This window comes from Nocardiopsis sp. RV163 (genome assembly GCF_001029525.1).
GTDB classification, from domain to species: domain Bacteria; phylum Actinomycetota; class Actinomycetes; order Streptosporangiales; family Streptosporangiaceae; genus Nocardiopsis; species Nocardiopsis dassonvillei.
In genome coordinates this window covers 1-55,774 of the sequence record NZ_LEKI01000019.1, presented here as the reverse complement: position 1 = coordinate 55,774, position 55,774 = coordinate 1, and the positions used below count along the sequence as shown (strand labels likewise).

Sequence of the window (55,774 nt, the reverse complement as noted above, 5' to 3'; positions counted from 1 at the left end):
GGTGCGGCGGAGGTGAGGCCCGGAGCCCGCCGGGGGTCGCTGAGGGCTCGGCGTGACGCACCGGGGAGGCGCCGGGGAGGTGCGGAGGAGGTCACCCCGGCGACCCCCTCCGTTCACCTCCGCCCGGTCCGGCGTCAGAGTCGGATCTCCTCGGCGTTCACCACCACGCCGTCCTCGTCGCTGTAGAGCCACTCGCCCGGCGTGAACGTGACGTCGCCGAAGACCACGGGCACGTCCAGGCGCCCGGCGGCGTCCTTGAGGGACTTGCGGGGGTTGGAGCCCAGCGCCTTCACACCCAGGTCCAGCCCGGCCAGGGCGCGGGTGTCGCGGACCGCGCCGAAGACCACGGTCCCCGCCCAGCCGTTGGCCACGGCCGCCTCGGCGATCATGTCGCCCATCAGGGCCGACCGCAGCGAGCCGCCGCCGTCCACCACCAGGACCGCACCGCCGCCCGGGGTGTTGAGGACCCGCTTGACCAGGCCGTTGTCCTCGTGGCAGCGGACGGTGCGGATCCGGCCGGAGAACACCGCGCGCCCCCCGAACTGGCGGAACTGCGTGGAGCAGCTGCGCAGGGTGTCGCCGTGGTCGTCGATGAGGTCCGCGGTGGTGAAGTTCGAGGTCATCGGGGCTCCGTCTCGGGAGGGCGGATGGGCACCGCCGGGAGGGTGGACACCCCCAAGCTACTCATCGGTACGCCGGCCCTTCGGCGCGGCGCGGCCCCTCCTTCGTCGGTGCCCTCCGTCTCTTTCGTCCGTACGGCCGTTTCGCGTGTCCGGGAAGCCCGGGTTGATGACAGGATGAAGGCTTTCATGTCACCGAATCATGGGATTCCCGTCACCCCCGGACGGGACGTCGCCCAGATCATCCCCCCTGCGCGCGATCCTCCCCCTGAGCGACCCAATGGAGAGAGATGGTCTCTGAGATCCTCGCCGTCAGCGCCGCCTGGTCCCGGGCCCTGATCGAGTTCACGGCGGACCTGGACCCCTGGGTGCAGAGCGCCGCCTACGTGGGCACCGACCTCTTCCTCGGAGTGTTCGCGGTCCTCTTCCTCGCCGCCTGGTGGCGCGCGCGCTCCGTGGACTCCCGCCTGGTCGGCCTGGCCCTGTTCGCCCCCGTCGCCACCGTCGTCGCCTACACGGTCAGCCGTACGGTGAAGACGTTCTTCGAGCAGATGCGCCCCTGCCAGGCCATGACCGACCTGACCACGATCGCCACCTGCGACCCGCTCGGCGACTGGTCCTTCCCGAGCAACCACGCCGCGATCGCGGGCGCCGCCGCCGCGGCGCTCATCCTGGCCTGGCGCCGCATCGCCGTCCTCGCCGTGCTGCTCGCCGTCCTGGAGGCCTTCTCCCGGGTCTTCGTCGGCGCCCACTACCCGCACGACGTCACCGTCGGCCTCCTGATCGGCGCCACCGTCGCGGCCCTGGTCTCCCTGGCCGCCTCCCGCCCGATGACCGCCCTCGTGGAGCTGATCGCCCGCGACGACCGCCTGCGCCCGCTGGTGCGCGCCGGGCGGCCGGACACCCCGGCCGCCCCGGACACGGGCGCGCCGCCCCTGTCCGACGCCCCCGCCCGGGACGGCCGCGCCGCCCGGTACTGAGCGGACTCCGTGTGCCCCGCTCCCCCGGGGGAGCGGGGCACACGCGTGTGCGGGACACGGCGTCAGCCCCTCCCGCCGCTTCACCCCGCTGGTCGGGCGTGGGAACGGGGCACACGTGTGACCGACCAACCACGGATCCGGGCCGCCGCGAGACGCGCGTGCGGCTGCCCGACGCCGGGACCTCGGCCGACGCGGGGCGGGTCATGGTCCCGGTGCCGGACACAGCTGACACACTGGTGAGGTGGGTACCCAACAGACTTCCGCAGAGCTTTTCCAGCGTGCCTCCGCCGTCGTGCCCGGTGGCGTGAACTCCCCCGTCCGCGCCTTCGGCGCCGTCGGCGGCACCCCGCCCTTCTTCGTCAAGGGCGAGGGCCCCTACCTCACCGACGCCGACGGCCGCCGGTACGTCGACCTCGTGTGCTCGTGGGGGCCGCTGATCCTCGGCCACGCGGCCCCCGCCGTCGTCGAGGCCCTCCACGGCGCGGTCGACGCCGGAACCTCCTACGGCGCGCCGACCCCCGGCGAGGTCGAGCTGGCCGAGCTGATCGTCGAACGCACCCCCGTGGAGAAGGTCCGCCTCGTCAACTCCGGCACCGAGGCCACCATGTCCGCGATCCGCCTCGCGCGGGGCTTCACCGGGCGCAGCAAGATCGTCAAGTTCGCGGGCAACTACCACGGCCACGTCGACGCCCTCCTGGCCTCCGCCGGTTCGGGCCTGGCCACCTTCGCCCTGCCCGACTCCCCGGGCGTGACCGGGGCCAGCGCCGCCGACACCCTCGTGCTGCCCTACAACGGCCCCGGGGCCGTCGAGCGCGCCTTCGCCGAGCACGGCGACGAGATCGCCTGCGTCATCGCCGAGGCCTGCCCCGCCAACATGGGCGTCGTCGCCCCCAGGGACGGGTTCAACGCCCGGATCAAGGAGATCGCGCACGCCAACGGAGCCCTCCTCATCCTCGACGAGGTCCTCACCGGCTTCCGCGTCAGCGCCTCGGGCTGGTTCGGCCTGGAGGGCGTCGCCCCCGACCTCATGACCTTCGGCAAGGTCATGGGCGGCGGCCTGCCCGCCGCCGCGTTCGGCGGACGCGCCGAGATCATGGACCGCCTCGCGCCGAACGGGCCCGTCTACCAGGCGGGTACCCTGTCCGGGAACCCCCTGGCCACCGCCGCCGGCCTGGCCACCCTGAGGGGGGCCACCCCCGAGGTCTACGCCCGCATCGACGAGGTCTCCGCCCGGGTGGCGGCCGAGGTCTCCAAGGCGCTCGGCGAGGCCGGGGTCGCCCACCGGCTCCAGAACGGCGGCAACCTCTTCACGGTGTTCTTCACCGACAGGGAGGCCGTCGACTTCGACACCGCGCGCACCACCGACACCGCGGTCTTCTCCGCTTTCTTCCACGCCATGCTCGACCAGGGCGTGTACCTGCCGCCCGCCGCCTTCGAGGCCTGGTTCTTCTCCGCCGCGCACGACGACGCCGCCGTGGACCGGGTGGTCGCGGCGCTGCCCGGGGCGGCCCGCGCCGCGGCCGAGGCCCAGGGCTGACGCCCAGGGCCGGTACAGCCCCGACGCCCACGACCCCGAAGGAAAGACACACACGATGACGACGACCACCGTCGTGCACCTGCTGCGACACGGAGAGGTGTACAACCCCGGCAAGGTGCTCTACGGACGGCTCCCCGGCTTCCACCTCAGCGACCGGGGCCAGCAGATGGCGGAGATGACCGCGGAGTGGTTCGAGGGCCACGACATCGCGGCGCTGTTCTCCTCACCGCTGGACCGCACCCAGGAGACCGCCGTGCCCCTCCAGAAGGCGACGGACCTGCCCGTCACCCTGGACGACCGGCTCATCGAGGCGGCCAACAAGTTCGAGGGGATGAGCCTGTCGCGGCGGTCGGTGCGCGATCCCCGCGTGTTCAGCCGCGTGTACAACCCGTTCCTGCCGTCCTGGGGCGAGCCCTACTCCGAGATCGTCACCCGCATGGTGGAGGCCGTGAAGGTCGCCCGCCGGGCGGCGTGGGGCCGCGAGGCCGTGTGCGTCAGTCACCAGCTGCCGATCTGGATGGCCCGCCGCGCGGCCGAGGGCAAACGCCTCTGGCACCGTCCCGACCTGCGCGAGTGCAACCTGGCGAGCGTGACTTCGCTGACCTTCAGCGACCAGCGGCTGACCAGCGTCAGCTACGCGGAGCCCGCCGCCGTCCTGTACAAGGACGAGCCCGCACTCCCCGGGGCGTGACCCGGAGCGCGCACCCGTAACGGTAAGCTGGGCCTTCGGGTGCGGTAGGTGCGCGCTCTCCAGCGCCGGACCCGGGGGCACCACCCCGGCCGCACCGGCCGTTCCGGGCCCCGGGCACGCAGGTGTCCGAACGGCTCCGGTGACCGCATCCGAGCCCCTTGCCGGTTTCCACCGCCCAGCGGTGCGGCATGTCCGTAACCTCCGTCAGCGAGAAGGTGATCCCATGGGTTCCGTCATCAAGAAGCGCCGCAAGCGGATGGCGAAGAAGAAGCACCGCAAGCTGCTCAAGCGCACGCGTGTCGCGCGTCGCAACAAGAAGTAGGACCGGTAGCGGCGAACGTCGTCTCTCCGCGGGCGCGGGCGCGCTCCAGGCACGCCCCGGACGCGGAGACACCGCCGTCCTTGCCCGGCCTTTGCCGGAGCAATGGAATTTTCTGGGTGAGGCGCTGTTGTGTCTCACGGGTCGCGGTCGCCGGTTCACCCCCCGGGTGAACGGTCCGCGGGCCCGCCGGAACAGCTCCCGTCTCCTTCCAAGGAACGTGTCGCCATGGTTCGTGTCGTACTCGTCACCGGGGTTTCCACACCCCTGGCCGCCAGGGTCGCGCAGGCCCTGAGCGAGGAGCCCGGGGTCCGCCGGGTGATCGGTGCCGACTCCTCGCCACCGTCCACGGACGCGCCGGGGTTCGAGTACGCCCATGTCGACCTGCACGACGGGAGCCTGGACGGGATCGTCGCCGACTCCGGCGCCGAGCTCGTCCTGCACCTGGGCCTGGACACCGCTGGCCGTCCCAACCGCGAGGACAACGTCCTGGGCACCATGCGGGTGCTCGGCGCGGCCCAGCGCTCCACCACAGTCCGGCGCCTGGTGGTGCGGTCCAGCGCCACCCTGGACGCCGACGACGCGGCCGAGGTCGAGCGGCACACCCGCGGCCTCCAGCGCCGCCGCCCCGACCTGTCGGTCGCCGTCCTGCGCTTCGCCAACCTCATCGGCCCCTCGGTTAGCACCCCGCTCACGCGTTACCTGGACTCGCGGTTCGTGCCCACCGTGCTCGGCAGCGACCCCGACGTGCAGTTCCTGCACGAGGACGACGGCGCCGAGGCGCTGGTGCGCATGGCGCTCAGCGACGGCACCGGGTTCTTCGACGTGGCGGGCGAGGACTCGGTCCGCCTCTCGCACTGCCTGCGCCGCGTCGGCGGCCAGCGGCTCCCCGTCCCGGCGCGCGGCCTGCGGGTACTGCGCGGCCTGGCCAAGCACGGCCGGATCGACTACGCGAGTTCCAGTACCTCCCGCGCCGTGCGCGCGGGCCTGAGCACCCCGGGCATGCACACCGACTCCCTGGAGCGGGTGCTGGACTGGTCGCCCGCCTACACCTCGGTGGAGGCCTTCGAGGCCTACGCGGGAAGCCGTCGCGGCACGTCCTCGCGCGGAGGCGGCCTGCGGCCCGTCCACGTGCTCGCCCTCGCCAGGGCCACGCTGGGGCGCTGAGGATCTTCGGCGGGCCTCTGATGCGGCCCACGGTGTGAAACGCCCGGAAAGCGCACCTGAGGGCTTTGTGGGCAGCATGAGGTGTTTCGGCCCCCAGACCCCCTTGATCCATTCCACCAACCGGCCGCCCGTCGGCGCCACGCCCACGCGTGAACTGTGGACGACTCCGGTCCCGGGCCCGGTCCCCGTGCGGCGGCCAACCCGACGGCGCGTGCACCGCGCACGCCCGGCCCCCGGTCCCCCGGCTGTTCCGCCCGTCCGGTTCCACTGGTCCACGGCCGCCGGGTTACCCGGCTCCCGGCCTCCGGGCCGGTGGGATCAGCCGGTCCGTCTCTGTCTGACCGCGCGCAGCGCCACGGCACCGGCGACGGCGCCCACGGCGGCCGGGACGGCCACCCGCAGCGTGTTCCGGTGCCGCCGGAAGTCGTGCACCGGCCACCCGTGCGATCGGGCGTACCTGCGCAGGTCGGTGTCCGGGTTGACCGCGTGCGGGCGCCCCACCAGGGACAGCAGCGGCAGGTCGTTGGAGGAGTCGCTGTAGGCGGAGCAGGAGGCCAGGTCCCACCCCTCCCTGTGGGCGAGGGCGCGCACGGCCACGGCCTTCGCCGGACCGTGCAGCAGGTCCCCGTTCAAGCGCCCCGTGTACACCCCGTCGACGCACTCGGCCTCGGTGCCCAGCGCGCCGGTCAGGCCCAGGCGCCGCCGGATGATCTGGGCCAGTTCCACCGGTGTCGCGGTCACAAGCCACACCGGCCGCCCCGCGTCCAGGTGCCCCTGGACGAGCGCCCGGGTGCCCTCCCAGATGCGGTCGGCCATGGTGTCGTCGTAGATCTCCTCGCAGAGCGCCACGAGGTCGTTCACGTCGTGTCCGGCCACGAACGCCAGCGCGGCCTCGCGCGCGGCGTTGATGTGCTCGGGCTGTTCGCTGCCGGTCACCCGGAACACCGTCTGCCCCCACGCGAACCGCATCAGGTCGCGGGTGGTGAACAGGTCCCGGGAGGCCAGGCCCCGGGCGAAGTGGTAGATCGACGCACCCCGCATCAGGGTGTTGTCCACGTCGAAGAAGGCGGCCCCGCGCGCGTTCGGGGACACGGCGTCGTGTGACACGGTTCTCTCCTGGCTTGGGTGGGGGAAGCGGCCCTTTCCGGTGTCGGGGCGGCGCTCCCCGCGTAGTGCGAGCCTACGGCCACCCGCGGGCCGGGTGGAGCCACTGGGATGCGGCGGCAAACCTGGTGATGAAGATCACAGTGTAAATCCCCGTTGTGGCCTCCACTCTGCGGGATCGTCGCCCACACTGACCCCGCGAAGCTGCATCGAGTGCACATCCACCCGCTAACGTGCAGCATCATTGTCGGGATGGTGACGGTAGGACTGGCATTCATAAGCGCGTTGGTGGGCTGGAGCGCCACCGCCGCGCTCGCCGCGTACGCCCAACGCCGTCCCAGTGTGGCCGCGGTCGGATGGCTCGTCGCCGCACTGGGCACGACGGTCGGCCTCAGCGCGGGCGTGATCGGCGCGATGTTCGACTTCGGCGGACCCACCTTCCGGCTGCTGCACATCGGCATCAGCCTCCTGGGCCCGCTCTACATGGCCTGGGGTGCGCTGGAGTACGGCGTTCGCTCGCCCCGCGGCCGGTTCACCTCGCGGCTGTTCCTCAGCGCGTTCACCATCGTCCCCCTGGTGGTGCTGTCCGTCGACCGGGTGGGCACCCGCTTCGACGCCTCCTACCCCGCCATGGGCGACCACTACGACCTCATCCCGCGCTCGCTCGTCAACCTCACGCAGGTCCTCGTCGCGGTCTTCCTCGTCTCCGCGCTCGTCGCGGTCGCCCGGCGCGCCTCCGACCACCGCCGCGCCGACCTGACTGTGCTGGGGCTGGTCGGCCTGGCCTCGCTGCTGTCCGTCGTGGTCGGCCGCTTCGGCCTCGGCTTCGGGGGGCCGCTGCTCATGCTCGGCGCCGTCGCCGCGCTGTGGGGGGCCGTCGCCTTGGCCGCGCGCCCGCGCCGCGACCCCTACGACGATGACGACTACTACGACGACTACGACGACGACGGGGGCGCGGACCCCGACGACGAACTCCCGGAGGAGCCCGTGCGCCGCAAGCGTCGCCAAGCCGACCCCTACGACGACTACTACGACGGTCCGCCGGTCCAGCAGGCGCCGCCCGGCAAGCTGCGTGGCGTCATCACCATCTACACCCTCGCCGACCAGCAGGGCCCGGGTTTCGACCGCATCGCCGACGCCCTCGTCGCCCAGGTCTCCCACAGCGAGCCGGACACCCTGTTGTTCGCCTGCCACACGGTGCCCAGCGCGCCGCTCCAGCGCATCGTCTACGCGATGTACCGCGACGAGCTGGCGCAGGAGGAGCACGAGCAGCAGCCGCACGTCCTGGAGTTCGCCCGGCTCAGCCCCCAGCACGTGGTAGCCACCAACGTGATCGAACTCTCCCTCGCGGGCGCTGCGGCCAGCGACGGCCTCGCCGCCATGCTGATGCCCCGCTGAACAGGGCCCGCAGAGTCCGTCAACGTGGCCGCAGCGCCCCGTTTCCGCCCCGCGAGACGTCTCGAACCGGTCTAGTTGTCCATCCGGGACAAACCGGTGGAAGGCTCCGGGCGTCCAACCTGTGGTGAAGTAGCCTTTCCGACAGGTTTCCATGACCGGCGCCCGTCGGGCGCCGATGGCGTGTGACCACGACCGGCGGGACGAACCAGCCGAGAGCGCGCCGGAACGAAAGAAAGTGTGCTGGGATCTCCGATGCGTAAGTTCCTCGTCGTTCTCCTGATCCTCCTGGCGGTCGCAGTGGTTGCGGCCGACATCGGGGCACGCAGCTTCGCGCAGAACATGGTCGCGAGCCAGCTGGCCCAGCGGCTCCAGATGGCCGAGGAACCCGATGTGGCCATCGAGGGCTGGGCCTTCCTGCCCCAGGCCGTCAGCGGCACCTACTCCGAGGTCAACATCACCGCCGCCTCGGCCACCATGGACAGCATCACCGTCGAGCAGATCGACGTCACCGCCACCGAGGTCGACGCGCCCCCCGCCGACCTGCTCGACCAGCCGACGGTGGTGGCGGGGCGGCTGGACGGCTCCTTCACCGTCCCCTACTCCTTCTTCAACGCCTACCTCCCCGAGGGCATCACCATCACGACCGAGGGCGGCGAGCCCCGTATCACCGGTGAGCTGGCGTTCCCCGAGTTCGGCATCAGCACCTCCGTCAACGCGGGCGGTGAGTTCTCCGTCGAGGGCGACACCGTGACCGTCACCCCCGTCGACGTCCAGGTGGGCGACGCCCCCGTCGACCTCAGCGGCATGGCCGCGACCATGCTGACCTTCAGCGCCCAGGCCCCGCAGCTGCCGTTCGGCCTGACCGTTACCGATATGGAGGCCGCCTCCAGCGGCCTGCGGGTCACCGGCACCGGCTCGGACGTTCCGCTCATGGGCGCCGACGCGGTCTGACGCCGGCTCCGGCCGCGCGGTCCGCGCCGATCCTGCCCCGGGGCCGCGGGGTGCGCGGGCCGCACCGGGCCGACGGGCGGTCCGCGCACCGGAAGCGGCAGCGGCGGAACCGGAGGAGAAGGGGACAAGGGGGAGGGGAAGCGCCATGGCGCTACAGGACGCGGACGCGGCGGGCGACGTGCTCACCGCGGAGGAGGTCGGCGCCCCGCTGGGGGAGCGGGCCACCCTCGTGCAGTTCTCCACCGCCTTCTGCCAGCCCTGCCGGGCCACCCGGCGCGTTCTCGACGGGGTCGCGGGCATGGTCGACGGCGTCGCGCACGTGGAGGTGGACGCCGAGTCCCGCCTCGACCTCGTCCGCCGCCTTGACGTCACGGGCACCCCCACCGTCCTGGTCCTGGACGCCTCCGGCCGCGTGGTGCGCCGGGCGGAGGGCCAACCCCGCAAGGCGGACGTGATCGCCGCGCTCGGCGCGGCCGTCCTCTGAGGCGGCCGTCCTCTGAACCGTCTCCCCCGGACGTCCCACCCGCGCGGACGACTCCTTTGTGATCCAGCACACCAGTGACAAACGCGTAACACGGCCTGTAGCGTCTTCGGTGTGACCTCCTTGACGAGCGCGTATCTGACGAAGCGACGGGCAGTGGACTTCTGCCGCGTCGCCGCCGCGCTCTGTCTGTGTCCCTAGGGCGGACGGGCCCCGGAGCCCGCGCCCCCTCCGTGCGACTGGTTCTCGTCTTCCGTGTACGCATCTGGGGACAGCACACATGCGGGTCGACCCTCACGGGCAGTGCCTCGCGCCTGCCCTGACCACTTCCGTACCGGCCGGAGCCCCGGCAGCCGCCGACCCTCGCGTCCCAGGCCGCCGTGCTCCGTCCTGCGCGGACGCGGTGGCCGGGAGGGTTCGGCGCCCGCTCAGCAGCCCGCTGTCCGCGTTCCACGTACGTCCGGGTTCCGCCGTGCCCCGACTCCCCGGAGCGCGTCCGCCGGCCCCGGCCCGCGCCGGAACCGGGGACCCCGCACCGCTTCTCAGACCTTCCGCATCCCCCGCTCCCGGGACGGCAGCCCCCGGGAGCACCGATCCGCACACGCGACACCGCACAAGAAACACAGGAGGTTCCCCATGAGCCGCTCCGACGTCCTAGTGGACGCCGACTGGGTGGAGGCTCACCTGGACGACGCCGACGTGGTCCTGGTCGAGGTCGACGAGGACACGTCCGCGTACGACAAGGGCCACATCCCCGGCGCCGTCAAGATCGACTGGAAGACGGACCTCCAGGACCCCGTCCGCCGCGACTTCGTGGACCGCACCGGTTTCGAGAAGCTGCTGTCCGCCAAGGGCATCGGCAACGACGACCAGGTCATCCTGTACGGCGGCAACAACAACTGGTTCGCGGCCTACGCGTACTGGTACTTCAAGCTCTACGGCCACACCAATGTCCGCCTGCTGGACGGCGGCCGCAAGAAGTGGGAGCTCGACTCCCGCGAGCTCGTCAAGGACGTCCCCGAGCGGGCCGCCACCCAGTACACCGCCCAGGAGCAGGACGCCTCCATCCGAGCCTTCCGCGACGAGGTCGTGCAGGCCATCGGCACCAAGGACCTGGTCGACGTGCGCTCGCCCGACGAGTTCACCGGCAAGCTGCTCGCTCCCGCGCACCTGCCGCAGGAGACCTCGCAGCGCCCGGGCCACATCCCGACCGCGCGCAACATCCCGTGGGCCAAGACCGCCAACGAGGACGGCACCTTCAAGACCGCCGACGAGCTACGCGAGCTCTACACCGGCGCGGGCGTGGACCTGGACAAGGACATCATCGCCTACTGCCGGATCGGCGAGCGCTCCTCGCACACCTGGTTCGCCCTGCACGAGATCCTGGGCCTGGAGAACGTCAAGAACTACGACGGCTCGTGGACCGAGTACGGCTCCCTCGTGGGCGTCCCGGTCGAGCTGGGGGAGGCCGAGGCCAAGTGAGCGACAGTTGCGGAGCGCCGGTCGGCGGGGTCGCCCTCGCCGACGTCGACGCCGGGAACCAGGCGGTCATCCAGGGCACGGTCACCCGTGACGGACAGCCGCTGAGCGGGGCCTACGCCCGCCTGCTGAACGACTCCGACGACTTCGTCGGAGAGGTGGCCACCGGCGAGGAGGGCACGTTCCGCTTCTTCGCCGCCGACGGCTCCTGGAAGGTGCGCGTCCTCGCCTCGAAGGGCTTCACCGGCGAGTACGCGGTGCAGGCCGAGGTGGGCAAGGTCATCGACCTCCAGGTGCAGGCCTAGACGGCCGGACGACCTCAGGCGTACACGGGGCGCCGGTGCCGACGGGAGACCGTCCGGCACCGGCGCCCCGCGCCTTTGCGGGCCCGTCCATCTCGGGAATCCCTTCTCCGGACACCTCAGTCCGGCGTCTCCTCCCCGGCCTTCTCCGCGAGGGGGAGGTTGAGCTCGACGGCGACGGCGGTGCGCCGCAGTATCCACCAGCGGTAGAGCTGGAGCAGGGCAGCCACTGCCAGGAACGTGGCGGGAAACCAGAGGAAGCCGTGGGAAACCGTTCCGATCACGACCTGTCCGCACATGACACAAGCCAGCATCAGCATGTTGAAGAACTGGGACGCCGCGCTCCAGGGATTCTCCTCCGTCCGACGACGGACACGGGCGCGCTGGCACACGATCACGGCGAACTCCGGGTCGTCCACCGCCTCGCTCCGGCGTATGGCGCGGTCCGCGGCGCGGCGGACCTCCCGAGGCAGCGACCGTATCCGCTCGGACTCCTCGTCAATGGTGACGATGGGCCAGCGGGGGCGACCTCGACGGCGGTTCCATCTGGTCCCCAGGTACACACAGGCACACATGCAGACCAGGAAGACCAAGGCCGCGACGAGCAGGAGTATGGACAGCAGCGGTGCGGGAATGGGGGGTCACTCCTCGGAAAGGGGGCGTCCTCTCTTCTTCTGTCCCCCTTCCCCTGCCCCTGGGGGAGGCGCTGACACGGCGGTGCCTCGCCACCGGCTTCGGAACGGGCGCGCCGTCCGCGCGCCCCTCGGCCTCCACGGGGTCCGCGACGCGTTTTCCACAGGTCCGGGGCGGGGCTGGAAAGCGGTGCGCGCTGCTGCTTGACTGAGATCGACGGCCTTCCACCCGCGCCCACCGGCACCCTCCCGTGCCCGTGACCGGTTCCGGCGGGGCCGTGACGAGCGCGGCGGGCGGGTGACGGCATTCCGCCCACACTCCGGCCCGGGCCGGAGCCCCGCGTGACCGAGTCCCCGGCCGCCCCCCGCGACGGCCGGTCAGGAGGTGTTCGGACGGTGCCCAACCCCCGTTCGGGAGGAGCGTCCCGAGGAGAGGCCGGACGTACCTATGTCGGCTGGCGGCACGCCGTGCTCCTGCCGCCTCCCGGACCGGCCCCGAGGCGGCCGACTCCGGCCGACGCCGAGACCGTCAGCGAGGAGTGGATCGCCGCCCAGCGCGACAGCGAGGCCCAGACCAACCGGCCCCTGTACTTCGCCCTGGCCGGGCTCCTCCTCCTCACCCTGCTGCTGCCGCTGCTGTGGACCCTGCGCATCCTCCCCGGCAGCTTCGCCCTCGGCGGCGTGTTCGCCTGCGCCGCCGTCGCCGCGCCCATCGCCTTCGCCCTCGTGCAGAGCCGCCAGGTCGTCGCCGACCGGCTGCACAGGGCCAGGGAGCGCCTGGCCGCCGAACGCGACGAGCGCGACCGGGTCCTGCGCGAACAACAGCACGAGCACGCCCGCAGGTACACCGAGTGGCAGTCGGCCTCGCGGGCCTACGAGGCGCAGCCGCTCTGGTACGGGGTGACCGTCCCCGCAGGCAGGGGCGCCGTGGTCGTGGTGGGCGGGGACGACGCCGGATGGTCCGCCCTGCTGGCCACCGTCGGTGTCTCCCGGCTGCGCGAGGGCGGTGACCTCACCGTGGTCGACCTCACCGGGCACTCCGTGGCCCGCGAACTCGTCCGGCTCGCCCGCCGCTGCGCCGTGGCCCCGCGCCGGTGGGTGCTCCCCGCCGACCTGCCCCGGATGACCCTGGGCACCAATCTGGACGCGGGACAGCGCGCACGCATCCTCTCCGCGGTCGCGTCCGCCTCCGGCGGCACCGCCGAGGCCGACGCCGACGAGACGCTGCTGCTCCGTCTCCTGGAGGTCCTGGGGCCGCACGCGGGGACCGCCGAACTCATCGGCGGCCTGCGCGCACTGCTCACCCCAGAGGAGGACGCCGCCGAGGACGACCCCGCGCTCGCCCTGCTCACACCGGGGCAGCGGGCCCGGGTGCGCGAGCGCTGCGCCGACGGACCGCGCATCGGGGAGCGGGCCTGGGAGCTGGAGCGCCGCCTGAGCCCCTTCGAGGCCGTCGGTACCCGGGCGGACGACAACGACTACGCGCAGGTCAAGATCATCTCCACCGACCGGGCCTCCGGTGAGACCGCCGCGCGCGTCTACGGCACCTACGCCGTGTCCGCGCTCAGCGAGCTGCTGGAGGCGCCCGAGCCCAGGAACGCCGACGGCAGACGCCCCCGCGTGCGCCCGGACCGCACCCGCACCGTCGTGGTCTGCGGCGCCGACTCCCTCCCCGAGGGGGAGGTCGACCAGGTCCTCGCCGCGGCGGCCGAGGGCGGGGTGGAGGTCGTCCTGATGTTCCGCACGGCCGCCCCCGCCGCGCTCGCCCGGTTCGCCGACCCCGCCTGCCTGCCGGTGGTGATGCGTCAGAACGGGGATTCGGCGGAGGCCGTCGAACGCGCCGCGGCCTCGGCGCCCGGTGTCGCCGGGCACGACCCCGGCGGGCTGCGGGTGCACCGCCTCACCGAGGCGGTGGGCGGGGCCGTGGGCGGCGCGGCCACGGCCGAGCCGGAGGACCCCGACGCCGAGGTGGAGGCCGACGACCGGTTCTTCCCCTCCCCGCACACCGAGTCCGGCGCGGTGATCCGCAACGCCGCCGCGGCGATCGCACCCCTGGACCTCGTCCGCCATGTGAGATCCGCCACCGCATGGGGGAGGGTCACCCTCCAGGAGGCCGGAACCGGCGGGACCGCCGCAGGGGAAGACGGTGCGGCCCCCGGACGCCCCTGCGGTCTGGACGCCGATTCGCTGCGCGGGCTCCCCGCCACGGCCGCCGTGGTCCTGACCGCCGACGGTCCCGTGCTGGCCGACACCAACCCGGGTATCCTCACCCTGTCCACGGCCACACTCGCCACTGTGGACGACTCCCGGAACACCGGCGACGCACCGGGCGTTGGAGGCGGTGGCGCCGTGGCCGCGAGGGGGCGCGGTACCGGAGGCGGCCGCCCCCGGGGCCCGACCGCGGGCCCCCACGCCCCGACCGACACACCCGACGGCACCGCCGACGCGGACGGCTCCTCCGCGCCGACGGCGGCCGTGGGCGACGGGGTGCCGCCCAACCTGGGGCCGCCGCCCGAGAGGTTGGACTGGCGGGTCTGACCCCGGGTGGACACTAGGCTTGGCCCGACACACCGCCCGCCGCCTCCCAGGAGCGAACGGCGCTGGCGGTCCAGCACTTACTGGAGAGTAGATGAGCGAGCTTCCCCTGCGCGCCCAACTGGCATCGGTTCTGGGAAGGAGCGCGGCCAGCCTGTCCCGTGCCACCGGACGCGGAGACGGCTCCGTCATCGGCGGCCGGGTGGCGCTCAAGGTCGAACCCGACCTGCTCGCCAAGCTCGCCCGGGGCCGCAGGCTCGCCCTGGTCAGCGCCACCAACGGCAAGACCACCACCACCAGGCTCATCTCGCACGCCCTGCGAGAGTTCGGCGACGTGGCCACCAACGAGCACGGCGCGAACATGCCCACCGGGCACATCACGGCGCTGTCGAACAACCAGTCCGCCGTCAACGGCGTGCTGGAGGTGGACGAGAAGTACCTCCCGCAGGTGCTGCTCGCCACGCAGCCCGCGTTCGTGGTGCTGATGAACCTCAGCCGCGACCAGATGGACCGCGCCTCCGAGATCAACCTGCTCGCCAAGAAGTGGCGCGTCGCGCTGGGCAAGAGCAACGCCCATGTCATCGCCAACGCCGACGACCCGCTCGTGGCCTGGGCGGGTCTGGGCGCGCCCAACGCCACCTGGGTGTCCGCGGGACAGCGCTGGAAGGAGGACTCCTGGTGCTGCCCCGAGTGCGGCGGCCACCTCAAGCGCGACGTGGACCCGCACTGGGCCTGCCCCGAGTGCGGACTGGCCCGCCCCGCGACCACCTGGGCGGTGGACAACGACACCGACTCCCTCCTCACCCCGGAGGGCCAGAGCATCAGGCTGCGGCTGAACCTGCCCGGTGACGCCAACCGCTCCAACGCCGCGATCGCCGCGGCCACCGCCGCCGGGTACGGCATCCACCCCGAGCGCACCGTGGAGCGGCTGCGCGAGATCACCTCCGTCGCGGGCCGCTACACCTCCGTGGTGACCATGGGCGTCGAGGTGCGGCTGCTGCTCTCCAAGAACCCCGCCGGCTGGCTGGAGTCCTTCGCGGTCCTCGACCCGCCCCACACCCCGGTGATCCTCTCGGTCAACGCGCAGGTCCCCGACGGCAAGGACACCTCCTGGCTGTGGGACGTGGACTACACCGTCCTGCGCGGGCGCCGCGTGTTCGTCATGGGCGAGCGCCGCACCGACCTCGCGCTGCGCCTGGAGACCGACGGCGTGCGGTTCGAGGTGGCCGACCGGGTCGACGAGGTCCTGGGCCGCATCAAGGCCGACCAGCCCGACATCACCAAGGTCGACCTCATCGCCAACTACACCGCCTTCCAGCAGATCCGCACGGCGTACGGCCGCGTCCAGTAGGGAGAAACCCATGACGAACACCAGCGCCCTGCGGATCGTGTGGATCTACCCCGACCTGCTGAGCACCTACGGGGACCAGGGCAACGTCCTGATCCTCAAGCGCCGCGCCGAACTGCGCGGCATCCCCACCGAGATCGTCCACGTCCACTCCAGCGACTCCGTCCCCGAGCAGGGCGACATCTACCTGCTCGGCGGCGGCGAGGACCGGCCCCAGATCCTGGCCGCCGAGCGCCTGCGCGCCGACGGCGGCCTGGCCCGCGCCGCCGCCCGCGGCGCCTGCGTCTTCGCGGTCTGCGCCGGATACCAGATCATCGGCGAGACCTACGGCGACGACGACGCCAACCCGCTCCCCGGCGTGGGCATCCTCGACATCCGCAGCGGCCGCGGCCAGACCCGTGCCGTCGGCGAGATCGTCGCGGACGTGGACCCGGCCCTGGGCGTGGGCCGGATCACCGGCTTCGAGAACCACCAGGGCCGCACGGCCATCGGCCCCTCGGCCCGGCCGCTGTCCACCACGGTGCGCGGCATCGGCAACGACGACCGCACCGAGGGCGCCTACCAGGGCCAGGTGCTGGGCACCTACCTGCACGGCCCGGCCCTGCCGCGCAACCCGCAGCTGGCCGACCTCCTGCTGCGCTGGCGCGTGGGCCAGGTGGCCCCGCTCGCCCCCTCCTGGGGCGAGCGCCTGCACGACGAGCGCCTCGCCGCCGCGATGCGCTGACACCGCGCCCCGGAGGGCCCGACGGGTGCGTCCCGTCGGGCCCCGGGTGTTCTTACGCACGGAATGAACTCCGGGACGCGACCGCTGTTGTGTGCATGAAGGCAATCGCACTACAGCAGTACGGATCGGCCGACGACCTCGCCCTGGTGGACCTTCCCGACCCGAAGGTCGCCCCGAGCGAGGTCCTCATCCGGGTACGGGCCGCGGGGGTCAACCCCGTGGACTGGAAGCTCGCGGCGGGCGGCCTGGACGCCCTCTTCGAGACGGACTTCCCGCTCATCCCCGGCTGGGACGTCGCCGGTGTCGTCGAGGCGGTCGGACCGGACGCGCACGAGTACCAGGTCGGTGACGAGGTCTACGGCTACGCCCGCAAGGACTGGGCCAAGAACGGCACCTACGCCGAGCTGGTGTCGGCCAGCGTGCGGATGCTCGCGCCCAAGCCGCGGTCGCTGAGCTGGCAGGAGAGCGCCGGTGTCCCGCTGGCGGGCCTCACCGCCCTCCAGTCCGTCGAACGGGCGGGGATCGGCTCCGGTGACACGGTGCTCGTCCACGCCGCGGCGGGCGGAGTCGGAGCGTTCGGCGTCCAGATCGCCGTCGCCCGCGGCGCACGCGTCATCGGTACGGCCAGCGAGCGCAACCACGACTTCCTGCGCTCCCTGGGCGCCGAGCCCGTGGTCTACGGGGACGGCCTGGTCGACCGCGTCCGGGCACTGGCCCCGAACGGAGTCGACGCGGTGCTCGACTTCGTCGGCGGGGGAGTGGCCGAGGAGCCGGTGCAGCTGACGGGCGGCCCCACGCGGATCGTGTCCATCGCGGACCCGAACGTCCGGGAGCTGGGCGGGCACTGGCTGTGGGTGCGCCCCGACTCCGAGGACCTCGCCGAGCTGGCGCGCCTGGCCGACGACGGCAAGCTCACCGTGCACGTGGACCGCGAGTTCCCGCTGGCCGAGGCGGCCGAGGCCTGGCGCCTGAGCCAGGCCGGACGCACCCGGGGAAAGATCGTCCTCACCGTCTGACCATCCCCGACCCGTCCGACGGGCCCGGCCGCACCGGCCGGGCCCGTCGTTCTCACGCGGCGTCTCGCTCGCCCGCGGAGGCGTCGGCCCCCTCCCCGGTTCCAGTCGCGGCAGCGGCGTCGCTTCCGGGGATGTCGAGTGTGACGCTCAGCGGGCCCTGGCCGACCCTCAGGTGCAGTTCGCCGCCGATGGCGCTGATGTAGGACCGCAGGAGTTCCAGGCTGTCGATCCGGCCGTGTTCGATCTGGGAGATCCGCGCCTGGCTCACCCCCATGATCTGGGCGACCTCCTTCTGGGTCCTCCCGCTCTCCTTGCGCAGGGAGGAGAGCGCGTAACCCTGACGCTCGGCTTCGATCCGGGCGGTTTCCGCATCGAAGACAGCCTGGGCTTCCTCGGAGGCGAACCAGGGGTCCTGCTTTTCGGACTCCGCTTGGATCTCTCGCCAACTACGCGCCTTCATGCCTGCTCATCCTTTCGCCGCCTCAGATGTTCCAGATAGCGCTGTTCTGCCACCGGGATGTTCTTCTGGTACCACCTGTTCCACCGCCCGGACTTGTCACCGGCCACCAAGAGCACCGCCTGCCGCTCTGGATCGAACACGAAAAGCACACGGATCTCGCTTCTTCCCGAGGAGCCAGGGCGAAGTTCCTTGAGGTTGCGTATCCGACTGCCTTTAACCCTGTCGGCTAGCGGACGTGTCAGGTCAGGACCGTGGCTTTCCGGTCGGCTGAGAGCAGCGTCATACCGCGTCGCGGTGACCGGCGTCATCAGCCCGGAGCTTGAGGTACCACTCCTCAACGGGCTCCAACATCAAGATTTCCCACCTACAGGAGAACATAACGATGTTCTTATGTTCAGTGGGATGGAACGGGAAAAGTGCCGACTGGGCGGGGCTGCCTGATGGCTGACCAGGGAGAAGGCACCTCGGGGTGGAATGAACCGCGGGTGCCGTGCGTCACACCAGCATGGGCAACAGAGGCCGTCACCCGCCACCGTCCAGAGGACCCGGCTCCGTAGTACGGGCCCTGGCCGCACCCGTCGCCGTCCTCCTGGCCGGAGCCGGGTGCGTGGCCACCGCGGTCTCGCTGGAGCGCGCACCGCTCCCCGAGGCCCGGCTGGTCCTGGAAGAGTCGGAACCGGAGCCCGGCACCGCACAGGAGCCCGCCGCACCGGGCCCCTCCGCGCCGGACCCGGGCTCCGAGCCGCAGGAGCCGCGCGGGGGCGGGGCGGAGCCCGATCCGCAGCCGGTTCCGCCGGAGTCCTACAACGGGGCCTCCGCCGTCTTCGGCGACTTCCTGGTGGAGGTGGAGACGGCCTACACCGACACCAGCGTCACCGACGGGATGGGGTCGTCCGCAGTCGCGCCCCCGGACTCCGAGTACCACGTCTACCGGCTCGACGTCACCAACCGGGGCTCCTCGCCCGCGGTCTTCGACACCTACGGGACCATCGGCGTGACCACCGAGGGCCTGGAGTACGCCAACGACGTCGACGCCGAGATCGTCGTGGCGCGGGACTACTTCTGGGACGAGATCAACCCCGGGGAGAGCGTCACCACGCACATCCTGTTCCTGGCGCCGACCGGGACCGAGTTCGCCGAGGTCCGCATCGGCGGACGCGACCTCCTCGAACCGGATTAACGCGGGCGGCGGCGCAGCTCGATCTTGGCGTTGGCGCCCGTTTCCGGGTCCACCACGACCTCCTGACCGGCGGCGATGCCGTCCACCACCAGGTCGGCGTCGGTGGGGGCCGAGCGCTTGACCACGCCCAGGGCGATCGGTCCCAGCTCGTGGTGGCGGGCCGACGTGCCCACCCGGCCCACGGAGCGCCCGTCCAGCTCGATGGCGGCGCCCGCCTGCGGCAGGCGCTCGGCGGTGCCGTCCAGGTGCAGCATGACCAGGCGGCGCGGCGGACGGCCCAGGTTGTGCACCCGCGCCACCGTCTCCTGGCCCGGGTAGCAGCCCTTCTCCAGGTGCACCGCGCGACCCACCCAGTCCACTTCGTGCGGGATGGTGCGGTCGTCGGTGTCCAGCCCCGCGCGCACCCTGTGCTCCGCGATCCGGTTCGCCTCGTAGGCCCACATGCCCGCCGGACGCGCCCCGGCCGCCGTGAGCGCCTCCGCGGCCTCCACGAGCCGTTCGGCGGGCACGAACAGGTCCGTCTCGCCCTCGGCCGCGCGCACGGGCACGTCACCGAGCGACGCGGCCTCCACGGCCTCGGCGCGGTCGGGACCGAGCACGGTCAGCACCGCGCGGGAACCGCTCAGGTCCTCCACCTCGACACGCAGCATGAACCGCATCGAGTCGAGGAACCCCGCCAGCTCCGCGCCGCCCTCCGGTTCGGTGTGGATCCAGGTGGCCTCTCCGTCGTCCACCAGCGACAGGTGGTGCCGCAGGTGCCCCTTGGTGTCCAGGACCAGCGCCTCGGTGGCGGTGCCCGGGGCCAGGCCCCGGGTCAGTTGGCTGGTGAGGTCGTTGAGCCAGCCCAGGCGGTCGGGGCCGGTCACCCGCACCACACCCCGGTTGCTCCGGTCGACCCACGCGCTCGAACGTTCGACGGCGCGCCCCTCGTGCGCGGGGTCGCCGTAGTGCGCGGCGACTCCGGCGTCGGGGGACTCGGCGCTCACGGCGCCCGGTGTGCTCAGCAGCGGCGAAGTCATACCAGCGAGACTAGTCGGCCCGCCAAGGGAGCGGAAACGCCGTCCCCACCTGCGGTTTCGCGCACAGGAAAAACATTTGCCCCGCCCTTGGGGCGGGACGTAGTGTCGGAGGCACGCAAGAAAGGAGGTGGTCCGAGAGATGGTTGATCTTAGGACTGGCGAGGTGGCCGTCCGCTAGGACGACGCTCGCGTTCGCGCGACGTCGTTCGCAGCGAATCCCAGACGGACACCCGGACCCCGGGCCGCCGGAACTCGTCCGACCGGCCCCGCCCCAGCGGCGGGAGCGGCCCGGGGTCCGCCCGTGCCCGGACCGGCCCCGGCCGCTCGGCCCCGACTACTTCGAGCCGACCCTCTTGAGCTGGGCCGACATGTACGAGCGCAGGCCGTGGCCGCGCGCGGCCAGGTCCCAGGCGTACCCCAGCGTCTCCCGGTTGTCCCCGAACAGGCCGTACAGCCGGTGCGAGGCGGTCGCGTCGATCCCGGTCTCGGTGTGTACGACCGCGTCGGTGGACATCTCCACCCGGTTCGCGAACACGTTGCCCAGGTACACCTCGTTGAAGCCCTCGGGGTGCGCGATCAGCACCTCCAGGTGCACGACGGGCTCACCCTCCTCGGGCTCGGCGCCCGTCTCGGGCCGCACCCGCCAGTAGCCCGACTCCTCGGTGACCAGCTCACCTCGGGTGCCCTCCGGGTTCATCCGCCAGGCCCTGCTCGTGAAGGTCAGGTAGGGCAGGCCCGCGTTGTGCGCGAACTCGATCTCCTGGCCGAACTGGAACTCCTCCACGTCGGCGTAGCCGGCGACGCCCACGCCCTCCCAGCGGCCGAGCAGGAAGGACAGTTTCGCCAGATCGGGGTGTACCTCAGCGTCCATATCCCCTGAGCGTAGCGGCGGCTGGAGGCGGCGGTGACCGCCGACGGCGCACCGTGGCCCGCGCCACTCCCCGGCCCCGGTCTGGACATGCCCAATTGGCCCCGCTTTCCCGGAGAACTGGTAAAGATTGTCAGCAGCGCGGTGCGGCCACGGGGCGTGTTCTGCCGACCGCGCCCAAGACCTCCGACGTGTTCTCCAAAGGGGCGGCCTGTGTTACTGGTGATCGGTTCGGCGCTGCTCGTGGCCGCGGTGGTCCTCCTCCCCCTGACCGTGGTCGCCCTGCGGCGCTGGCTGCGTCAGCGGGGGCTGGCCCAGTTGCGCCCGGGCGTGCTCGCGGCAAGGGAGGGGCAGCGCGTCACGCTCACCGGTGTCGCCGCTCCCGGTCCCGAAGGCCCCGTCTCCTCCGGCCTGGCCGGTGCCGAGTGCGTCTGGCACGGCCACGAGGTGCTGCGCCACTACTGGCCGCTCAACCGCGACCCGTCCGAGGGCGCGGTCCGCGAGCGTGCCTGCGACTCCATCGCCGAATACGGTTCCGAGGACCTGTTCGGCATCGTCGCCGAGGGCCGCCCCGGCGACGGCGACCGGATCTTCGTCGACGCGGGCGGCGCCGAGCCGCGCGGTGCCGAACTGTGCCTCAAGCGCGTGGTGGGGCGCCCGCAGCCGGGTGTGGCCTCGCCCGCCGACGACCTGCTGCCCCGCGTACGCGGCCGCATCTCGGGCGTCTTCCGGGGCGAGACCATCGAGTTCGAGTACCGCGAGTGGGTGATCCGGCCGGGCGCCCGCATCCGCGTCACGGGCCTGGTCCAGGTGCGCGAGGGCCGCGTGGTCCTGGCCGCCTCCGAGGACGGGACGCTCAGCGTCGAGCACGGTGTGGACGACCAGCCGGTACGGGTCTCCCCGCGCCGCACCGAGGCCCTGGCACTCACCATCGCCTTCGCGGTCTGCTCGATCGCGGGCGCCGTGCTGACCGCCGCCGCGCTCTGAGTAGGCTTGCGGGCATGTCTCGTTCCTTGGTGATCAAGGTCACCGCCGGTGAGGACGACCCCGAGCGGTGCAACCAGGCGTTCACGGTGGCCGCCGCCGCCCTGGCCAGCGGTGTCGGGGTCTCCCTCTGGCTGACCGGTGAGTCGGCGTGGTTCGCGGTCCCCGGCCGTGCCGAGCGGTTCTCCCTCCCGCACGCCGCCCCCCTCAAGGACCTGCTCGACGCGGTGCTCGCCGCGGGCCGGGTCACGGTGTGCACCCAGTGCGCCGCCCGACGCGACCTGACCGGGGACGACCTGATCCGGGGCGTGCGCGTCGCCGGTGCGCCGTCCTTCGTCGAGGAGGCCGTGCAGGACGGTGCGCAGGCCCTCGTCTACTGAGGCGGGGGTGTTTCGTCCACAGGCCGCGAACGGCTCTGGCGCGGCCCCTCCCAGCGGACTCGGCGTCGCAGAGGGGGAGGCCGCGCCTCCGCCCGCACCGCCATGCCCTCACACCTCCCGGCCCCCGACAGCACAGCGCCCGCACCGCCGAAGGCGGCGCGGGCACGGCGACGGATCGGGCGGGCGTTACTTCTTGCCCTGGTTGGCGACGGCCTCGATGGCGGACTCGGCCGCCTCCGGGTCGAGGTAGGTGCCGCCCGGGTTGGTCGGCTTGAACCGGTCGTCCAGGTCGTAGCGCAGCGGGATGCCCGTCGGGATGTTCAGCCCGGCGATGTCGGCGTCGCTGACGCCGTCCAGGTGCTTGACCAGCGCGCGCAGCGAGTTGCCGTGCGCGGCGACCAGCACGGTCTTGCCCGCGGCCAGGTCCGGCACGATCGAGTCGTACCAGTACGGCAGGGCGCGCTCCAGCACGTCCTTGAGGCACTCGGTGCGCGGCAGCAGCTCCGGCGGCAGTTCGCCGTAGCGGGCGTCACCGGCCTGCGAGTAGGTGTCGTCGTCCGCGATGGGCGGCGGCGGGGTGTCGTAGGAGCGCCGCCAGATCATGAACTGCTCTTCGCCGTACTCCTCGCGCGTCTGCGCCTTGTCCTTGCCCTGCAGGGCGCCGTAGTGGCGCTCGTTGAGGCGCCAGGTGCGCTCGACCGGCAGCCAGTGCAGGTCGGCGGCGTCCAGAGCGAGGTTCGCGGTGCGGATCGCGCGCTTGAGCAGGGAGGTGTGGACCACGTCCGGCCGTACGCCGGCCTCCTTGAGCAGCTCGCCGCCCCTGCGGGCCTCCTCCTCGCCCGTCGCGGACAGGTCCACGTCCACCCAGCCGGTGAACAGACCCTTCGCGTTCCAGACGCTCTCACCGTGTCGCAGCAGTACCAGAGTTCCCATGGGGACAAGCCTAGCCACCCGGGTGCCGCGCTCCGTCGTCCGCCCGCCCGCTAGCGGGGAAGCGGACGCGGCCTCGGCGCCCTACCCCTCGTCCCGGGCCTCCACCAGGTGCGCGAACACCCTCAGATTGCGCATGTCGTGGCCGCGCTCGGCGCGCCAGCGCCACTCCTTGCGGATGGCCGACGCGAACCCGCGCTCCAGCGCGCTGTTGAAGTTCTCGTCCGAGTAGGTGAGCACGCACCCCAGCAGCCGGTCCACCTCGTCGGAGGTGACACCCTCCAGCGGCAGGCGGCCGCGGATGTAGACGTCGCCGACCTCGTCCGCGACGAAGGCCATCCCGTACATGTCGGCGCTGCGGCGCATCAGCCACAGGTAGAAGTCGGCGTGGTTCTCGTCGGGCTGACGGCAGAAGAACGACGTCAGGGTGAGGCTGTGCGGTCCCACCTCCAGCCACACCAGGGTCTTGAGCTTGGCCTTCCCCGGCAGGGTGACCAGGAACGACCCCTCGCGGGGGCGCTCCACCTCCAGTTCGGCCTCCGCCACGGCCGAGGAGATCGCCTTGGCCGCGGCGTCGCGGGCAGCGTCCCTGTCCACCTGGTACTTCCCCTCCTCCTCGGTCACCGGCACGCCGCCAGGGGCAGCGCCCGGGGGGCGGTGCTCGCCCTGTACACGTCCAGCAGTTCGTCGACGGTCCGCGACCAGCCCAGTGTGGCCGCGTGCGCGGGTGCCGCTGTCGCCAGCTTGGCACGCCACGCCGGTTCGGAGACCATCCGGTGCAGCTCGGCCGCGTAGTCGTCCGGGTTGTGCCCCCGCACCAGGACGCCGGACACCCCGTCGGCCACGGCCGTGGTCAGGCCGCCCACCCGTGCGGCCAGGACCGGGGTGCCGCACGCCTGCGACTCCACCGCCACCAGGCCGAACGACTCCGAGTAGGACGGCACCACGGTCACCGCGGCCGCGCGGTAGTAGTCGGCCAGCCGCTCGCGGGTCTGCGGCGGCTCGATCCGCACCACGTCCGCCACGCCCAGGGAGCGGGCCAGGTCGGTGAGCAGCCCGGGCTCGCGCATCCCGCCGCCCGACAGGCCGCCGACCACGCCCACCACCAGGCGCGAACGCAGTGAGGGATCGCGCTCCAGCAGCGCGGCGGCGGCCCGGATGAGCACATCGGGGGCCTTCAACCGCTGCACGCGCCCCACGAACAGCAGGAGTTCGGTGCCCGCGGGCAGTCCGATCCGCGCCAGCGCGTCCCGGCGCGAACCGGGGCTGAACACCTCCAGGTCCACACCCGGGGGAATGACGCTGATCTGGCCGTCGCGGGCGCCGTAGTGCTCCCGGAGCTGGCGGGCCTCGTCGTCGGTGTTGGCGATGAGCCGGTCGGCCTGGCGGACGAGCTGGTCCTCCCCGCGCAGCCGGGCCTCGGGCTCGGGCGCGTCGCCGTCGGCCAGGGAGGCGTTCTTCACCCTGGCCATGGTGTGCATGGACTGCACCAGGGGCACGCCCCAGCGGCGGGCGGCCACCACACCGGCCTGGCCGGACAGCCAGTAGTGCCCGTGCACGAGGTCGTAGTGGTCGGGCTCGTTCTGCGCCTCGGCCCGCAGCATGCCGAAGATGAACGGACACAGGTGCTCGGCGAGGGTGTTCTTGTCCAGGCGGCCGTAGGGCCCGGCGGGCACGTGCCGCACGTTCACGCCCGGGGCGAGCTCCACCACCGGCGGGAGGTCGGCCCGGGTCGCGCGGGTGAAAACGTCCACGGCCACGCCGCGTTCGGCCATGCGCCGGGCCACCTCGACCACGTACACGTTCATGCCTCCGGCGTCTCCGGTGCCGGGCTGGTCGAGCGGGGAGGTGTGCAGACTGACGGTCGCGACCCGGGACGGGACCGCCGTCTGCTCTCCCGCGGGAACGATTCCAGACACCGGAGGTCCCTTCAGGTCGTGTGCGCAGCCGCTGTCGTCAACAGCGACGAAGGTACACACTGTTCCCGGCCTGTCCGTCCGAGGGGGCCGGGTGCGCACGCCGCGTGACCTAAGGCGCGGAGCTCCAGCCCGAGACCAGGAAGTCGACGGTGTCGGCGAAGGAGCTCTTCCAGGTCGTGAAGTCGTGGCCCCCGTGCGGGTGCAGCGTGGCGACCGTCATACCGCGCTCTGTGAGCAGGCCGGCGAAGCGCTCGGCCTCCCCGTGGATGCTGCCCCGCTGGAGCGGCGTGTGCTCCTCGGTGCCCTCCACCAGCATGAACCTGAGGTCTCGGACATCCTGCGAACCGAGTAGCCGGTCGGGGGAGTGCGGCTCGGTGTCGCCGCCGAAGACGCCGTAGGGGTCGTCCACCCGGAAGTACCCGGCCCAGGACACCACCTGGGTGTAGAGGTCGGGGTTGCGCAGCGCCAGCGCCGCCGCCCCGTACCCGCCCATGGAGAACCCGCCGACGGCGCGCAGCGCGCGGGGGCGCGTGTGCTCGCCCTCGACGGCCTCCACGGCCGCGCCGGTGACGAATCTCTCCAGCGCGAACCCCCCGTCGGCGGCGTCGCCCCACTCGGTGGTGGCGCCCCCGCTCTCCTGGCCGTAGGGGGCGGCGATGACGAACTCGATCCCCGAGCGGCACATCTGCCGGTCCAGGAGCGCGCCGACCTCCTCGTCCATGAGCGTCTCGTGGGTGGAGGCCGATCCGTGCAGCAGGTAGAGCACGGGCAGGTCCGCGCTGTCGGGGCCCGAGGGGCGCCGGATCCACAGGGGGCGGCCGCCCTCGGGGCCGCCGGTGTCGGGCAGGGTGACGACCTCGTCCCTGCCGGGTGCGGCGCAGGCCGAGACCTGTCCGGGGCGCGGCAGGGGGGCGGAGGGCGCCTGGAGCGGGGAGAGCATCGTCCGGCTGTGGGTCAGCCGGGGCCCGGGTCCTGGGTCGGGTTCGAGCCGCTTCGTCAGCTCCTCTGGCGGGACCGTTGCCAGCGTGGCGGCTGCCGTGGCGACCACGCAGGACGAGACGAGCACGAAGACCCGCCGGAAGAAGGACGCGAACACACCGAAACCTCAGGGTCGGGTCAGCGGCACCCTGTCGGGGACCGGAGGGGCATCACTGAGTGTAATCGATCGTGTGTCTTCGGTCGCAATCCGGGGGGAATCGCCCCCGCTCCAGGGGATCAGACCGTGACGGCGTGCCGCAGCCGGAGGTCGTCCGGGTACGGGCGCAGGTAGGTCTGGTCGCGGGCCCACTCGACGTCCTCCGCCGCGCAGTGGTGGCGCAGCAGCGCCACCGGGACGCTCAGCGGCACCTGCTCCCGCCGGTAGTCCTCGATCGCCCCCAGCAGGTCGTGCCTGCGGGCGTCGTCCAGCAGCGCGCTCAGCATCCCGAAGGCGTGCTGGAGGGCGTTGACGTGCTTGCCCCGGCTCGGCCGCACGGCCATCGCCCGGTGGAAGGCGTCGGTGTAGGCCGCCCGGACCTCCTCGGGCCCGTCGGCGCCGGCGCGGGCCACGATCCTGCCCGTCTCCCGGTAGCCGTCGGGGGAGTGCGACATCAGCTGGAGCTTCTGGCGGCTGTGGAACGCCACCAGGTCGCGCGGACGCCAGTCCGACTCCCACAGGTGGCGCAGCCGCGCGTGCGCGAAGACGCGCTGGGCGAACAGCTCGCGCAGCACGGGGTCCATCAGGCGGCCCTGCTCCTCCACCGGAAGTGAGGGCAGCAGCTCGGTGAGCCGCTGAGCGAAGGCGCCGCGTCCCTTGCCGTCCACCCGGCCGCCGCCCTGGTCGAACACGGGCAGGGCGAACAGGCCGCAACTGGGCGACTTGTTCTTGAGCACGTACCCGTCCAGGTCGCGCAGCTGGGCCAGGTGGTGGTCGGCGACCTCGGCCAGCTCGTCGGTGCGGTCGGCGCCGTCCGCGCTGGAGACCACCCGGTCCAGCCCCTCCCGGCGCTGCAGGCGCAGGGTGGGGCGCGGGACGCCCAGGCCGATCTCCGCCTCCGGGCAGACCGGCAGCCAGTCCACGTGCCTGTCGAGCTCGTCGGTGAGGAAACGCGAACGGGAGTGCCCGCCGTTGTAGCGGACCGGAGCGCCGAGCAGGCAGCTGGACACCCCGACCCTGGGGCGGGCCGGGGTGTCGGGCAGTGGAGGAAGCCGTGTGGTCATGCGACCTTCCTACCCTGTAAGCGCCCTGAGCACCGGCTTTTCCCCGAAGGATCTAGAGTGGCCACGCGAACACGTCCAGTGAAGGAGTGCCGCTTGGCGCCCGCCACCATCGTCCTGTTCACACAGGACCTCCGAGTCCACGACCACCCCGCCCTGGCCGCCGCGGTCGAGCGCCCCGGCCCCACCCTGCCGGTCTTCGTGCTGGACCCCGCGGTGGTCGGCCGGTCCGCCCGCAACCGCGCCGCCCTGCTCGCCGACGCCCTGGCCGACCTGCGGGCCGCGCTGCGCGAGCGCGGCGCCGACCTGGTCCTCCTCCGGGGAGACACCGTCGGGGAGGTAGCCGCCCTGGCCCGGGCCAGCGGCGCCGACACCGTCCACGTCACCGACGGCGTCAGCTCCCTGGCCGCTCGGCGCGCGCGACGCCTGCGCGCGACCGGCCTGACAGTGCTCGCCTTCCCGGGGCTCACCGTGGTCCCTCCTGGGGAGGTCACCCCGGCGGGCGGCGACCACTACAAGGTGTTCACCCCCTACTGGAAGGCGTGGGAGGCCGCCGCGTGGCGAGACCCGGTCGCGCCGCCGGACCGTGTGGTCCTGCCCGAGGGCGTCCGGCCCGGTGAGCTGCCCGGACGCGGGTCGGACGGTCTGGGCGCGCTCGCCGAGGACCTGCCGAGGGGAGGGGAGCGCGCGGCCCGCGAGCGCCTGGACGCCTGGCTGTCGTCCGGGCTCGAGGACTACCCCGACCGGCACGACGACCTGCCGGGCGCGGCCACCTCGCACCTGTCCGCCGCCCTGCGCATGGGCTGCCTTTCGCCGCTGGAGGCCGCCCTGGCCGCCTCACCCCTGGCCGGGGGAGGGGCGTTCGTCCGCCAGCTCGCCTGGCGCGACTTCCACCACCAGGTGACCGCGGCCTTCCCGGCGGTGAACGTCCGCGACTACCGGCCCCGGGACAGGAAGTGGCGGGAGGACCCCGACGCCCTCGAAGCCTGGAAGCGGGGGCGGACCGGTGTCCCGGTCGTGGACGCCGGGATGCGCCAACTGCTGCGTGAGGGGTTCATGCACAACCGGGCGCGCATGATCACCGCGGCGTTCCTCACCCGGGCCCTGCGCGTGCACTGGCGCGAGGGCGCCGACCACTTCCACGCCCACCTCGTGGACGGGGACGTGGCCAACAACTACGGCAACTGGCAGTGGGTCGCGGGCACGGGCAACGACACCCGGCCCAACAGGGCGTTCAACCCGCTGCGCCAGGCCCGCCGGTTCGACCCCGAAGGCGTGTACGTCCGCCGCTACCTGCCCGAACTGGCCGAGCTCCCGGGCAGGCGCGCGCACACGCCCTGGAAGGAGGAGCACCCGCCCCCCGGCTACCCGGCGCCGATCGCCGACCCCGGCCACTGAGGCCGACCCGCCGCCGGACCCGACCGGGTCCGGCGCGGAGCGGGGGCGCGTGTCCGCGGGGCCGCCGGCGGCGTGCCGCAGCCCGCGCGGTCGCGGGTCAGCTGGGGTCGAAGGCCCGGAGGAAGGCCTGGTGCGCGACGTCGTTGAACAGCACCAGGCGGATCTCCGGCACGCGCAGGTGCGCTGAGCGCAGGGCCCGGGCGGCGATGCGCGCCGCCTCCTCGACCGGCCAACGGTAGGCGCCGGCGGAGATCGCGGGGAAGGCGATGGACTCCGCACCCAGCTCGTGCGCGACCCGCAGGGACTCGCCGTAGCAGGAGGCCAGGAGGGCGCTGCGGTCCTCGGTGGGGCTGTAGACCGGGCCCACTGTGTGCACCACCCACCGGGCGGGCAGCCGTCCGGCCGTGGTGGCCACCGCGTCGCCCACGGGCAGGCCTCCCCCGTAGTGGCCCGCGCGCAGCCGGCGGCACTCCTCCAGGATGGACTTGCCGCCCTTGCGGTGGATGGCGCCGTCCACTCCGCCGCCGCCCAGGAGCGAGCTGTTGGCGGCGTTGACGACGGCGTCCACGCTCTGCTCGGTGATGTCGCCACGGAGGACGTGGATCCGGGGGCGGTTCGGAGAGGCCATGGCCCTTCCCTTCCTGTGCCGTGGGCGGGCGGTGGTGTCCGCGCGCCGCTGTGACGGGGGCTCGTTGTGGGACGGGCGTCCGCGCCCCGTGGTAGGCGGCGGGGCGCGCGCACGCGTTCCGCCGGGTCGGCCGCCGGTCCGCCGGGACCCGGGCGCGCGGTGCGTGACCGTCGCCTCCGCCCCGTTCGGCGGGCGGTGCCCGGCCCCGGGCTCCGGGCGCGCGGGCGTGTGACCGAGGTTGTACCGGTCTCGTGAGAGGCCCTCCGAGGCCGTTGCCGAGGGGGTCCCGGGGCGGCTGCGGGGGAGGCCGATCCCCTCCCGTTCCGGGGCCGGTATCCCTTGTCCCGTAGGCGATGAGGATTTAACCTGGGGGTACGACAACGAGTAGTACGACCCCAAGTAGAATCGCAGGTATGAATCGGCTTGGCGAACTTGAGCGCGCGGTGATGGATGTACTGTGGTCACGGAACGAACCAATGACGGTTCGTGAGGTCGGCAAGGCCTTGGCCGAGCGCGACCTCGCGCACACCACCGTCATGACCGTGCTCGACAGGCTCGCCAAGAAGAAGGTCGTCACCCGGGCACGTGAGGGTCGTGCGTGGCGTTACCGCCCGGCAGCCAGCCGTGAGGCATACGTCTCCGAGCTGATGTTCGACGCTCTCGGACAGACCGGGGACCGCGACGCCGCCCTGGCCGCCTTCGTCCAGTCCATGGACGGCGAGCAGGCTGAAGCGCTTCGGCGCGCACTCGCGGAAACCGAGCAGCCAAGGAACTAGTCCGTATGGTCAGTGCCGCCCTCCTCACTATCGTCGCGGTCTGCTGTCTCATCGCGATGGAAGGCCTCCACCGGGCCAAGTGGCCCTCGCGGGGGCCCTACACGGCCGTGATCACCTGGCAGGCACTCGGGCTCGCCTGGGGCGTGTCCACCATCGGCGCGCTCCTGGCCTTCGGGCTCTCCTCCTACCGGCTCGGCGCGGCCGGGGGGTCCATGGCCCTGGCCACGGACATCGTGACCGGCCAGCTGCTGCTCGCCGAACTCTCCCAGGGGCTTGAGGGCATCAGCCACATCGTGGCCGTGGTCCTGGCCGTCGTGCTGACCCTGGTGCTCTTCTACGGCCTGGTCTCCTCCTTCCTGCACGTGGTCCGCGTCCGCCGACGCCACCACGACCTCCTCGAACTCATCGCCAGCGAGCACCCCGACGTGCCCGGCGCCCGCGTGCTCGACCACCCGGCCGCCGCCGCGTACTGCCTTCCGGGCGTGCTGCGCTCGCAGGTGGTGATCAGCGCCGGGGCCCTGGCGGTCCTGGACAACCGCGAGCTGGCCGCCGTCCTGGCCCACGAGCACGCCCACCTGCGCCAGCGCCACGACCTCGTGCTGCTGCCCTTCTCCTCTCTCAAGCGAGCCTTCCCGCGGTTCCGCCTGGTCCGCACCTACTACGAGAGCGTGGCGCTGCTCATCGAGATGTGCGCCGACGACCAGGCCCGGCGCAAGAGCTCCTCTCGGGAGCTGGCCATGGCGCTGCTGCGCTTCGGCGCCGCCGGACCGGCCCCGGTGCCCGCCGGGGCGATGGCGGCCGTGCCCGACGCCGAGCCCGGGGTGATGCGGCGGGTCAACCGCCTCCTGCACCCCGACAACGAGCTGCCCTACCACGCGGGCGCCTTCATCATGGGCGGTTCCGCCTTCCTGCTGGCGGCGGTCACCTGCCTCTGGCACATCCCGCTGTGACAGCCCCGGCCGCCGGTCGCGCCCGCGCGCGGACCGCTGCCGCCGCCGACCGCGGTCCCCGCGCGTGTGTGACACCCGCCTCCGCGGGCACGATCAACGCGTCCCATCCGTTTACGGTGGAGAGCGGGCGGACTCCCCGCTCGGAACGTCGTCGGGAGTGTGCGTTTTGTTCGGACTGATCTGGCAGGCCATCTACCTGGTCACCTTCGTGGCGAGTCTGTACGCGCTGATCGAGGCGATCCGCACGCCGGCCGCGGCCTTCGAACTGATGGACAAGCAGACCAAGAAGCTGTGGGTCGTCCTCACCGGTGTCGCCACGGCGCTCTCGCTGCTGGCCGTGTTCTCCGGCCGCGGGATGTTCGTCATCCTCGGCCTGGTCGCCACCCTCGTCTTCCTGCTGGACGTGCGTCCGGCCGTCAAGGGCGTGGGCGGCAACAGCAACAACGGCCCCTACGGTCCCTGGTAGGCCTTCCCGGTCTCAATCCGCGCTCCCGGACGGTGCCTCGCCCCCCGTTCTTCCGGCCGGGGCCCCACGCCGTGCCCGCGCCTCCATGGCGTCCAGCACGCGCCGCAGCTCGGCGGAGTAGGCGGGGTCGCCCGTGTAGTAGGAGTGGCCCAGGATCTCCGGGCGTCTGGCCTCGCCGGGCAGCGCGTCGTAGGAACGCGGGTCCGGCAGGGGCTCGGCCCGCTCCACGACGCGTACGTTCCCGAACCCGTCGGAGGAGTCGACCGTGCGCACCGGACCGGCGATCGCGTCGGTGACCCGCCACAGGTTGCGCCAGTCCGTCACCCGCTCCCTCAGGTCCGCGAACGGCACCGGCCCGAAGTAGGCCGGGAAGTATCGGGCGTACAGGCGGTCCAGCGGTGAGCCGTGCGTGATGAGCGCGATCCTGCCCAGGCAGTCGGTGGGCAACTGCCAGACCGTGGCCGCCGCCAGCACCGAGCCCTGTGAGTGTCCCGACAGCACCATGTCCGTGCCCTCCCGGCACAGCAGGGCCACCCGGGCGCACAGTTGGGGCACGGCCCGCTCCGCGTAGGAGGGCGGTGCCAGCGGGTGGGCCGCCCGGGGCCAGAACGTGCCCACGTCCCACACCGAGCCGACCGCCTGCCGCGTGGGCCGGTCGCGGTAGGCGCTGCGTCCTATCCACGCCAGCGCCACCAGGGCGGCGCCGCCCAGCAGGGAGCCGACGCCGATCAGTCCCGACACCGTCCCCTGGGCGAACCCCCGCACCTCGCCGGGCACGGCGGCCGCGTCCGACACGGCCGCCGTCACCGGGGCCGGACCCGCCGCCGGGTGCCCCGAGAGCGTGGAGGACAGCACGAGCACGCCCAGCGCCACCACCGGGAGCAGGAAGGCCGCCAGCACCCACGGCAGCACCTCCGTCATCCGGCCCATCGCCCGCGCGTGGGCGATGTCCCAGGTGCGGCGGTCGCGCACGCTGCGCGCGTAGTCCTCAGTGACCCCGGCCAGGTGCGACCGGGTGTCGCGGCGCAGCCGCAGTGCGAGCACCCCCACCACGACCAGCGCGATGGCCGCCTCCAGCGCGAACGCCAGTTGGAGCCAGGAGTAGGCGGCCGGTACCGACAGCGGCAGACAGTCCACCTCGGGGGTGGCCAGGGTGCCGCAGCCGCTCAGCGCCAGTGACCCCTGGTAGACGAGGGCGGCCGAGAAGCCGCCGCCGAGCAGCGCGCCCAGGGCCGCCGTGGCCGGGCCCGCGAGGCCGCGCATCGCCGCGCCGCCGTGGGAGCGGTCGGCGGCGAACAGGAACAGCGCCGCCGCCAGCATCACCAGCACCAGGGCCGCCTGGACCGCGAACAGCGTGTTGAGTATCGCCCCGTTGCCGGGCAGCCGCCCCGACGCGGTCCAGCCCGGACGGGGCCAGAGCGCGTACGCGGCCACCGCCAGTCCCAGGACCAGGGTGGCGTCGCGCAGCAGGCGGCAGATCCGGTCGGCCCGGGCGTTCCAGCGCGGGTCGGTGCCCGGGACCAGCACGCTCAGGGTGCTCAGGGTGACCACCGCCGCCAGCAGGGCGGCCAGGAGGGCGCCGACGGTCCACGGTCCCGCTCCGTCCGGGGGCCCCGCCGTCGCCGGGTCCAGGTCGTGCCGCAGCGCCGGTACGACCAGCAGCGCGGTCACCGTGCCCAGGGCCGCCGAGATGTGCGCCGAGCGCAGCCGGGCCATGGTCTCGCTGTTGCGCCAGAAGCTCTCCCGGCTCAGCGGGGCGGCCGCGCTGGGGCGGGGCGGTATCGGACTCTCCACGACCTCGTAGTCGGCGGCCGTGCGCCGCGACAGCAGCCACAGCACCACGATCAGCGCCACCGGCAGCACCGTGCCCACCAGCAGGGCAGGGCCCGGCGCGGACAGCACCGAGGAGGACGAGCCCAGGAAGGCCAGCCAGGGGCGGGCCCGCACGCACTCCTCGCCCTGGCCGGAGGCGCACTGCCAGGCCACCAGGTCCATGCCGATCCCCGCCGCGGCCAGGGTGATGAGCACAGTCAGGGACAGCGCCAGCAGCCGCACGCTCCCGCCGTAGGCGTTGTTGGCCAGCAGCCGCGCCCCCGCGGGGTCGCGGTCCATCCGGCCGGGCCGCATCCAGTACGCCACGTTGACGAGCATGAACGGCAGCAGCAGCAGCCAGAACGCCCGGGAGGAGCGTCCGGAGGTGAGGTTGCCCCAGGCGAAGATCTCCCTGCGCACGTTCGGGAGGGTCTCGGTATCGGACTCGCGGCGCCAGCGGAAGAAGCCCGCCAGGCGGTCGCCGCCCACGCGCATGGCGGGTTCGACGTCCAGCAGTTCCTCGGCCTGGCCGCCGCTGACGCCGTGTACGCGCAGCTCGACCCGCTCGCACGCGTGGGAGCCCGGGCCGGTGGGGGCGGGCGGCGGAGAGGCGTCGTCGGATGAGGGCTCGGGGGAGCGGGGAGCGGGGGAGGTCGGTTCGGGCTCGTGGGGGCTGAGGGGTTCGGCGAGGTCCGACATACGAAGCATCCTGCCACGCTCCGTATCCGGGCGACAGCGGTACTTCGAACCTGTGGACAACGCCGGGCGAACTCGCCCGCGGCCCCTTCGCGGCATGGGGGCTCCGCCCGAGGCCCGTCCCGGGCACGGGGAAGGCGGCACCCGGGGAGGCGCCGCACACGGGGCGGGGTGGTTTGAGGACCCGCCCGCGGGGAGGCGCCGCGCCCGCGCCCGGGCGCCGGTCTCAGGCGGGCCGCGGCCGCCGCAGCCCCAGCAGGAGCGGCTCGACCAGTCGGCGCGGGTCGTAGCGGGGGTCCTCGCCGCCGGCGCAGAGGTTGCCGATGCCGCGCATCAGCTCGTAGGCCCGGGTACCGGGCACGATCTCCCCGGCCTCGACCGCGGCGTCGAGCAGGGTCGTGCAGACGGGCACCAGGCGGTCGAGGAAGTAGGCGTGCAGGGCCTCGAAGCCGCCGCTGTCCGACCGCATCGCGGCGGCCAGCCCGTGCTTGGTGACCAGGAAGTCGACGAAGAGGTCCGCCCACGCGCGGAGCGCGGCGAACGGGGACCCGGCCTCGGCCAGCAGCCGCGGACCGGCCTCGGCGCAGGCCTCGACCTGGTGGCGGTAGACGGCGACGACCAGGTCCGCCCGGGTGGGGAAGTGGCGGTAGATCGTCCCCATCCCGACGCCCGCCCGGGCCGCGATCTCCCGGATCGGCGCGTCGACGCCGGAGGTGGCGAACACCGCGGCGGCGGCGGTGAGCAGCTTCTGCTCGTTGCGCACCGCGTCGGCCCGCCTGCCGCGGGCCGGTACCTCCTCCGGCCCCCCTGCACTGGGCATACACGCTCTCCTTCCGCTGTCCGTTGCTAAACGGAACACTGTTCCGTATATTAAAAGGAACGGCGCTCCGCTTGCAGTCTAGCTGCGGCGGGACACTTCCGTCCGCCCTGCCCGCCTCCGATCCGAGGGGACCTCGGCGCAGGCCACCGAAGGGAAAACGCACCATGAGCGCACCGACGCGCACGCCCGACTCCGTCGGCCCCGCGGCCCCCGTCCTCTCTGTCAGCCCGGTCGTGCTGCCGACACCCGACCGCGCCGTCGACCTGGAGGCGCGGGTCTCCGTGCCCGTGACCGGGGGCGAACTGCCGATCGTCCTCCTCTCACACGGCCAAGGCCCCTCCCGCCACCTGTCGTCGCTGAACGGCTACGCGCCCCTGGCCGACTTCTGGGCGGCCCACGGGTTCGCCGTGATCCAGCCGACCCACCTGAGTTCGAGGACGCTGGACCTGGACCCCGACACCCCCGGGGCGCCGCTGTACTGGCGGTCGCGGGCCGAGGACATGACGCGCGTCCTGGACCGGCTCGACGAGGTCGAGGCCGCCGTGCCCGGGCTCTCCGGACGCCTGGACCGGAGCAGGGTCGCCGTGGCCGGGCACTCGATGGGCGGGCACACCGCGAGCCTGCTGCTCGGCGCCCGGCTCACCGACCCGCACGACGGGAAGGCGGTGGACCTGTCCGAGCCCCGGATCACGGCGGGCGTCCTGCTCGCCGCGCCCGGCGCGGGCGGTGACTCCCTCACCGAGTCCACGGCCCGCGCCTACACCTTCCTCTCGACCACGGACTTCTCCACGATGACGACGCCCGCGCTCGTGGTCGCCGGGGACGCGGACGACTCCGCCCACCTGACGGTCCGCGGCCCGGAGTGGCACGCCGACCCCTACCTCCTCGCCCCCGGTCCCAAGACCCTGCTCACGCTGTTCGGCGCTGAGCACGGGCTCGGCGGGGTCTCCGGGTACGACGTCGCCGAGACCACGGACGAGAGCCCCGAGCGGGTGTCGGCGGTCCAGCGCCTCACCTGGGCCTACCTCCGCGACCGGTTCCACCCCGGGGACCCCGCATGGCAGGCGGCGTGCGACGAGCTGACTGGCGGCCCCGACCCGCTCGGAAGGGTCGAGTCCCGATAGATCCGACCGGGGCGGGTCCCGGGGCCCGCCCCGGCGTTCACCGGCGCCGCAACGGTGCCGGACGCGCACCCGCTGCCGTCGCGGCCGACGCTCGTCAGTGCACCAGCGAATCGTCCGCCACGTCCCAGGTGTTGCACGCCCCAGGCCGCTGCTCCTCCAGGCCGGTCCGGGTCCACGCCACGCTGTTGTCCACCGACCCGTGCGTGCGCTCCTCCTCCTCGCCGTCCTCGCGGTCGGCGGTGGCGGCGGCGTCGTCCAGCAGAGCCTCCACGTCCCCCTCGTCCAAGGGGTAGCTCACCCGGACCGACCCCATGAACACGCCCGCCAGGCAGTTCGCCTGGAGCTCGCCGCGGCGCGTCCACGCGTTGCGCTCCAGCACACCGTCCTCCAGTTGGCGCTGCCCGTGGTAGTACTCCAGCAGCCCCGACTCACCCTGCACGTGGTGGCTGTACTCGTGGGCTAGCAGGGACGCGTACACCACGCTGTCCGTGGCGCCGTTCCACTTGTGCACCACGTCCGCGGTGCCGATGTAGATGCTCGTGCTCGCCCGGCAGTAGAACGCGCCCGCGCGGGAGGGGTAGGCGCGGCACGGGCTGATCCCGGGCTCGTCCCAGAAGACCCGCTCCGGGGGTGTGAAGGGTATGCCCGCGCGAAGGAACTGGGTCCGCCAGGCGTCGTCCAGGCAGTCCGCGACCGTGTGCAGGAACCCCTCCATCGACTCGGGGTCCTCCACGTCCAGCTCCGGAACCGGGCACGGGCGCGGGCTCAGCCGCCCTGTCCCGTACAGCGGGTTGGCGACCAGCGCCTGGTACCCCGACGGGCGCTCCCGGGCGCCGAACCGCTCCGGCGACCCCTGCCCGCCCGCCATGCCGGAGGGGGCCTGACCGGGTTTGTCGTCGGAGTCGGCGCCCGCCTCCGGGACGGTCGCGTCCGGCGCGGCCCCGGGCGGGGGGCCGTCCTCCCCGGCGGTGGTCCACGACAAAAGCGCCAGCGCCAGCAGCACCACCATGAGGGCGGTCACCAGACCGAACACCCGGCGGTCGGCGCGGCGCGCCGCGGACGCCGGGGACCTACCGAACCCTGCGTACACCCCTGTCCGCCCGCCCTGTCGTCACCGTGGCCGGACCGGACACGCCCGACACCTGACCGTGCCCCCCGGAGCGCTTCACCGCACCAGATCCTCGGGAGCGTTCCACGTGTTGCACGCGGCCGGATCCCTGCGGTCCATGCCGTGCGCGGTCCACAGGCGGCCGTTGGCGGCCGAACCGTGGGTGTGCTCGTCGCCCCAGTCGGAGCGCAGACCGACGTCGTCGAGGATATTCTCCCGCTCGGACCCGCCGAGGCCCAGGTCCTCGCGCGAGGCGCCCAGGAAGACCCCGCCAAGGCAGTTGGCCTGGAGCTCGTTGCGCCGGGTCAGCTCGTCCGCCTCCGCCTCGTCGGCGCCCGCCCGCTCGCTGTGGAACCGCGCCAGGATGCGCGACTGCCCCTGCACGTGGTGCCCGTACTCGTGGCTGAGCAGGAACGTGTACGCCTCGGGCTTGTCGCTGCCTCCGGAGGCGGCCACTATGTCCTCCACGCCCAGGTACAGGCCCTGGTTGGCCTGGCAGTAGAAGGCCGCCGTGCCCTCGCTGGGGAACGCGCCGCACGGGCTGTTCCCGGCGGTGTGCCAGTACACGCGGTTGGGGGAGCTGAACTCCAGCCCCGCCTCGGCGAAGTAGGAGCCCCACGCCGTGTCCAGGCAGTCGGCGATCTCGTGGACGAACGCCTCCACCGACTCCGGGTCCTTCTCGTCCAGTTCGGGCACCTCGCAGGTGATCTCGCCCAGCTCGCCGATCCGGTACAGCGGGTTGTCGGTGAGCGGGTCGCCCCCGCCCGAGGCGGTCAGCGGCTCCGCCGCCGACGCCCCGCCCGAACCGCCCGTCGCCGGGTCCGCCGACGCCACCGGATGCGACCACGCGGGCTCGGAGGGGTGCAGGGCGGCCGAGATCGCCAGGAAACCGGTGAACCCCACCGCGGCCACCCCCGTGCCCAGCGTGAGCGAGACCCCCAGGCCCATCCGCTGGAAGAGACCGGGGTCCTCGGGCCAGAATTCCGGTCCCCGAACCGCTCTGCGACTCACCACGACAGCTTCCCGCGGCACCGGGGCACGACGTCGGCCGCCGTGCCCGGGGGGAACGGTGCACCGGCGGACCGGATAGGCTCTCGCGACATGTGGTGGGTTGGCTCCTGGCGCCCGGCCGTCGCGGTCGCGACGGCCGTCTTCGTGTTGTCCTCACTGGTCACGGCGCTTGTCGTCGCGTGGCCGGGTGGGGAGGCCCACGCCGCGACGCCAGCGGCACCGGCTCCCACAGTACCGGGGGGCTCCGTGGCGCCCGCCAGCGACCGGTCCGCCCCGGTCATCACCAACGAAGTCCGCCTCGAACTCGACAGCGCGGGCGTCCTCCACGGCGAGGAGACCATCTCCTTCTCCGGCGGCGCCCCGGCCGCCTTCACCCGCTCCCTGACCGAGACGATGCTCTACGACACCGAGCACGACCGGAAGTTCGAGGTCACCGGTGTGCGGGCCACCGACCTGGACGGCGAAGCCCTGGACGCCCGGGTGAGCAGGGACGACGGCTCCCTGTCCGTGGAGATCCCCACCGAGGCCACCTCCGGGGTCGTGCTCTCCTACCGGGTGAGCGGAACCGTGAGCGAGGTCTCCCAGGGCGTCCAGCTCGAGTGGCGGGCCGTCGGCGCCTACAGCCACCCCGTGGAGGCCACTGACGTGACCGTCACCGCGCCCCTGCCGCCCGAGGCGCTGTCCTGCCTGGCCGGGGAGCCGCGCAGCGCCATGTACTGCACGGCCTCCGACATGGGCGCAGACGCGGGCGTGGCCCACTTCCTCCAGGCCGACATGGAGCCCACCGGCCGGCTCGACATCGTCGTCAACTACCCGCCCGGCACCGCCGAGGGCGAGCCCATCCTCACCCGCCGCTGGTCGCTGGCCTCGGCCTTCGCGGTCACCCCGGCCACCGCCAGCGTCTTCGGGCTGCTGCTGGCGGTGCTCCTGGGCGGCCTCGTGGTGCTGATCCGCGTCCGGGGCCGCGACGAGCGCGCCCTGCGCGACGAGGCCTCGGCCGGGGACCACGCCCCGGTGGCCGAGGGCGAGCACGGGCGCCTGCGGTTCGCCCCGCCCGACGACGTGCACCCCGGCCAGATCGGCACGCTCGTCAACGAGACCGTGGACATCACCGACCTCACCGGCGCCGTGGTCGACCTGGCCGTGCGCGGCTACGTGCGCCTGGAGGAGCTGCCGCACGAGCACTTCACGTCCGTGGACTGGCGGCTGGTGCGGCTGGACGGCCCCCCGGAGGACACCCTCCGCTCCTACGAGTGGCTGCTGCTGGACGCGCTCTTCGGCGGGCGCCCGACCGTGCGCCTGTCCCAGGTCGGCTCGCCACGCACCTCCGCCGACTTCCCGGCGCGCATCGACCGCGTCCGCGAGGAGCTGTACCGCGACATGGTGCGGCTGAAGTGGTTCGCCCGCTCGCCCAACCAGGTCCGCAGCCGCTGGAGCGCCGTCGGCATGGCGGTGACCGCCGCGGGCGTGCTCCTGACCGGAACCCTCGCGGTCTTCACCAGCGCGGCGTTCACCGGGCTGGCCGTCATCATCGCGGGCGCCGCCGTCACGGCGGGCGCGCAGTACATGCCCGCCAAGACCGCCCTGGGCAGCTCCGTGTACGCGCACACGGTGGGCTTCCGCGACTACCTGCTGAGCCCGCGCTCGGCGACCGCGCCCCCGGGGCAGCGGGTGGAGCTGTACTCGCGCTACCTGCCCTACGCGGTGATCTTCGACGACGTCGACCACTGGGCCGACATCCTGGCCTCGGCCGCGCTCACCGACCTGACCCCCGAGGAGCTGACCGGTGACGGCCTGGCCTGGTACACGGGGCCCAGGGAGTGGCGGATCGAGGACTTCGCGGACTCCATCACCACGTTCGTGGTGACGCTGACCGGAATCATCACCAACGCCCGGCGGCTGCGGGCGCTCAACCAGTTCCAGCGGCGCTAGGAAGCCGCAGACCACGAGGGGGAGGCACCATGCGCGCGGTCGTGCAGCGCGTGTCGCACGCGTCGGTGACGGTGGACGGCGAGGTGGTCGGACGGATCACCGAACCCGGCCTGACGGCGCTGGTGGGGGTCACCCACACCGACACCGCCGCCGAGGCGGTCAGGATCGCCAGGAAGCTGTGGACGCTGCGGATCCTGGAGGACGAGCGGTCGTGCTCCGACACCGGCGCGCCGCTGCTCGTGGTCAGCCAGTTCACGCTCTACGGCGACGCGCGCAAGGGCCGCCGCCCCACCTGGCAGGCCGCGGCGCCCGGCCCCGTCGCCGAACCCCTCGTGGACGCGGTCGTCGAGGAGCTGCGCTCTCTCGGCGCCGTGGTGGCCACGGGGGTGTTCGGCGCGAAGATGTCGGTCTCCCTCACCAACGAGGGCCCGTTCACGGTCGTCCTGGAGGTATGAGGAGGCCCGGGCTGTGGACGCGGCCACGGCCCGGGACACGTGAGGCGGCGCAGGCAGTCCCCGGAGAGACCCAGCGCCCCTCAGACGTCGACGGTGACCGGCTCGAACTTGTAGCCCAGACCGCGGACGGTCACGATGTAGCGCGGGCTGCCCGGGTCCTCCTCGATCTTGGCGCGCAGCCTCTTGACGTGCACGTCGAGGGTCTTGGTGTCACCGACGTAGTCGGCGCCCCACACGCGGTCGATGAGCTGCATCCTGGTGAGCACCCGCCCGGCGTTGCGCAGGAGCACCTCCAGCAGCTCGAACTCCTTGAGGGGGAGCTGCACGTTGTCTCCGCGCACCGTCACCACGTGACGCTCCACGTCCATCCGGACGGGACCGGCCTCCAGGGCGGCGGGCAGCACGACCTCGTCCTCGCCCCGGCGGCGCAGCACCGCGCGGATGCGGGCCACGAGCTCGCGGGAGGAGAAGGGCTTGGTCACGTAGTCGTCGGCGCCCAGCTCCAGACCGACGACCTTGTCGATCTCGGAGTCCTTGGCGGTGAGCATGATCACGGGGACGTTGGACTTCTGCCGCAGCGTCCGGCACACCTCGGTGCCCGACAGCCCCGGCAGCATCAGGTCCAGCAGCACCAGGTCGGCCCCGGTACGGTCGAAGGTCTCCAGCGCCACGGTCCCGGTGGGCGCCACGGCGACCTCGAAGCCCTCCTTGCGCAGCATGTACGACAGGGCGTCGCTGTAGGATTCCTCGTCCTCGACAACGAGTACGCGCGTCACTGTGCCGCCTCCTGACGGTCGGTGTTCCGGGCGGCCTCGGGCCCCCGGCTCTCGGAACGGGGCAGCCGCAGAGTGAACGTCGACCCCGACCCCTCCTTGCTCCACACGGTCACTTCTCCACGGTGGTGGGTCATGATGTGCTTGACGATCGCCAGGCCCAGACCGGTACCCCCGGTGGCCCGGCTCCGAGCGGCGTCCACACGGTAGAACCGCTCGAAGATCCTTTCCAGGTCCTGCTGCGGTATCCCGATGCCCTGGTCGGCGACGCTGATGTCCACGCTGGACCTGGACAGCACCACGGACACGGCGACCCGGGTGTTCTTGGGGCTGTAGGACACGGCGTTGGCGACCAGGTTGCGCACGGCGGTGCCCAGCAGACCCTCGTCGCCCATGATCACGACGCCCTCGGCGCCGCTGCCGACCAGTTCGATCCCCTTGGCGTCCGCGGGCATGCGCACCGAGTCCAGCGCCTCCTCCACGACGGGGCCGAGGTCGACCCGGGCGGGTTCGGCCATCGGCTCGGCGCCCTGGATGCGCGAGAGCGTGATGAGGTCCTGGATCACCGCGGTCAGCCGCGAGGCCTCGACCTGCATGCGCTCGGTGAAGCGACGCACCGCTTCCGGGTCGTCACTGGCGTCCTGTACGGTTTCCGCCAACAGGGACAAAGCGCCCACCGGGGTCTTCAGCTCGTGCGAGATGTTCGCGACGAAGTCGCGGCGGACCGCCTCCAGGCGCCGGTGCTCGGTCTGGTCCTCGGCCAGCACCAGCACCAGCCCGGTCCCTCCCAGGGGGGCCACCCGCACGGCGAAGGACGTGGCGTCGGGGCCGAACTTGCGCACGGCCACCTCGATGTCGGTCTCCCGGATGACGCCGTCCCGCCGTACCTGCCGGGCCAGGGTGAGGAGTTCGCCGATGACCATTTCCTCGCCCCGCACGATGCCGAAGGCTCGTGCGGCGGAGGAGGCGCGCAGGACCCTGTCGGCGGAGTCCAGCACGACGGCGGAGGAGGGGATCGCGGAGAGCACCTCGGCTATGCCGGAGGGCAGCACGCCGCCGTCGCGGTTCGCGGGCTCCGGAGCCTGCCGTTGCCGTGCGGCGGTACCCGTACGGAAGAAGGGACCGGCCAGGACGCCGATGACGACGCCCGTGACGAGTCCGATGATGCCGGTCACCGCGGCGAGAAGTTCCCCTTGCACGGTTCGATCGTAAACGTGCGGACTGGGGCTTTACCCGGTCAGGGCATGCGACACAACCGAGGTTCTTGCATCGTTCACCGATTCTTGGCCGACTCTTCAAACAACCACTGGGAGCATTGACGCCATGCGCGATACCTACCACGACGACCTTGACAGCCTGAGTGAACGCCTCGTCGAGATGACGCGGCTCGCGCGGCACGCCGTCGCTCGTGCGACCACGGCGCTGCTGGACAGTGACATCAACGCGGCGCAGGAGGTCATCTCCGGCGACGAGCAGATCAACCGGCTCGACCAGGAGATCGAGGACACCGCGTTCAGCCTGATGGCCCGGCAGCAGCCGGTCGCCTCCGACCTGCGCACCATCATCACCTCCCTGTACATGCGCGGCGACCTGGAGCGGATGGGCGACCACGCCGTCCACCTGGCCAAGATCGCGCGGCGGCGCCACCCCGACTCGGCTATCCCCAAGCCGGTGCGGTCGATCGTGCTGGAGATGGGCCACCAGGCGGAACTGCTTGTCACCAAGGCGGGCGAGGTCATCATGGACCGCGACCCCGACACCGCCCTGGAATTGGACAAGGACGACGACACGATGGACCGGCTGCGGCGCAAGCTGCTGCAGCGCATCCTCGCCCCCGGGTGGGAGTACGGCGTGGAGGCCACCATGGACGTCACCCTGGTCGGCCGGTTCTACGAACGCTTCGGTGACCACGCGGTGCACGTCGCCGACAACCTCGTCTACATGGTGACGGGCGAGAAGCGCGAGGACTACGACCCCGAGAGCTGAGCCGACGGCGGCCTCTCCGCGGAGCGGACCGCAGGTGCCCCCTCGCCGGTCCCGCGAGCCCGGTCCGGCCGTACGCCGTCCGCGGGCCGGGCGTGCTTCCCCGCCCCCCTGGACGCGTCCCCCCGGACGTCCGGACCGCGAGTGTCCCCCCGGCGCCGCGCCGGAGCGCGCGGCGCCGGGCCGGGTCGGGGCCGGAAACGCTGTGCCGGGGCGCGGCCGACCGGTCCGGACGGGTCGCACGGCGGCCGGAGGCCGGCCGTGCGCGGGTCGTTGCGGCTGGTCGTCGGGAGCCCTCGCGGGCGACGTGCGCCAGGCGACGCTGCACGGTGAGATGCGTCGCTCCGGCCCCTCCCCGAAGGCTCCGCGGGCGTGTCCGTAACGCCTTCACCGAGTTCCGGTGAAGGGGTGGACACGGCGTCCGCAAGCCCTTCCGTACGGGGCCTGACCAGGTGCGCAGCAGGCCTCGGGTACACTTTGTCAAGCCCTGGAAAGTAGGGCTTGACCTGCGTGTTCGCAAACCTAATAGGTACGTTAAGTCACAGATTCGTGGTATCCTTGTGGTAGCGGAAGGGGTACCTGTCACATGACTTTCAAGGTCGGCGACACTGTTGTCTACCCCCATCATGGGGCTGCTCGTATTGAAGCGATCGAGACGCGCAACATTAAGGGCGAGGACAGAATCTACCTCGTTCTGAGGGTCGACAAGGGCGATCTGACGGTGCGCGTGCCCGCCGCGAATGCCGAGGACGTCGGCGTTCGCGACGTGGTGGGGCAGGAGGGCCTGGACAAGGTCTTCGAGGTGCTTCGCGCGCCGCACACCGAGGAGCCCACCAACTGGTCCAGGCGCTACAAGGCCAACCTGGAGAAGCTGGCCTCGGGTGACGTGAACAAGGTCGCCGAGGTGGTTCGGGACCTCTGGCGTCGGGACAAGGAGCGCGGCCTGTCCGCCGGTGAGAAGCGTATGCTCGCCAAGGCGCGGCAGATCCTCGTCAGCGAACTCGCCCTCGCGGAAAAGACCAACGAGGACAAGGCCGAGGCCCTCCTCGACGAGGTTCTCACCACCTGAACCGGTTCTGAAATCACGTAATTGATGACGAATATGCCTCGGGTGGGCGTCGGAACGGACGTCCACCCGTTTTCTCCTGGGCGCACCCTTTTCCTGGCCGGTTTGGAATGGCCGGGAGAGGACGGCGTCAGCGGCCATTCCGACGGCGATGTCGCCGCCCACGCCGCGTGCGACGCGCTGTTGTCCGCCTGCGGACTCGGCGATCTGGGATCCAACTTCGGCACTTCGGAACCGCGCTGGAAAGGCGCCTCCGGAGCGGCCCTGCTCACCGAGACCGCGGCGCGCGTGCGCGCGGCCGGTTTCGAGATCGGCAACGTGGCCGTCCAGATCATCAGCAACCGCCCCAGGTTCGCGCCGCGCCGCGCTGAGGCCGAGAAGACGCTCTCGGAGGTCGTGGGAGCGCCCGTGAGCGTCTCGGCGACCACGACCGACGGCCTGGGCCTGACCGGCCGCGGAGAGGGCATCGCGGCCGTGGCCACGGCCCTGTGCGTGGCCGCGGGCTGAGAAGGCCCGGGCGGCCCCCGTCACGACTCGCGTCCGCGCTCCCGGCAGACGAGCAGCCGGTAACCGGGGCGCTGGCGACGTTGAAGGCGTGGAAGCCCACCGTCAGCGGGCCCCGCAGCTCCGGAACCCGGCGATGGCCGCCCGAGGGGAGGCCGAGGGCGTCCGGCGTGACCTTCGCACGGCGGGTGCTCAGGAATCGGCCGCGGCGTTCAGGGGGCACCGGAACGGCTTCGGGGCCGTGCACAACCTGTGCACAGCCCCGTCGTACGCCCGTCAGGCGCGTCCGCCCGGCGCGCCCCCCCGCCGTTCCTACTCGTCCGGACGGAGCGGCTCGCTGCGCACGCGCCGCGAGGGCGGTCCCGAGGAGAAGTCCGGCAGCGGCGGACGCGGCGGCTTGAGCACCATAGGGCGCTTCTCCACCGGGGTGAGGGGGCCGCGCCTCTCCTGAACGCGTCCTCCGGCGTCGGGCTCGGGCCCTGCCGGGGGCTCCGTGGAGGAGGGGGCCGGTTCGTCCCCGCCCTCCTCCCGGACAGTCGGCGGAAGCTCCTCCGCCTCGGGCGGGAGGTCGGCGTCGTTCGGGGAGGGCTCGGACGCCCCGAGCCGTTCCGGCTCCTGGAGCGGGTCCTCCTCCGGGAACCGGTCCTCGTCGGTCTCGTACCAGGACCAGGCCTCCTCCGGCCCCGGCGCGGGCTGCGCTGGTCCGTCCGAGGTGGCCGCCGCCTCCGGGGAGGCCCCGCCGATCCGGAACGCCGCCCGCACCGCGGGACCGGTGTCGTGGTCCAGCGCGGGCGTCGGCTCCGGCTCCCGGGACTCCTCCGCGAACGGCGAGGCGTCGTCATCCGGCGGCGTCCACACCGGCGGCACGTAGTCCGCGAGGACGTGGGCGCCCGAGTCGTCCGCGGGCGGCTCCCAGTGCGCGGTGTCCGGGGCGCGCTCCGCCGAGGGCTCGGCTTCTGTCGCGGGCTCGGGCTCGGGGTCCGGCTCCACGGGCGTGCTCCGCGACGCCGGAGCGGGATCGGACCGCGGCACGGAACCGGCCCGCGCGTCCTCCGCGTCCGCCTCGGACCCCTGCCCGGACGGCGCGCTCCGCGAGTCCGTGACCGGCTCGGGCGTCACGACGGGAACGGGTTCCGGCTGGGGTTCCGCGGGCTCCTCCACCGGTTCGGGCTCCGACTCGAAGGCCGTGACGGTCCCGGTCTCCGGCTCGGGATCCACGTGTGGTTCGGGTTCGGCCGCGTGCCCTGGGGCCACCGGCGGGGCGTCGGCCTCGTCCGACACCGGGTCGCCGGAGGGCGGCTCGTGCTCGAAACCCTCGTCGGCCAGGTGGCCGGGGACCACCGCGACCGGCTCCGGTCCCGCTTCCGGCTCCGGTTCGTCGTCGGCGGGCGCTGCCGCGCCGGGCACCACCGGGGCCTCCTCGGCGGCCCGCTTGATCGGGTTGTGCCCGTCCCGCGAGCGCCGGGGCAGGCGCACCGTCGGCACGGACGCCCCGATCCCGTCCCCGTCGTCCCGGTCGTCACCGGCGTCGGAACGCGGTGCTTCGGTCCCGGCCACGGGCAGCGGCTCGGCGGCGAACTCCCCGTCGTCCCGGCCGTCCACGTCCCCGTTCCGGCCCGGCTCGTCCCGGTCCCGGACGGTGTCGGGTTCCGGGTCCCGCCCGCGCTCCCGCCGCTCCCCGGGCGCGTTGGACCCCGCGAACGCCTCTGACCCTCCCGGGGCCTCCGAGGCTCCGGCGGTCCCAGGGTCCTCGCCGTTTCGGCCGCCACCGTCCCGGCGGGGACGGCCGACCGGGCCGAAGGCCTCTGTCTCGTCCTCGTCCCGGTCGTCGGCGCCCAGGCGCAGCAGCCGGGTCTGGAGGGTGCCGCCCTCCGAGGCGGACGGGGGGGCGGTGTCCCCGCGCGGGGGGACCACCGCTGTGCGGGCGTGCAGCACCGTCGTGGGGTCGTCCGCCGGACGCGGCCTCGCCATCCGCGCGCGGCGGCGCCTGCGCATGTGCGCGCGCAGGGTCATCCACAGCAGGAAGGCCACCAGCAGCGCCGCGAGCGGCGCCACCGCCACGATCACGTTGGCGACTCCCTGGTGCACCCGCTCGACGAGTTCCAGGCTGCTCATCAGCATCGCCGCCGCGGCGAACAGGACCAGCACCGGGATCAGCACCAGGTCGACCCAGAGCCGCTCGCGCGGAGGCGCTCCGCGCAGCAGGTAGCTCACCCAGCACGCCATCATCAGCAGCAGGGTGTAGGTCACCGGGAACACGTGGGCGAGGGGGCTGCCCTCGTGGCCGCCGTACTCGGCGAACTGGAAGATGCCGTTGTAGGAGATGACGAGGGCGCACAGCGCGATGAGGCCGACGAACAGGCCGCCACCGACGAGAGCACCGGCTCCCGCGCCGCGACCTGCTGCGGGCCTACCGTTCCGTGTCCCTGACTCGGGGGCGTTGTTGTAAGGGGCCATCGCCTTCGCAGCGTAGTCCAGGCGGTGCCGCGAACACGAGATTCCGTCTGATTATGGTTGCTACCAGACGAGCCGCCCCCAGGTGTTCTGTGTCGTTCTGTCGGAATATGCAGGGAGTAGCGTTCGGGAGGACCCGCGGATCGGACTTCCGGCCAGGGTTATCTCACACCTCGTGTGTCCGAATACGGCCAATCACATATACGCACTTGGGGATGTCCGGGAGGGCTTCTCCCACCTGGGGATCCCTGGTTTGTGACGCCGCCGTGAGGGGAAAGGGGATACGCTTGACAACGTGAGTCTGCGCTTCTACGACACCAGTGCCCGACAGGTCCGCGAGTTCGTCCCGCTGCGCGAGGGGGCCGCCTCCCTGTACCTGTGTGGTGCCACGGTGCAGGCACCCCCGCACATCGGGCACATCCGCTCCGGTGTGAACTTCGACATCCTGCGCCGCTGGCTGACGCACCTGGGGTACGACGTCACCTTCTGCCGCAACGTCACCGACATCGACGACAAGATCATCCGGGTCGCGTCGGACGAGGGCGTGCCGTGGTGGCAGGTCAGCGAGCGCAACCAGCGCGCGTTCACGCACGCGTACGAGATCCTGGGCTGCCTGCCTCCCACCGTGGAGCCGCGGGCCACCGGGCACGTGCCCGAGATGATCGACCTCATGCAGCGCCTCATCGACGCGGGCCACGCCTACGCCGCCTCCGACGGCTCCGGCGACGTCTACTTCGACGTGCGCTCCTACCCGCCCTACGGGGGCCTGTCCAACCAGCGCCTGGACCAGGTCGTGGAGTCGGCCGACTGCGACGCGGACCGCGACAAGCGCGACCCCCGCGACTTCGCCCTGTGGAAGGGCGCCAAGCCGGGCGAGCCGAGCTGGCACACCCCGTGGGGGCGCGGACGCCCCGGCTGGCACCTGGAGTGCTCGGCCATGGCCACCAAGTACCTGGGCCCCAGCTTCGACATCCACGGCGGCGGCCTGGACCTGGTCTTCCCGCACCACGAGAACGAGCTCGCCCAGTCCCGCGCGGCCGGTGACGGCTTCGCCCAGTACTGGCTGCACAACGGGCTCCTCGTCGTCGGCGGCGAGAAGATGAGCAAGTCGCTGGGCAACTCCCTGCTCATCCCGCAGATGGTGCGCAAGGTGCGCCCGGTCGAGCTGCGGTACTACCTGGGCCAGGTGCACTACCGCTCGGTCATCGACTACTCCGACGCCGCCCTCCAGGAGGCGGCCACCGCCTACCAGCGCATCGAGGGCTTCCTCACCCGCGCCGCCGAGGTGCTGGGCGAGGTCGTCCCGGCCGCGGACGTGCCCGCGGAGTTCGCGTCCGCCCTCAACGACGACCTCGGGGTCTCCCAGGCCCTCGCCGTCGTGCACGGCCACGTCCGCGAGGGCAACACGGCGCTGGTGGCGGGAGGCAAGGAGCAGGCCGCCGAGATCGCCGGCGAGCTGCGCACCATGCTCGGCGTCCTGGGCCTGGACCCGCTCGGGGAGCAGTGGGCCACCGGCGGGGACCAGGGGCTGCGAGAGGTCGTGGACGCCCTGGTGGCGGTCGCCCTGGAGCAGCGCCAGGCCGCCCGCGGCCGCAAGGACTACGCGGCGGCCGACGCGATCCGCGACCGGCTCGCCGGGGCGGGCGTCGTGGTCGAGGACACCCCCGAGGGCCCGCGCTGGGACCTGCGCCGCGACTGAGGCGGCCCGGGCGGTGGCGCGGCGGCGTTAGTCTGGGAGTTTGCCGCCGCGTTCACGTTGGCAGGCCACATTCCACCAGCCGGATGCGACGCGCCTCCGGCATGCCCGCGACACTGACGGGGAGGCGGCGACCATGCCGGCGAAGAAGAGCAAGAAGGGCCCGAGCAAGGGCAGCGGAGGCAAGGGCCGCCGCTCGCTGGAGGGCAAGAGCGGCACCCTGCCCGCGGAGCAGCGGCACTGGTACGAGGGCAAGCAGCGGGCCAGGGCCGCCCGCCGCCCGGACTCCGCAGGCCAGGCCCGGGGCCAGCAGCAGGGGGATCGACGCCGCGCGGACGCCTCCGACCTGCTGGTGGGGCGCAACCCGGTGGTGGAGGCGCTGCGCGCCGGCATGCCCGCCACCCGCCTGTTCCTGGCCAACAGCCTCGACCCGGACGAGCGTGTCAACGAGGCGGCCCGGATCGCCGGCGAGCGCGGCCTGGACGTGCTGGAGGTCACCAAGACCGAGCTCGACCGCCGCTGCGAGAGCAACGGCCAGCCCAACGCGGCCCACCAGGGGCTCGCGCTCCAGGTGCGCCCCTACCAGTACCGCGCGCCCGAGGCGCTGCTGGACGCGGCACTGGAGTCCGACACCCCGGCGCTGATCGTGGCCCTGGACGGGGTGACCGACCCGCACAACCTCGGCGCCATCGCGCGTTCGGCCGCCGCGTTCAACGCGCACGGCCTGCTCATCCCCGAGCGCCGCTCGGCCGGTGTCAACCTCACCGCCTGGAAGACCTCCGCGGGCACCCTCGCCCGGCTGCCCGTGGCCCAGGCCACCAACCTGACCCGCGCGCTGGAGGGCTACAAGAAGGAGGGCGTGTTCGTGGTCGGCCTCGACTCCGGCGGCGACACCCCCATCCCGGACCTGGAGCTGGCATCCGGCCCTCTGGTCATCGTGATCGGCTCCGAGGGCAAGGGCCTGTCCCGCCTGGTGCGCGAGGCCTGCGACGTGGTCGCGAGCATCCCGATCGGCAACGCGGAGTCGCTGAACGCCTCCGTGGCCGCGGGGGTGTCCCTCTACGAGGTGGCCCGCCGCCGCTCCGCCGCGAAGGGGTAGCGGCGGCGCCCCGCGCCGAACACTTCGGACCCGTCCGGCTCCGCGCACGCGGAGCGGGCCGGGTCCGCGCCCGTTTTCCGCTCCGGTCCCTCGGGTAGGCGTGCTGCTGCACACGGCCGTCGCAGAGGAAGCGGGTGGGCGGCATGGCGACTCCTCCTGTGCCCGACTACGAAAACCTCTCGTTCCGGGACCTGGACGAACGCGTCCGCTCCCTCCCCGCGGAGCGGGTGCGCGAGCTGATCGCCTACGAGGAGAATCACTCCTGCCGGATGCGGGTGCTGGAGCTGCTGAACGACCGCCTGCACTCGGCCGTGGGAGGCGACGGGGCGCACCGGGAGCCCGGGCCCGAGGGCGGTGGGGACGTGGCCGACGCGCGGGCGGTGCCCGAGAGCCCGGAGCGCCCGCCCGGCCGGGGCCCGTCCTGACCGGTCGGACGGTCGGGGGAGCGCGCACGGTGGTCCGTGACGCCCCGGCATGAGCCTGCGGCGCAGCGATCCGGCCGGGCCGGGGATCACAGGACGGTGCCGTGCACGCTGCGCGGCAACGGCGACGCCCGAGGGCGCCGGGGCGCGCCGGACCCGCGCGCCCCGGCGCGTTCAGCCCTCCTGCGCGGCGATCAGGCTCGCCGGGCGCAGGTCGGTCCACTCGCGCTCCACGTACTCCACGGCCTCGGCCCGGGAGGTCTCGCCCTGGGCCACCCGCCAGCCCCGGGGCACCTCGGCGAAGGCGGGCCACAGGGAGTGCTGGCCCTCGTCGTTGACCAGTACGAGGAAGCGGGCGTCCTCGTCGTCGAAGGGGTTGCTCACGTCGTTCCTTCTCCTTGTCGTCGTGGGTGCCGCGCGCCGTCCGCGCGGCACGGTCAGCGCGCCCGGCGGTTCCGCGCGCGCCCGCGCCCGGCCTCGCGCACGAGGCCGCGCAGCCGTTCGGCGTACTCGTCGGCCAGGGCCCGCACCGTCTCGGGGCGGTGCCGGTTGGCCGAGTAGGTCCAGGAGAACTCCAGCCGCCCGCCGGTGACGCCGCCGGTCACGTCGAACAGGCCGGTGCGCCCCTCCTGCGGGGCGTGGTCGCACGGCGGCAGGGGCAGCAGGCGCCCCACGGGGCCGCCGTCCCGGTCGCCGAACCGGCCCAGGTAGTTGAAGGACACCTGGGGTTCGGGCATCGCGGCCAGCGGGGCCGGAACCCGGTCGCCGCCCAGCTCGCGCAGCGCCCCGAACCCGATCGCCTCCGGGGCGGCCCGCCGCTGGGCCCGGGCGGCGGCCACCGCCTCGGCCGTGCCGGTGCCCCGGGGGACCTCCAGCAGCACCGGGTGGATGGCGGTGAACCAGCCCACCGTGCGGGACAGGTCCACGTCGTCGAACAGGTCCTCCCGGCCGTGGCCCTCCTTGGCCACCAGCAGGCGGGGGTCGCCGCTCCAGTCGGTCAGCACACGGCCCAGCGCGCCGAGCAGCACGTCGTCGATGCTGCTGCGCAGCGTGCCGGGCACCCGGCGCAGCAGCGCCCCGGTCTCCTCCGCCGACAGGGCGGCCGTGACGATCCGCTGGGAGGCCACGTCGTTGGGGCCCGAGTCCAGTTCGACCGGCAGGCGGGCGTCCGCGGCCCGCGACGCGAGGTCGGCCCAGTATTCGGCGTCGGCGTCGAAGGCCCCCCGGGCGGTGTGCTCTCCGAGGCGGCGCGCCCACTCGGGGAAGGGGGTGGTGGGCGCGCCCGGGTCCACCGCCTCCCCGCGCTCCAACTGCCCGTAGGCGGTGGCCAGGTCCTCCAGCAGCACCCGCCAGGACACGGCGTCGACCACCAGGTGGTGCGCCGACAGCAGTACCCGCGGCGCCCGGTGTCCGCCCCGGTCGAACACCACCGCCTCGAACAGGGGCCCCTCCGCGAGCCGCTCGGCGGGGCGCTCGCGCAGGGCCTCGCGCTCCACCGCCCGCTCCAGCTCCCCGTCGCCGCCGTCCACGCGCACCACCCTGGCGCCGGGCGCCGCGTCGGCGTCCAGGTGCCCGCGCGGGCCGTCCGCGGTGTCGGAGACCCGCAACCGGAGCATGTCGTGGTGCGCGGGCAGGCTGTCGGCGGCCCGCGCCCACAGCAGGGGGTCGGTGCCCTCGGACGCCTCGAACAGCAGCGACATGTCGAAGTGCTCGGGGCGGCGCGTGCGGGTGCGCAGGAACCAGCGCTCCACCGGGGTGGGCGGGACGGTCCCGGTGACCGGCACCCGCTCGGCGGGGCCGTCCGCGGACCCGCCCCGCTCGGCCGCGGCGGCCAGGTCGGCGACCGTCTGGTGCAGGAAGGCGTCGCGCGTGGTGATGTTCCATCCGGCCTCGCGCACCCGCGAGACCATCTGGATGCTCAGGATCGAGTCGCCGCCCAGCGAGAAGAAGTTGTCGTGGCGGCCCACCTCCGCGACCCGCAGCAGCTCCGCCCAGATGCCCGCGAGCGCCCGCTCGGCGTCGCCTCGCGGGGCCGCGTCCGGTGCGGTGCGCTCCCCGGGCTCGGCGGGTTCGGGCAGGGCGGTCCGGTCCACCTTGCCGTTGGCGTTGAGGGGGATGGCGTCCAGGAACACCACGGCGCCCGGAACCATGTAGTCGGGCAGTGTCCGGCGCAGCCGCTCGCGCACGTCCGGCAGGTCCGCGTCCGCTCCCGGAGCGCGGACCGCGTAGGCGACCAGGCCGCGCGCGCCCGAGGCGGAGCGGTGCACCTGGACGGTGGCCTGCGCCACGTCGGGCAGGCGCAGCAGGGCCGCCTCCACCTCCCCGGGTTCGATGCGAAAGCCTCGCAGCTTGACCTGGGAGTCGGCGCGGCCGGTGTACTCCAGCTCGCCGGAGTTGTTCCAGCGCACCAGGTCGCCGGTGCGGTAGAGCCGCCCGCCGTCGCCGAAGGGGTCGGCCACGTAGCGCTCGGCGGTCAGCCCGGGGCGGCCGTGGTAGCCGCGGGTGGCCCGGCCGCCCACGTACAGCTCACCGACCGCGCCCACCGGGACCGGCAGCAGCCGCTCGTCCAGAACGTGCAGCCGGGTGCCGTCCAGGGGGCGGCCGATCGGCACCGGTTCGGGTGTGTCGCCCTCCCGGGGCAGCGCGTGGTGGGCGGCGAAGGTGGTGGTCTCGGTGGGCCCGTAGCCGTTGGCCACGGTCGTGTCCGGGCAGGCGCGGCGCACCCGCTCCACCGCGTGCGGGCTGGCAGCCTCGCCCCCGGTGATGACCTGCTCCATCCCGCCGAAGCAGGAGGGGTCCTGCGCGGCGTAGAGGTTGAACAGCGCCGCGGTGACGAAGGTGGCGCTGACCCGGTGCTCCGACACCAGGGCGGCGAATCCGTCCGCGTCCAGCCGCCCCGGCGGGGCCACCACGACGGTGCCGCCGGTCAGCAGCGCCGCCCAGATCTCGTAGGTGGCGGCGTCGAAGGCGTGCGAGGAGTGGAAGAGCGTGCGCCGGGCGTGCCCGCCGGACCAGCGGCGGTCCGCGGCCAGGCGCACCACGTCGGCGTGGGTCACCGCCACGCCCTTGGGCGTGCCGCTGGAACCGGAGGTGTACATGACGTAGGCGAGCTGGTCGGGACGGGCGCCGTCCAGCCCCCGCGCTCCGGCCGCCGCGGCCGGTACCGCGTCAGCGGCGTCGACCAGCACCGCCGTGCAGGCCGACGGCACCCGGTCGGCGGAGGCGGCGTCGGTGAGCACGCAGGGCGCCCCCGTCTCGGCGACCAGCAGGCGGACGCGTTCGGCGGGGTCGTCGGCGTGCACGGGGACGTAGGCGCCCCCGGCGCGCAGCACCGCGAGCATCGCGGTGACCACGTGCGGCCCCCGCTCCAGCAGCAGCGGCACGGGCGTCTCGGGACCCACTCCCAGCGATCGCAGCCGTGCCGCCAGGGCGGCCGAGGCGCGGTCCAGTTCGGCGTAGGTCACCGCGACGCCGGGACCGGACAGGGCCGGGTGGTCGGGTGTCTCGCGGACCCGCTCGCCGAACACTCCGGGCACCGAGGCCGGGGGGTGGCCGGGCGCGCCGGTGCCCCAGGACCGCAGGGCCCCGGCCTCCTCCGGCGCGGGCGCGGGGGCCAGGGAGCGCACGGGCGCCCCGGGCGCGCGCGAGAGCAGGTCGAGGACGGCGGTCAGGTGGTGGGCGATCCGGTCGGCGGTGCGGGCGTCGTACAGGTCGGTGTCGTACTCCACCGCGCCCAGCAGCCGACCGTCCTCCTCCGCGAACTCCACCGTCAGGTCGAACTGGGTGTGCCGGTGGGCGACTTCGTGCGGGCGCGCGTCGAGCCCGCTGACCCGCCAGGGGGCGCCCGGCGTGTTGCGCAGGGTGACCAGCGCCTGGACCAGGGTGGGACGGGAGGGGTCGCGTTCCTGCCCGGTCGCGTCCACGACGCTGTCGAAGGGCACCTCGCCGTGCTCGAACGCGGCCAGGACGGTCTCGCGCACGTCGGCGAGCAGCGAGGCCGCGCTCGCGTCGGGGTCCAGCCGCAGCCGCAGGGCCACGGTGTCGACGAAGAACCCGACCGTGTTCTCCAGGGCCGCGTCGTCGCGTCCGGAGGTCACCGTGCCCAGCACGAGGTCGCGCTGGCCGCTGTGGCGCGACAGCGTCACGGCGGTGGCGGCGGCCAGCACCATGAACAGGGTCAGGCCGTGCTCGGCCTCCAGCGCGCGGACGCCCTCGCGCACCCGGGCGGGGACCTCGAAGGCGCGCGCGGCGCCGAGGCCGCGCCGCCGGGCGGGCCGGGGCCGGTCGGTCGGCAGGGCCAGGGGCTCCACCCCGGCGAGCTGGTCGCGCCAGTACCGCAGGTGCTCCTCGAAGGCGCCCGAGCGGGCCCGCTCCTCCTGCCACACGGCCACGTCGGTGGCGCGCAGGCCCACCGGCTCCAGGCCCGCGGCGCCGGGCAGCGCGTCGGCCGGGGTTCCGGGCCGCTCGCGGGCGGCCTCGTAGAGCGCGCCCAGCTCCCCGAAGAGCACCGACATCGACCAGGCGTCGGTGACGATGTGGTGCATGGCGATGGACAGGACGTGGTCGCCCTCGTCCACGCGCACCAGCAGGACCCGGGTCAGGGGTCCACCGGCCAGGTCGAAGGGGCGCGCGGCGAACTCCTCCAGCAGCGCGTCCAGCCGATCCTCGCGTCCTGCGCCGGGCGGGCCGTCCAGCTCGACCGTCTCTACGGGCAGACCGGAATCGGGGAGCACGACCTGGTGCGGCGTGCCGTCCCGGGAGGGGAAGACCGTGCGCAGCGCCTCGTGGCGCGCGGACAGGGACTGCAGGGCCCGCTCCAGCGCCGCGGTGTCCAGTCCACCGGACAGCCGCAGAGCGCCGCCGGAGTTGTACCCGGACCCGCCGGGCGAGTACTGGTCCAGGAACCACATGCGGCGCTGGGCGGAGGACAGGGGGGCCGGGCCCCGGCGCTCCGTCCGCGCGGGCGCCTCGCGGCGGTCGCCGGAGCCGTCGTAGAGCTCGGCCAGCGCCGCGATGGTCGGCCGTTCGAACAGCGCGCGCAGCGGGGGCCGGGAGCCAAGCCGCTCGGCGGCGCGGGCGAGCACGCGCACACCGGTGACGGAGTCGCCGCCCACGCGGAAGAAGTCGTCGTGCACGCCGACGCGCTCCAGACCCAGCAGGGAGCACCACACCCGGGCCAGCTCCCGCTCCGCGCGGTTGCGCGGGGCCGTGTGCCCGGCGCCGGAGCGCGCTGCCCAGTCCACGGCGGGCAGGGCGCGCCGGTCGGTCTTGCCGTTGGCGGTGACCGGGACGCGGTCCAGCACGACGAAGGCCGCCGGGACCATGTAGGCGGGGAGCGCGCGGGCGGCCCGCTCCAGGTCGGCGGGGGTCGGGGCGTGGCC

53 protein-coding genes are annotated in these 55,774 nt (G+C 73.3%); 31 read left to right on the top strand and 22 right to left on the bottom strand.

Annotated features, from left to right (window positions below; genetic code table 11):
* Window positions 1–134 precede the first annotated feature (134 nt).
* Window positions 135–623, bottom strand: a complete 489-nt coding sequence (rraA, locus tag ABD54_RS06030) for a ribonuclease E activity regulator RraA (RefSeq protein WP_047868432.1) — start codon at window positions 621–623, stop codon at window positions 135–137.
* A 287-nt stretch (window positions 624–910) separates the two neighbouring features.
* Here rraA and ABD54_RS06025 point away from each other — a divergent pair, with 287 nt between their 5' ends.
* From ABD54_RS06025 to ABD54_RS06010, 5 genes are all read left to right on the top strand, one after another.
* Window positions 911–1,600 (top strand): phosphatase PAP2 family protein, encoded by a 690-nt coding sequence (locus tag ABD54_RS06025; protein WP_047868431.1) that lies wholly within the window; start codon window positions 911–913, stop codon window positions 1,598–1,600.
* Between the two features lie 241 nt (window positions 1,601–1,841).
* On the top strand, window positions 1,842–3,137 hold the full coding sequence (gene hemL, locus ABD54_RS06020) for a glutamate-1-semialdehyde 2,1-aminomutase (RefSeq protein ID WP_082166708.1): 1,296 nt from the start codon (window positions 1,842–1,844) through the stop codon (window positions 3,135–3,137).
* Between the two features lie 55 nt (window positions 3,138–3,192).
* A complete protein-coding gene (locus ABD54_RS06015) occupies window positions 3,193–3,828 on the top strand; it encodes a histidine phosphatase family protein (protein ID WP_047868429.1) in 636 nt (211 codons plus the stop codon).
* Window positions 3,829–4,051: 223 nt separating this feature from the next.
* Window positions 4,052–4,150: a 30S ribosomal protein bS22 gene (locus ABD54_RS27035; RefSeq protein ID WP_013155353.1), complete on the top strand. Its 99-nt coding sequence runs from the start codon at window positions 4,052–4,054 to the stop codon at window positions 4,148–4,150.
* A 225-nt stretch (window positions 4,151–4,375) separates the two neighbouring features.
* On the top strand, window positions 4,376–5,314 hold the full coding sequence (locus ABD54_RS06010; protein WP_047868428.1) for an NAD-dependent epimerase/dehydratase family protein: 939 nt from the start codon (window positions 4,376–4,378) through the stop codon (window positions 5,312–5,314).
* A 318-nt stretch (window positions 5,315–5,632) separates the two neighbouring features.
* Here ABD54_RS06010 and ABD54_RS06005 read toward each other — a convergent pair whose 3' ends face one another.
* Window positions 5,633–6,421, bottom strand: coding sequence for an HAD family phosphatase (locus ABD54_RS06005; RefSeq protein ID WP_047868427.1), 789 nt, complete (start codon window positions 6,419–6,421; stop codon window positions 5,633–5,635).
* 249 nt (window positions 6,422–6,670) lie between these two features.
* Here ABD54_RS06005 and ABD54_RS06000 point away from each other — a divergent pair, with 249 nt between their 5' ends.
* The 6 genes from ABD54_RS06000 to ABD54_RS05980 all read left to right on the top strand — a co-directional run bounded on the left by ABD54_RS06000 (window position 6,671) and on the right by ABD54_RS05980 (window position 11,032).
* Window positions 6,671–7,816, top strand: coding sequence for a putative quinol monooxygenase (locus ABD54_RS06000; RefSeq protein WP_047868426.1), 1,146 nt, complete (start codon window positions 6,671–6,673; stop codon window positions 7,814–7,816).
* A 252-nt stretch (window positions 7,817–8,068) separates the two neighbouring features.
* Complete coding sequence (locus tag ABD54_RS05995; RefSeq protein WP_047868425.1) at window positions 8,069–8,767, top strand: DUF2993 domain-containing protein; 699 nt, start codon at window positions 8,069–8,071, stop codon at window positions 8,765–8,767.
* A 145-nt stretch (window positions 8,768–8,912) separates the two neighbouring features.
* Window positions 8,913–9,251 carry a thioredoxin family protein gene (locus ABD54_RS05990; RefSeq protein ID WP_047868424.1) on the top strand — a complete coding sequence of 113 codons (339 nt, stop codon included), beginning with the start codon at window positions 8,913–8,915 and terminating at the stop codon, window positions 9,249–9,251.
* Between the two features lie 111 nt (window positions 9,252–9,362).
* Window positions 9,363–9,449: a putative leader peptide gene (locus ABD54_RS29570; RefSeq protein ID WP_352983320.1), complete on the top strand. Its 87-nt coding sequence runs from the start codon at window positions 9,363–9,365 to the stop codon at window positions 9,447–9,449.
* Window positions 9,450–9,884: 435 nt separating this feature from the next.
* Entirely contained in the window at window positions 9,885–10,730 is an 846-nt protein-coding gene (locus ABD54_RS05985; protein ID WP_047868423.1) for a sulfurtransferase, read from the top strand.
* Window positions 10,727–11,032: a DUF1416 domain-containing protein gene (locus ABD54_RS05980; RefSeq protein ID WP_013155346.1), complete on the top strand. Its 306-nt coding sequence runs from the start codon at window positions 10,727–10,729 to the stop codon at window positions 11,030–11,032. Before ABD54_RS05985 ends, ABD54_RS05980 begins: the two co-directional genes overlap by 4 nt.
* Before the next feature lie 116 nt (window positions 11,033–11,148).
* Here ABD54_RS05980 and ABD54_RS05975 read toward each other — a convergent pair whose 3' ends face one another.
* Window positions 11,149–11,448: a hypothetical protein gene (locus ABD54_RS05975; RefSeq protein WP_047868422.1), complete on the bottom strand. Its 300-nt coding sequence runs from the start codon at window positions 11,446–11,448 to the stop codon at window positions 11,149–11,151.
* 609 nt (window positions 11,449–12,057) lie between these two features.
* On the opposite strand from ABD54_RS05975, the gene ABD54_RS05970 reads away from it, so the two are divergent.
* The 4 genes from ABD54_RS05970 (at window position 12,058) to ABD54_RS05955 (ending at window position 17,284) form a co-directional block, all read left to right on the top strand.
* The gene (locus ABD54_RS05970) at window positions 12,058–14,199 is read left to right on the top strand and encodes a hypothetical protein (RefSeq protein ID WP_394324530.1); all 2,142 of its coding nucleotides are present in this window, start codon (window positions 12,058–12,060) and stop codon (window positions 14,197–14,199) included.
* Window positions 14,200–14,290: 91 nt separating this feature from the next.
* Window positions 14,291–15,547: a MurT ligase domain-containing protein gene (locus tag ABD54_RS05965; protein WP_047868420.1), complete on the top strand. Its 1,257-nt coding sequence runs from the start codon at window positions 14,291–14,293 to the stop codon at window positions 15,545–15,547.
* 10 nt (window positions 15,548–15,557) lie between these two features.
* The gene (locus tag ABD54_RS05960; RefSeq protein ID WP_047868419.1) at window positions 15,558–16,268 is read left to right on the top strand and encodes a type 1 glutamine amidotransferase; all 711 of its coding nucleotides are present in this window, start codon (window positions 15,558–15,560) and stop codon (window positions 16,266–16,268) included.
* A gap of 95 nt (window positions 16,269–16,363) precedes the next feature.
* Window positions 16,364–17,284 carry an NADP-dependent oxidoreductase gene (locus tag ABD54_RS05955; RefSeq protein ID WP_047868418.1) on the top strand — a complete coding sequence of 307 codons (921 nt, stop codon included), beginning with the start codon at window positions 16,364–16,366 and terminating at the stop codon, window positions 17,282–17,284.
* 52 nt (window positions 17,285–17,336) lie between these two features.
* Here ABD54_RS05955 and ABD54_RS05950 read toward each other — a convergent pair whose 3' ends face one another.
* The gene (locus ABD54_RS05950; protein WP_047868417.1) at window positions 17,337–17,744 is read right to left on the bottom strand and encodes a helix-turn-helix domain-containing protein; all 408 of its coding nucleotides are present in this window, start codon (window positions 17,742–17,744) and stop codon (window positions 17,337–17,339) included.
* A complete protein-coding gene (locus ABD54_RS05945; protein ID WP_327136542.1) occupies window positions 17,741–18,052 on the bottom strand; it encodes a type II toxin-antitoxin system RelE/ParE family toxin in 312 nt (103 codons plus the stop codon). Before ABD54_RS05945 ends, ABD54_RS05950 begins: the two co-directional genes overlap by 4 nt.
* A 182-nt stretch (window positions 18,053–18,234) precedes the next feature.
* Here ABD54_RS05945 and ABD54_RS05940 point away from each other — a divergent pair, with 182 nt between their 5' ends.
* The gene (locus ABD54_RS05940; RefSeq protein WP_235431993.1) at window positions 18,235–18,924 is read left to right on the top strand and encodes a DUF4352 domain-containing protein; all 690 of its coding nucleotides are present in this window, start codon (window positions 18,235–18,237) and stop codon (window positions 18,922–18,924) included.
* Here the strand turns inward: ABD54_RS05940 and ABD54_RS05935 are convergent.
* Together ABD54_RS05935 and ABD54_RS05930 are read right to left on the bottom strand one after the other, a co-directional pair.
* Window positions 18,921–19,943 (bottom strand): folate-binding protein YgfZ, encoded by a 1,023-nt coding sequence (locus ABD54_RS05935; protein WP_047868416.1) that lies wholly within the window; start codon window positions 19,941–19,943, stop codon window positions 18,921–18,923. The two genes, ABD54_RS05940 and ABD54_RS05935, sit on opposite strands and share 4 nt — an antisense overlap.
* 334 nt (window positions 19,944–20,277) lie before the next feature.
* The gene (locus ABD54_RS05930; protein ID WP_047868415.1) at window positions 20,278–20,814 is read right to left on the bottom strand and encodes an FABP family protein; all 537 of its coding nucleotides are present in this window, start codon (window positions 20,812–20,814) and stop codon (window positions 20,278–20,280) included.
* Window positions 20,815–21,024: 210 nt separating this feature from the next.
* Between ABD54_RS05930 and ABD54_RS05925 the strand changes: the two genes are divergently transcribed.
* Together ABD54_RS05925 and ABD54_RS05920 are read left to right on the top strand one after the other, a co-directional pair.
* Window positions 21,025–21,798, top strand: a complete 774-nt coding sequence (locus ABD54_RS05925; RefSeq protein WP_047868414.1) for a GIDE domain-containing protein — start codon at window positions 21,025–21,027, stop codon at window positions 21,796–21,798.
* Window positions 21,799–21,812: 14 nt separating this feature from the next.
* A complete protein-coding gene (locus ABD54_RS05920; RefSeq protein WP_047868413.1) occupies window positions 21,813–22,175 on the top strand; it encodes a DsrE family protein in 363 nt (120 codons plus the stop codon).
* Between the two features lie 186 nt (window positions 22,176–22,361).
* On the opposite strand, the gene ABD54_RS05915 is transcribed toward ABD54_RS05920, so the two are convergent.
* The 5 genes from ABD54_RS05915 to ABD54_RS05895 all read right to left on the bottom strand — a co-directional run bounded on the left by ABD54_RS05915 (window position 22,362) and on the right by ABD54_RS05895 (window position 27,223).
* Window positions 22,362–23,108 carry a phosphoglyceromutase gene (locus ABD54_RS05915; protein ID WP_047868412.1) on the bottom strand — a complete coding sequence of 249 codons (747 nt, stop codon included), beginning with the start codon at window positions 23,106–23,108 and terminating at the stop codon, window positions 22,362–22,364.
* Window positions 23,109–23,189: 81 nt separating this feature from the next.
* Complete coding sequence (locus tag ABD54_RS05910; protein WP_235431992.1) at window positions 23,190–23,735, bottom strand: YbjN domain-containing protein; 546 nt, start codon at window positions 23,733–23,735, stop codon at window positions 23,190–23,192.
* The gene (gene mshA / locus ABD54_RS05905; RefSeq protein WP_047868411.1) at window positions 23,726–25,024 is read right to left on the bottom strand and encodes a D-inositol-3-phosphate glycosyltransferase; all 1,299 of its coding nucleotides are present in this window, start codon (window positions 25,022–25,024) and stop codon (window positions 23,726–23,728) included. The genes ABD54_RS05910 and mshA overlap by 10 nt, the downstream gene beginning before the upstream one ends.
* 109 nt (window positions 25,025–25,133) lie before the next feature.
* Window positions 25,134–26,120 carry an esterase family protein gene (locus tag ABD54_RS05900; RefSeq protein WP_047868410.1) on the bottom strand — a complete coding sequence of 329 codons (987 nt, stop codon included), beginning with the start codon at window positions 26,118–26,120 and terminating at the stop codon, window positions 25,134–25,136.
* Window positions 26,121–26,239: 119 nt separating this feature from the next.
* Window positions 26,240–27,223: a DUF523 and DUF1722 domain-containing protein gene (locus tag ABD54_RS05895; protein ID WP_047868409.1), complete on the bottom strand. Its 984-nt coding sequence runs from the start codon at window positions 27,221–27,223 to the stop codon at window positions 26,240–26,242.
* Window positions 27,224–27,316: 93 nt separating this feature from the next.
* On the opposite strand from ABD54_RS05895, the gene ABD54_RS05890 reads away from it, so the two are divergent.
* Window positions 27,317–28,618, top strand: coding sequence for a deoxyribodipyrimidine photo-lyase (locus ABD54_RS05890; RefSeq protein WP_047868408.1), 1,302 nt, complete (start codon window positions 27,317–27,319; stop codon window positions 28,616–28,618).
* Window positions 28,619–28,715: 97 nt separating this feature from the next.
* Here ABD54_RS05890 and ABD54_RS05885 read toward each other — a convergent pair whose 3' ends face one another.
* Window positions 28,716–29,246 carry an O-acetyl-ADP-ribose deacetylase gene (locus tag ABD54_RS05885; protein WP_047868407.1) on the bottom strand — a complete coding sequence of 177 codons (531 nt, stop codon included), beginning with the start codon at window positions 29,244–29,246 and terminating at the stop codon, window positions 28,716–28,718.
* Between the two features lie 413 nt (window positions 29,247–29,659).
* Between ABD54_RS05885 and ABD54_RS05880 the strand changes: the two genes are divergently transcribed.
* The 3 genes from ABD54_RS05880 (at window position 29,660) to ABD54_RS05870 (ending at window position 31,438) form a co-directional block, all read left to right on the top strand.
* A complete protein-coding gene (locus ABD54_RS05880) occupies window positions 29,660–30,022 on the top strand; it encodes a BlaI/MecI/CopY family transcriptional regulator (RefSeq protein ID WP_013155328.1) in 363 nt (120 codons plus the stop codon).
* A gap of 5 nt (window positions 30,023–30,027) precedes the next feature.
* Entirely contained in the window at window positions 30,028–30,972 is a 945-nt protein-coding gene (locus ABD54_RS05875; RefSeq protein ID WP_047868406.1) for a M56 family metallopeptidase, read from the top strand.
* Between the two features lie 166 nt (window positions 30,973–31,138).
* Window positions 31,139–31,438, top strand: coding sequence for a DUF2516 family protein (locus ABD54_RS05870; RefSeq protein WP_047868405.1), 300 nt, complete (start codon window positions 31,139–31,141; stop codon window positions 31,436–31,438).
* Between the two features lie 12 nt (window positions 31,439–31,450).
* Here ABD54_RS05870 and ABD54_RS05865 read toward each other — a convergent pair whose 3' ends face one another.
* Both ABD54_RS05865 and ABD54_RS05860 read right to left on the bottom strand, forming a co-directional pair.
* Entirely contained in the window at window positions 31,451–33,949 is a 2,499-nt protein-coding gene (locus ABD54_RS05865) for a hypothetical protein (protein ID WP_047868404.1), read from the bottom strand.
* Between the two features lie 223 nt (window positions 33,950–34,172).
* On the bottom strand, window positions 34,173–34,766 hold the full coding sequence (locus tag ABD54_RS05860; protein ID WP_047868403.1) for a TetR/AcrR family transcriptional regulator: 594 nt from the start codon (window positions 34,764–34,766) through the stop codon (window positions 34,173–34,175).
* 164 nt (window positions 34,767–34,930) lie between these two features.
* Here ABD54_RS05860 and ABD54_RS05855 point away from each other — a divergent pair, with 164 nt between their 5' ends.
* Window positions 34,931–35,890 (top strand): chlorophyllase, encoded by a 960-nt coding sequence (locus ABD54_RS05855; RefSeq protein WP_047868402.1) that lies wholly within the window; start codon window positions 34,931–34,933, stop codon window positions 35,888–35,890.
* 94 nt (window positions 35,891–35,984) lie between these two features.
* Here the strand turns inward: ABD54_RS05855 and ABD54_RS05850 are convergent, their stop codons facing one another.
* Both ABD54_RS05850 and ABD54_RS05845 read right to left on the bottom strand, forming a co-directional pair.
* Window positions 35,985–36,923, bottom strand: a complete 939-nt coding sequence (locus tag ABD54_RS05850; protein WP_152692009.1) for a neutral zinc metallopeptidase — start codon at window positions 36,921–36,923, stop codon at window positions 35,985–35,987.
* A 132-nt stretch (window positions 36,924–37,055) separates the two neighbouring features.
* Entirely contained in the window at window positions 37,056–37,946 is an 891-nt protein-coding gene (locus ABD54_RS05845; RefSeq protein ID WP_047868400.1) for a neutral zinc metallopeptidase, read from the bottom strand.
* 153 nt (window positions 37,947–38,099) lie between these two features.
* Between ABD54_RS05845 and ABD54_RS05840 the strand changes: the two genes are divergently transcribed.
* Both ABD54_RS05840 and dtd read left to right on the top strand, forming a co-directional pair.
* Entirely contained in the window at window positions 38,100–39,941 is a 1,842-nt protein-coding gene (locus ABD54_RS05840) for a DUF2207 domain-containing protein (protein ID WP_047868399.1), read from the top strand.
* Window positions 39,942–39,970: 29 nt separating this feature from the next.
* Entirely contained in the window at window positions 39,971–40,396 is a 426-nt protein-coding gene (gene dtd, locus ABD54_RS05835; protein ID WP_047868398.1) for a D-aminoacyl-tRNA deacylase, read from the top strand.
* 80 nt (window positions 40,397–40,476) lie between these two features.
* On the opposite strand, the gene ABD54_RS05830 is transcribed toward dtd, so the two are convergent.
* Together ABD54_RS05830 and ABD54_RS05825 are read right to left on the bottom strand one after the other, a co-directional pair.
* On the bottom strand, window positions 40,477–41,172 hold the full coding sequence (locus ABD54_RS05830; RefSeq protein WP_013155318.1) for a response regulator transcription factor: 696 nt from the start codon (window positions 41,170–41,172) through the stop codon (window positions 40,477–40,479).
* Window positions 41,169–42,368: a cell wall metabolism sensor histidine kinase WalK gene (locus ABD54_RS05825; RefSeq protein WP_047868397.1), complete on the bottom strand. Its 1,200-nt coding sequence runs from the start codon at window positions 42,366–42,368 to the stop codon at window positions 41,169–41,171. The genes ABD54_RS05830 and ABD54_RS05825 overlap by 4 nt, the downstream gene beginning before the upstream one ends.
* A gap of 124 nt (window positions 42,369–42,492) precedes the next feature.
* Between ABD54_RS05825 and phoU the strand changes: the two genes are divergently transcribed.
* From phoU to ispF, 3 genes are all read left to right on the top strand, one after another.
* A complete protein-coding gene (gene phoU, locus ABD54_RS05820) occupies window positions 42,493–43,155 on the top strand; it encodes a phosphate signaling complex protein PhoU (protein ID WP_047868396.1) in 663 nt (220 codons plus the stop codon).
* A gap of 583 nt (window positions 43,156–43,738) precedes the next feature.
* The gene (locus tag ABD54_RS05815) at window positions 43,739–44,221 is read left to right on the top strand and encodes a CarD family transcriptional regulator (protein ID WP_047868395.1); all 483 of its coding nucleotides are present in this window, start codon (window positions 43,739–43,741) and stop codon (window positions 44,219–44,221) included.
* A 33-nt stretch (window positions 44,222–44,254) separates the two neighbouring features.
* Window positions 44,255–44,725 carry a 2-C-methyl-D-erythritol 2,4-cyclodiphosphate synthase gene (ispF, locus tag ABD54_RS05810; protein ID WP_082166706.1) on the top strand — a complete coding sequence of 157 codons (471 nt, stop codon included), beginning with the start codon at window positions 44,255–44,257 and terminating at the stop codon, window positions 44,723–44,725.
* A gap of 309 nt (window positions 44,726–45,034) precedes the next feature.
* On the opposite strand, the gene ABD54_RS05805 is transcribed toward ispF, so the two are convergent.
* The gene (locus ABD54_RS05805) at window positions 45,035–47,179 is read right to left on the bottom strand and encodes a DUF2637 domain-containing protein (RefSeq protein WP_047868393.1); all 2,145 of its coding nucleotides are present in this window, start codon (window positions 47,177–47,179) and stop codon (window positions 45,035–45,037) included.
* Window positions 47,180–47,471: 292 nt separating this feature from the next.
* Here ABD54_RS05805 and cysS point away from each other — a divergent pair, with 292 nt between their 5' ends.
* The 3 genes from cysS to ABD54_RS05790 all read left to right on the top strand — a co-directional run bounded on the left by cysS (window position 47,472) and on the right by ABD54_RS05790 (window position 50,396).
* Window positions 47,472–48,875: a cysteine--tRNA ligase gene (gene cysS / locus ABD54_RS05800; RefSeq protein WP_047868392.1), complete on the top strand. Its 1,404-nt coding sequence runs from the start codon at window positions 47,472–47,474 to the stop codon at window positions 48,873–48,875.
* A gap of 133 nt (window positions 48,876–49,008) precedes the next feature.
* Window positions 49,009–49,971, top strand: a complete 963-nt coding sequence (gene rlmB, locus ABD54_RS05795) for a 23S rRNA (guanosine(2251)-2'-O)-methyltransferase RlmB (RefSeq protein ID WP_047868391.1) — start codon at window positions 49,009–49,011, stop codon at window positions 49,969–49,971.
* Window positions 49,972–50,114: 143 nt separating this feature from the next.
* On the top strand, window positions 50,115–50,396 hold the full coding sequence (locus ABD54_RS05790; protein WP_047868433.1) for a hypothetical protein: 282 nt from the start codon (window positions 50,115–50,117) through the stop codon (window positions 50,394–50,396).
* A 171-nt stretch (window positions 50,397–50,567) separates the two neighbouring features.
* On the opposite strand, the gene ABD54_RS05785 is transcribed toward ABD54_RS05790, so the two are convergent.
* Window positions 50,568–50,777, bottom strand: a complete 210-nt coding sequence (locus ABD54_RS05785; protein WP_047868390.1) for an MbtH family protein — start codon at window positions 50,775–50,777, stop codon at window positions 50,568–50,570.
* 53 nt (window positions 50,778–50,830) lie between these two features.
* A partial coding sequence (locus ABD54_RS05780) for a non-ribosomal peptide synthetase (RefSeq protein ID WP_047868389.1) occupies window positions 50,831–55,774 on the bottom strand: 4,944 nt, incomplete at its 5' end.

Coding starts and splice junctions, on each gene's coding strand:
- rraA (WP_047868432.1), bottom strand. CDS start 623: ATGACCTCGAACTTCACCACCGCGGACCTCATCGACGACCACGGCGAC.
- ABD54_RS06025 (WP_047868431.1), top strand. CDS start 911: ATGGTCTCTGAGATCCTCGCCGTCAGCGCCGCCTGGTCCCGGGCCCTG.
- ABD54_RS06015 (WP_047868429.1), top strand. CDS start 3,193: ATGACGACGACCACCGTCGTGCACCTGCTGCGACACGGAGAGGTGTAC.
- ABD54_RS27035 (WP_013155353.1), top strand. CDS start 4,052: ATGGGTTCCGTCATCAAGAAGCGCCGCAAGCGGATGGCGAAGAAGAAG.
- ABD54_RS06010 (WP_047868428.1), top strand. CDS start 4,376: ATGGTTCGTGTCGTACTCGTCACCGGGGTTTCCACACCCCTGGCCGCC.
- ABD54_RS06000 (WP_047868426.1), top strand. CDS start 6,671: ATGGTGACGGTAGGACTGGCATTCATAAGCGCGTTGGTGGGCTGGAGC.
- ABD54_RS05995 (WP_047868425.1), top strand. CDS start 8,069: ATGCGTAAGTTCCTCGTCGTTCTCCTGATCCTCCTGGCGGTCGCAGTG.
- ABD54_RS05990 (WP_047868424.1), top strand. CDS start 8,913: ATGGCGCTACAGGACGCGGACGCGGCGGGCGACGTGCTCACCGCGGAG.
- ABD54_RS05985 (WP_047868423.1), top strand. CDS start 9,885: ATGAGCCGCTCCGACGTCCTAGTGGACGCCGACTGGGTGGAGGCTCAC.
- ABD54_RS05965 (WP_047868420.1), top strand. CDS start 14,291: ATGAGCGAGCTTCCCCTGCGCGCCCAACTGGCATCGGTTCTGGGAAGG.
- ABD54_RS05960 (WP_047868419.1), top strand. CDS start 15,558: ATGACGAACACCAGCGCCCTGCGGATCGTGTGGATCTACCCCGACCTG.
- ABD54_RS05955 (WP_047868418.1), top strand. CDS start 16,364: ATGAAGGCAATCGCACTACAGCAGTACGGATCGGCCGACGACCTCGCC.
- ABD54_RS05950 (WP_047868417.1), bottom strand. CDS start 17,744: ATGAAGGCGCGTAGTTGGCGAGAGATCCAAGCGGAGTCCGAAAAGCAG.
- ABD54_RS05945 (WP_327136542.1), bottom strand. CDS start 18,052: ATGACGCCGGTCACCGCGACGCGGTATGACGCTGCTCTCAGCCGACCG.
- ABD54_RS05935 (WP_047868416.1), bottom strand. CDS start 19,943: ATGACTTCGCCGCTGCTGAGCACACCGGGCGCCGTGAGCGCCGAGTCC.
- ABD54_RS05930 (WP_047868415.1), bottom strand. CDS start 20,814: ATGGACGCTGAGGTACACCCCGATCTGGCGAAACTGTCCTTCCTGCTC.
- ABD54_RS05920 (WP_047868413.1), top strand. CDS start 21,813: ATGTCTCGTTCCTTGGTGATCAAGGTCACCGCCGGTGAGGACGACCCC.
- ABD54_RS05915 (WP_047868412.1), bottom strand. CDS start 23,108: ATGGGAACTCTGGTACTGCTGCGACACGGTGAGAGCGTCTGGAACGCG.
- ABD54_RS05895 (WP_047868409.1), bottom strand. CDS start 27,223: ATGACCACACGGCTTCCTCCACTGCCCGACACCCCGGCCCGCCCCAGG.
- ABD54_RS05885 (WP_047868407.1), bottom strand. CDS start 29,246: ATGGCCTCTCCGAACCGCCCCCGGATCCACGTCCTCCGTGGCGACATC.
- ABD54_RS05880 (WP_013155328.1), top strand. CDS start 29,660: ATGAATCGGCTTGGCGAACTTGAGCGCGCGGTGATGGATGTACTGTGG.
- ABD54_RS05875 (WP_047868406.1), top strand. CDS start 30,028: ATGGTCAGTGCCGCCCTCCTCACTATCGTCGCGGTCTGCTGTCTCATC.
- ABD54_RS05865 (WP_047868404.1), bottom strand. CDS start 33,949: ATGTCGGACCTCGCCGAACCCCTCAGCCCCCACGAGCCCGAACCGACC.
- ABD54_RS05860 (WP_047868403.1), bottom strand. CDS start 34,766: ATGCCCAGTGCAGGGGGGCCGGAGGAGGTACCGGCCCGCGGCAGGCGG.
- ABD54_RS05855 (WP_047868402.1), top strand. CDS start 34,931: ATGAGCGCACCGACGCGCACGCCCGACTCCGTCGGCCCCGCGGCCCCC.
- ABD54_RS05845 (WP_047868400.1), bottom strand. CDS start 37,946: ATGGGCCTGGGGGTCTCGCTCACGCTGGGCACGGGGGTGGCCGCGGTG.
- ABD54_RS05840 (WP_047868399.1), top strand. CDS start 38,100: ATGTGGTGGGTTGGCTCCTGGCGCCCGGCCGTCGCGGTCGCGACGGCC.
- dtd (WP_047868398.1), top strand. CDS start 39,971: ATGCGCGCGGTCGTGCAGCGCGTGTCGCACGCGTCGGTGACGGTGGAC.
- phoU (WP_047868396.1), top strand. CDS start 42,493: ATGCGCGATACCTACCACGACGACCTTGACAGCCTGAGTGAACGCCTC.
- ABD54_RS05815 (WP_047868395.1), top strand. CDS start 43,739: ATGACTTTCAAGGTCGGCGACACTGTTGTCTACCCCCATCATGGGGCT.
- ispF (WP_082166706.1), top strand. CDS start 44,255: ATGCCTCGGGTGGGCGTCGGAACGGACGTCCACCCGTTTTCTCCTGGG.
- ABD54_RS05805 (WP_047868393.1), bottom strand. CDS start 47,179: ATGGCCCCTTACAACAACGCCCCCGAGTCAGGGACACGGAACGGTAGG.
- rlmB (WP_047868391.1), top strand. CDS start 49,009: ATGCCGGCGAAGAAGAGCAAGAAGGGCCCGAGCAAGGGCAGCGGAGGC.
- ABD54_RS05790 (WP_047868433.1), top strand. CDS start 50,115: ATGGCGACTCCTCCTGTGCCCGACTACGAAAACCTCTCGTTCCGGGAC.